Annotated in this window: 58 protein-coding genes (1 of these 58 running past the window's edge); 8 read left to right on the top strand and 50 right to left on the bottom strand. The window is 43.0% G+C overall.

From position 1 onward, the window contains the following. The first annotated feature begins 692 nt into the window (after positions 1 to 692). Positions 693 to 845, top strand: coding sequence for a hypothetical protein (locus ACHUFV_RS23675; protein ID WP_394238507.1), 153 nt, complete (start codon positions 693 to 695; stop codon positions 843 to 845). A gap of 176 nt (positions 846 to 1,021) precedes the next feature. On the opposite strand, the gene ACHUFV_RS23680 is transcribed toward ACHUFV_RS23675, so the two are convergent. Both ACHUFV_RS23680 and def read right to left on the bottom strand, forming a co-directional pair. Beyond that, a complete protein-coding gene (locus ACHUFV_RS23680; protein WP_394238509.1) occupies positions 1,022 to 2,407 on the bottom strand; it encodes an amino acid permease in 1,386 nt (461 codons plus the stop codon). A 274-nt stretch (positions 2,408 to 2,681) separates the two neighbouring features. Then, on the bottom strand, positions 2,682 to 3,233 hold the full coding sequence (gene def / locus ACHUFV_RS23685) for a peptide deformylase (protein WP_394238511.1): 552 nt from the start codon (positions 3,231 to 3,233) through the stop codon (positions 2,682 to 2,684). A gap of 677 nt (positions 3,234 to 3,910) precedes the next feature. On the opposite strand from def, the gene ACHUFV_RS23690 reads away from it, so the two are divergent. The 4 genes from ACHUFV_RS23690 to ACHUFV_RS23705 all read left to right on the top strand — a co-directional run bounded on the left by ACHUFV_RS23690 (position 3,911) and on the right by ACHUFV_RS23705 (position 10,611). Further along, positions 3,911 to 5,200 (top strand): SWIM zinc finger family protein, encoded by a 1,290-nt coding sequence (locus tag ACHUFV_RS23690; RefSeq protein WP_394238513.1) that lies wholly within the window; start codon positions 3,911 to 3,913, stop codon positions 5,198 to 5,200. Further along, positions 5,193 to 8,000 (top strand): DEAD/DEAH box helicase, encoded by a 2,808-nt coding sequence (locus ACHUFV_RS23695; RefSeq protein WP_394238515.1) that lies wholly within the window; start codon positions 5,193 to 5,195, stop codon positions 7,998 to 8,000. Before ACHUFV_RS23690 ends, ACHUFV_RS23695 begins: the two co-directional genes overlap by 8 nt. A 385-nt stretch (positions 8,001 to 8,385) precedes the next feature. Continuing rightward, entirely contained in the window at positions 8,386 to 9,396 is a 1,011-nt protein-coding gene (locus tag ACHUFV_RS23700; protein WP_394238517.1) for a DUF1646 family protein, read from the top strand. A gap of 222 nt (positions 9,397 to 9,618) precedes the next feature. Beyond that, on the top strand, positions 9,619 to 10,611 hold the full coding sequence (locus ACHUFV_RS23705; protein WP_394238519.1) for a LysM peptidoglycan-binding domain-containing protein: 993 nt from the start codon (positions 9,619 to 9,621) through the stop codon (positions 10,609 to 10,611). 455 nt (positions 10,612 to 11,066) lie between these two features. On the opposite strand, the gene ACHUFV_RS23710 is transcribed toward ACHUFV_RS23705, so the two are convergent. Beyond that, the gene (locus ACHUFV_RS23710) at positions 11,067 to 11,225 is read right to left on the bottom strand and encodes a hypothetical protein (protein WP_394238521.1); all 159 of its coding nucleotides are present in this window, start codon (positions 11,223 to 11,225) and stop codon (positions 11,067 to 11,069) included. Between the two features lie 95 nt (positions 11,226 to 11,320). Next, positions 11,321 to 11,707, bottom strand: coding sequence for a single-stranded DNA-binding protein (gene ssb / locus ACHUFV_RS23715; protein WP_394238523.1), 387 nt, complete (start codon positions 11,705 to 11,707; stop codon positions 11,321 to 11,323). A 255-nt stretch (positions 11,708 to 11,962) separates the two neighbouring features. On the opposite strand from ssb, the gene ACHUFV_RS23720 reads away from it, so the two are divergent. Next, positions 11,963 to 12,391 (top strand): YwpF family protein, encoded by a 429-nt coding sequence (locus tag ACHUFV_RS23720; RefSeq protein WP_394238524.1) that lies wholly within the window; start codon positions 11,963 to 11,965, stop codon positions 12,389 to 12,391. A 96-nt stretch (positions 12,392 to 12,487) separates the two neighbouring features. Further along, entirely contained in the window at positions 12,488 to 12,715 is a 228-nt protein-coding gene (locus ACHUFV_RS23725) for a hypothetical protein (RefSeq protein WP_394238526.1), read from the top strand. Positions 12,716 to 12,825: 110 nt separating this feature from the next. Here the strand turns inward: ACHUFV_RS23725 and ACHUFV_RS23730 are convergent, their stop codons facing one another. The 8 genes from ACHUFV_RS23730 to ACHUFV_RS23765 form a co-directional block, all read right to left on the bottom strand. Continuing rightward, positions 12,826 to 13,134, bottom strand: coding sequence for a hypothetical protein (locus ACHUFV_RS23730; RefSeq protein WP_394238528.1), 309 nt, complete (start codon positions 13,132 to 13,134; stop codon positions 12,826 to 12,828). Positions 13,135 to 13,523: 389 nt separating this feature from the next. Further along, entirely contained in the window at positions 13,524 to 13,961 is a 438-nt protein-coding gene (gene fabZ / locus ACHUFV_RS23735) for a 3-hydroxyacyl-ACP dehydratase FabZ (protein WP_394238530.1), read from the bottom strand. Positions 13,962 to 14,170: 209 nt separating this feature from the next. Next, positions 14,171 to 14,464: a DNA-directed RNA polymerase subunit beta gene (locus ACHUFV_RS23740; RefSeq protein WP_394238532.1), complete on the bottom strand. Its 294-nt coding sequence runs from the start codon at positions 14,462 to 14,464 to the stop codon at positions 14,171 to 14,173. After that, a complete protein-coding gene (locus ACHUFV_RS23745; protein WP_394238534.1) occupies positions 14,451 to 15,278 on the bottom strand; it encodes a flagellar hook-basal body protein in 828 nt (275 codons plus the stop codon). The genes ACHUFV_RS23740 and ACHUFV_RS23745 overlap by 14 nt, the downstream gene beginning before the upstream one ends. Positions 15,279 to 15,350: 72 nt before the next feature. Continuing rightward, positions 15,351 to 16,178, bottom strand: coding sequence for a flagellar hook-basal body protein (locus tag ACHUFV_RS23750; RefSeq protein WP_394238535.1), 828 nt, complete (start codon positions 16,176 to 16,178; stop codon positions 15,351 to 15,353). Between the two features lie 369 nt (positions 16,179 to 16,547). Next, a complete protein-coding gene (gene mreB, locus ACHUFV_RS23755) occupies positions 16,548 to 17,549 on the bottom strand; it encodes a rod shape-determining protein (protein ID WP_394238537.1) in 1,002 nt (333 codons plus the stop codon). A 616-nt stretch (positions 17,550 to 18,165) separates the two neighbouring features. Further along, positions 18,166 to 18,438 (bottom strand): sporulation transcriptional regulator SpoIIID, encoded by a 273-nt coding sequence (spoIIID, locus tag ACHUFV_RS23760; RefSeq protein ID WP_394238539.1) that lies wholly within the window; start codon positions 18,436 to 18,438, stop codon positions 18,166 to 18,168. Positions 18,439 to 18,877: 439 nt separating this feature from the next. Then, entirely contained in the window at positions 18,878 to 19,882 is a 1,005-nt protein-coding gene (locus ACHUFV_RS23765; RefSeq protein WP_394238540.1) for a peptidoglycan DD-metalloendopeptidase family protein, read from the bottom strand. Between the two features lie 365 nt (positions 19,883 to 20,247). On the opposite strand from ACHUFV_RS23765, the gene ACHUFV_RS23770 reads away from it, so the two are divergent. Continuing rightward, positions 20,248 to 20,634: a VanZ family protein gene (locus ACHUFV_RS23770; protein ID WP_394238668.1), complete on the top strand. Its 387-nt coding sequence runs from the start codon at positions 20,248 to 20,250 to the stop codon at positions 20,632 to 20,634. Positions 20,635 to 20,752: 118 nt separating this feature from the next. On the opposite strand, the gene spoIID is transcribed toward ACHUFV_RS23770, so the two are convergent. The 38 genes from spoIID to ACHUFV_RS23960 form a co-directional block, all read right to left on the bottom strand. Further along, a complete protein-coding gene (gene spoIID, locus ACHUFV_RS23775; protein ID WP_394238542.1) occupies positions 20,753 to 21,796 on the bottom strand; it encodes a stage II sporulation protein D in 1,044 nt (347 codons plus the stop codon). A gap of 497 nt (positions 21,797 to 22,293) precedes the next feature. Next, positions 22,294 to 23,604, bottom strand: a complete 1,311-nt coding sequence (gene murA, locus ACHUFV_RS23780) for a UDP-N-acetylglucosamine 1-carboxyvinyltransferase (protein ID WP_394238544.1) — start codon at positions 23,602 to 23,604, stop codon at positions 22,294 to 22,296. A 31-nt stretch (positions 23,605 to 23,635) separates the two neighbouring features. Next, a complete protein-coding gene (locus ACHUFV_RS23785; protein ID WP_394238546.1) occupies positions 23,636 to 24,364 on the bottom strand; it encodes a YwmB family TATA-box binding protein in 729 nt (242 codons plus the stop codon). A gap of 216 nt (positions 24,365 to 24,580) precedes the next feature. Continuing rightward, positions 24,581 to 24,823, bottom strand: coding sequence for a DUF1146 family protein (locus ACHUFV_RS23790; protein WP_394238551.1), 243 nt, complete (start codon positions 24,821 to 24,823; stop codon positions 24,581 to 24,583). 415 nt (positions 24,824 to 25,238) lie between these two features. Continuing rightward, on the bottom strand, positions 25,239 to 25,538 hold the full coding sequence (locus tag ACHUFV_RS23795; RefSeq protein ID WP_394238553.1) for a hypothetical protein: 300 nt from the start codon (positions 25,536 to 25,538) through the stop codon (positions 25,239 to 25,241). 197 nt (positions 25,539 to 25,735) lie between these two features. Further along, entirely contained in the window at positions 25,736 to 27,259 is a 1,524-nt protein-coding gene (gene nuoN, locus ACHUFV_RS23800) for an NADH-quinone oxidoreductase subunit NuoN (protein WP_394238555.1), read from the bottom strand. A 6-nt stretch (positions 27,260 to 27,265) separates the two neighbouring features. Beyond that, the gene (locus tag ACHUFV_RS23805; RefSeq protein ID WP_394238556.1) at positions 27,266 to 28,774 is read right to left on the bottom strand and encodes an NADH-quinone oxidoreductase subunit M; all 1,509 of its coding nucleotides are present in this window, start codon (positions 28,772 to 28,774) and stop codon (positions 27,266 to 27,268) included. Then, entirely contained in the window at positions 28,771 to 30,642 is a 1,872-nt protein-coding gene (gene nuoL, locus ACHUFV_RS23810) for an NADH-quinone oxidoreductase subunit L (protein WP_394238558.1), read from the bottom strand. The genes ACHUFV_RS23805 and nuoL overlap by 4 nt, the downstream gene beginning before the upstream one ends. 99 nt (positions 30,643 to 30,741) lie before the next feature. After that, entirely contained in the window at positions 30,742 to 31,059 is a 318-nt protein-coding gene (gene nuoK / locus ACHUFV_RS23815; RefSeq protein WP_394238561.1) for an NADH-quinone oxidoreductase subunit NuoK, read from the bottom strand. Next, on the bottom strand, positions 31,056 to 31,571 hold the full coding sequence (locus ACHUFV_RS23820) for an NADH-quinone oxidoreductase subunit J (protein WP_394238563.1): 516 nt from the start codon (positions 31,569 to 31,571) through the stop codon (positions 31,056 to 31,058). Before ACHUFV_RS23820 ends, nuoK begins: the two co-directional genes overlap by 4 nt. After that, positions 31,568 to 31,987 carry an NADH-quinone oxidoreductase subunit NuoI gene (gene nuoI, locus ACHUFV_RS23825; RefSeq protein WP_394238565.1) on the bottom strand — a complete coding sequence of 140 codons (420 nt, stop codon included), beginning with the start codon at positions 31,985 to 31,987 and terminating at the stop codon, positions 31,568 to 31,570. Before nuoI ends, ACHUFV_RS23820 begins: the two co-directional genes overlap by 4 nt. Before the next feature lie 147 nt (positions 31,988 to 32,134). Continuing rightward, entirely contained in the window at positions 32,135 to 33,142 is a 1,008-nt protein-coding gene (gene nuoH / locus ACHUFV_RS23830; protein ID WP_394238670.1) for an NADH-quinone oxidoreductase subunit NuoH, read from the bottom strand. Continuing rightward, a complete protein-coding gene (locus ACHUFV_RS23835; RefSeq protein ID WP_394238567.1) occupies positions 33,142 to 34,242 on the bottom strand; it encodes an NADH-quinone oxidoreductase subunit D in 1,101 nt (366 codons plus the stop codon). The genes nuoH and ACHUFV_RS23835 overlap by 1 nt, the downstream gene beginning before the upstream one ends. Before the next feature lie 3 nt (positions 34,243 to 34,245). Further along, positions 34,246 to 35,211 carry an NADH-quinone oxidoreductase subunit C gene (locus ACHUFV_RS23840; RefSeq protein WP_394238568.1) on the bottom strand — a complete coding sequence of 322 codons (966 nt, stop codon included), beginning with the start codon at positions 35,209 to 35,211 and terminating at the stop codon, positions 34,246 to 34,248. A gap of 3 nt (positions 35,212 to 35,214) precedes the next feature. Beyond that, positions 35,215 to 35,691, bottom strand: coding sequence for a NuoB/complex I 20 kDa subunit family protein (locus ACHUFV_RS23845; RefSeq protein ID WP_394238672.1), 477 nt, complete (start codon positions 35,689 to 35,691; stop codon positions 35,215 to 35,217). Between the two features lie 26 nt (positions 35,692 to 35,717). After that, entirely contained in the window at positions 35,718 to 36,092 is a 375-nt protein-coding gene (locus tag ACHUFV_RS23850; protein WP_394238570.1) for an NADH-quinone oxidoreductase subunit A, read from the bottom strand. Positions 36,093 to 36,935: 843 nt separating this feature from the next. Continuing rightward, positions 36,936 to 37,343 carry a F0F1 ATP synthase subunit epsilon gene (locus tag ACHUFV_RS23855; protein ID WP_394238572.1) on the bottom strand — a complete coding sequence of 136 codons (408 nt, stop codon included), beginning with the start codon at positions 37,341 to 37,343 and terminating at the stop codon, positions 36,936 to 36,938. Between the two features lie 22 nt (positions 37,344 to 37,365). After that, complete coding sequence (atpD, locus tag ACHUFV_RS23860) at positions 37,366 to 38,778, bottom strand: F0F1 ATP synthase subunit beta (protein WP_394238574.1); 1,413 nt, start codon at positions 38,776 to 38,778, stop codon at positions 37,366 to 37,368. An 81-nt stretch (positions 38,779 to 38,859) separates the two neighbouring features. Continuing rightward, on the bottom strand, positions 38,860 to 39,720 hold the full coding sequence (locus ACHUFV_RS23865) for a F0F1 ATP synthase subunit gamma (protein WP_394238575.1): 861 nt from the start codon (positions 39,718 to 39,720) through the stop codon (positions 38,860 to 38,862). Positions 39,721 to 39,778: 58 nt separating this feature from the next. Then, positions 39,779 to 41,290, bottom strand: a complete 1,512-nt coding sequence (gene atpA, locus ACHUFV_RS23870; protein ID WP_394238577.1) for a F0F1 ATP synthase subunit alpha — start codon at positions 41,288 to 41,290, stop codon at positions 39,779 to 39,781. 23 nt (positions 41,291 to 41,313) lie between these two features. Further along, on the bottom strand, positions 41,314 to 41,850 hold the full coding sequence (locus ACHUFV_RS23875) for a F0F1 ATP synthase subunit delta (RefSeq protein WP_394238579.1): 537 nt from the start codon (positions 41,848 to 41,850) through the stop codon (positions 41,314 to 41,316). After that, the gene (atpF, locus tag ACHUFV_RS23880) at positions 41,847 to 42,371 is read right to left on the bottom strand and encodes a F0F1 ATP synthase subunit B (RefSeq protein WP_394238581.1); all 525 of its coding nucleotides are present in this window, start codon (positions 42,369 to 42,371) and stop codon (positions 41,847 to 41,849) included. The genes ACHUFV_RS23875 and atpF overlap by 4 nt, the downstream gene beginning before the upstream one ends. A gap of 181 nt (positions 42,372 to 42,552) precedes the next feature. Beyond that, on the bottom strand, positions 42,553 to 42,765 hold the full coding sequence (gene atpE, locus ACHUFV_RS23885) for a F0F1 ATP synthase subunit C (protein ID WP_071393288.1): 213 nt from the start codon (positions 42,763 to 42,765) through the stop codon (positions 42,553 to 42,555). 71 nt (positions 42,766 to 42,836) lie between these two features. Then, positions 42,837 to 43,547, bottom strand: coding sequence for a F0F1 ATP synthase subunit A (atpB, locus tag ACHUFV_RS23890; RefSeq protein ID WP_394238583.1), 711 nt, complete (start codon positions 43,545 to 43,547; stop codon positions 42,837 to 42,839). Positions 43,548 to 43,571: 24 nt separating this feature from the next. Then, positions 43,572 to 43,946, bottom strand: coding sequence for an ATP synthase subunit I (locus tag ACHUFV_RS23895; protein ID WP_394238584.1), 375 nt, complete (start codon positions 43,944 to 43,946; stop codon positions 43,572 to 43,574). Continuing rightward, positions 43,946 to 44,170, bottom strand: a complete 225-nt coding sequence (locus ACHUFV_RS23900) for an AtpZ/AtpI family protein (protein ID WP_394238585.1) — start codon at positions 44,168 to 44,170, stop codon at positions 43,946 to 43,948. The genes ACHUFV_RS23895 and ACHUFV_RS23900 overlap by 1 nt, the downstream gene beginning before the upstream one ends. Before the next feature lie 347 nt (positions 44,171 to 44,517). Next, positions 44,518 to 46,782, bottom strand: coding sequence for a S8 family serine peptidase (locus tag ACHUFV_RS23905; protein WP_394238587.1), 2,265 nt, complete (start codon positions 46,780 to 46,782; stop codon positions 44,518 to 44,520). Positions 46,783 to 46,971: 189 nt separating this feature from the next. After that, positions 46,972 to 47,994 carry an ABC transporter substrate-binding protein gene (locus tag ACHUFV_RS23910; RefSeq protein WP_394238588.1) on the bottom strand — a complete coding sequence of 341 codons (1,023 nt, stop codon included), beginning with the start codon at positions 47,992 to 47,994 and terminating at the stop codon, positions 46,972 to 46,974. Between the two features lie 34 nt (positions 47,995 to 48,028). Then, entirely contained in the window at positions 48,029 to 48,853 is an 825-nt protein-coding gene (locus tag ACHUFV_RS23915; RefSeq protein WP_394238590.1) for an ABC transporter permease, read from the bottom strand. Next, positions 48,850 to 49,635, bottom strand: a complete 786-nt coding sequence (locus tag ACHUFV_RS23920) for an ABC transporter ATP-binding protein (protein WP_394238591.1) — start codon at positions 49,633 to 49,635, stop codon at positions 48,850 to 48,852. The genes ACHUFV_RS23915 and ACHUFV_RS23920 overlap by 4 nt, the downstream gene beginning before the upstream one ends. 369 nt (positions 49,636 to 50,004) lie before the next feature. After that, positions 50,005 to 51,165, bottom strand: coding sequence for a non-hydrolyzing UDP-N-acetylglucosamine 2-epimerase (wecB, locus tag ACHUFV_RS23925; protein ID WP_394238593.1), 1,161 nt, complete (start codon positions 51,163 to 51,165; stop codon positions 50,005 to 50,007). Positions 51,166 to 51,544: 379 nt separating this feature from the next. After that, a complete protein-coding gene (gene upp / locus ACHUFV_RS23930) occupies positions 51,545 to 52,174 on the bottom strand; it encodes a uracil phosphoribosyltransferase (RefSeq protein ID WP_394238595.1) in 630 nt (209 codons plus the stop codon). A 248-nt stretch (positions 52,175 to 52,422) separates the two neighbouring features. Further along, positions 52,423 to 53,664 (bottom strand): serine hydroxymethyltransferase, encoded by a 1,242-nt coding sequence (locus ACHUFV_RS23935; RefSeq protein ID WP_394238597.1) that lies wholly within the window; start codon positions 53,662 to 53,664, stop codon positions 52,423 to 52,425. 677 nt (positions 53,665 to 54,341) lie between these two features. Next, entirely contained in the window at positions 54,342 to 54,902 is a 561-nt protein-coding gene (locus ACHUFV_RS23940; RefSeq protein ID WP_394238599.1) for a TIGR01440 family protein, read from the bottom strand. Positions 54,903 to 55,032: 130 nt separating this feature from the next. Then, positions 55,033 to 55,476 (bottom strand): ribose 5-phosphate isomerase B, encoded by a 444-nt coding sequence (gene rpiB, locus ACHUFV_RS23945; RefSeq protein ID WP_394238600.1) that lies wholly within the window; start codon positions 55,474 to 55,476, stop codon positions 55,033 to 55,035. A gap of 122 nt (positions 55,477 to 55,598) precedes the next feature. After that, the gene (locus ACHUFV_RS23950) at positions 55,599 to 56,894 is read right to left on the bottom strand and encodes a methyl-accepting chemotaxis protein (RefSeq protein WP_394238602.1); all 1,296 of its coding nucleotides are present in this window, start codon (positions 56,892 to 56,894) and stop codon (positions 55,599 to 55,601) included. A 61-nt stretch (positions 56,895 to 56,955) separates the two neighbouring features. Further along, positions 56,956 to 57,405: a low molecular weight protein arginine phosphatase gene (locus ACHUFV_RS23955; RefSeq protein WP_394238604.1), complete on the bottom strand. Its 450-nt coding sequence runs from the start codon at positions 57,403 to 57,405 to the stop codon at positions 56,956 to 56,958. Between the two features lie 143 nt (positions 57,406 to 57,548). Next, positions 57,549 to 57,671 carry the end of a manganese efflux pump MntP gene (locus tag ACHUFV_RS23960; RefSeq protein WP_394238606.1) on the bottom strand. 432 nt of this gene lie beyond the right edge of the window, so the window shows 123 of its 555 coding nt (coding positions 433–555); the start codon falls outside the window, past its right edge — the gene reads right to left on this strand; the stop codon is at positions 57,549 to 57,551.

Below are 57,671 nucleotides of genomic sequence, written 5' to 3' on the forward strand. Positions count from 1 at the left end.
CCAGCGTTCGTCCTGAGCCAGGATCAAACTCTCCAATAAGATTGTTTGACTAAGCTCTACATGTCTTTTTGAAAAAAAGACTAAAAAAGTTAAAACGTTGACGTTCTGCTTTGTTTAGTTTTCAAAGAACAATCATTTTGAACCGCTTCGTTAGCGACAAAATTTAGTTTATCACTTCATTTCGTCGAAGTCAACAACTTTTTTATTTTTTAAAAGCAGTTGTTTCAGCGACGTTTATTAATATAACAATTTCAGGCTAGGAAGTCAATTTCTTTTTTGAAGTTTTTTCTTCCCTAATTTTTATATTGAAATAAGAGAATGTGAATCCTTACTCTATCTGCTTACAAGTTTATAGAAGCGACGGAACAAACATAATAGCATTATTTCTATTTTTAAACAACTTCATTTCCAAAACAGAAAATGAACTGCAGTTAGGACGCGCCCTTCATAACTATCCTATCGCGCTATTTTATTACTCCTCTTATCTCTATTGTTGTCTTTATCCTGCTGCATGTATTTTGGCCCTATTGGAGATTTAAGTTATAGCTAAATTGTTCTATTTAAGGAATATCCGTACCCTTTAAATGTAGTGCTTAAGATTCGTTATTACCCGACTGTGATGAATGTCGCTGTTATTATTGCGAATATACCTAATATTTGTATTAAAACAAATATTGCGAAGGGTTGATAACATGCAAAAAAGGGTAGTCTTTAATGATGAGATCTATACTGTTATTTATGATTACGGAAACGGAAGAATAGAGATTAGAAAGGAAAAGTCATCGTATCCTTATGTCGAGTTAGTAAAAAAAGAACAGGTGCGTCTAGTAACTAAAGATATATAACCTTGATAAAAAAGAAGCAAGAGAACCGTCCCTCTGCTTCCTAAGATAAAATTTTATTAAAAATGTATATAAAACTATCAAACTGGAAAGAATGTTAGATGTATTCCCCTTTGTTGGAAGAGCATCTGCTTTTGCGGATGCTCTCTTTTTTTTCCTGTGATCATTATGCTTTATTATCATGCAAGCTTACTCTTCCTTCTCCCATAGAAAGCATAAAGTACCAATCCTATCAACATCCATATGACAAATCGAATCCAGGTGATTGGAGGGAGACTGATAATAAGATAAATAGAGAAGCCGATTCCTATTAATGGCACAACGGGTACAAATGGGGTTCTGAATCTTCTTTCTAGATCCGGCCGTTTTTTTCGTAAAACGATAATTGAGGAACAAATTAGGATGAAGGCTGATAATGTTCCGATGTTAACAAGCTCAGCTACCTCATGAATAGGGGTAAATCCCGCTACTAATGCTGAAATAACACCGATAATTATGGTAGGGCGATAAGGAGTTTTATAGGTTGAATGTACTTTTGCAAACCAAGTTGGAAGCAGCCCATCCCGACTCATCGAGAACCAGATACGAGAACATGCAAGCATGAAGGAAAAGAGGACGGATAGGATTCCAGCAATAGCAGCTATTGAAATAACGAGGATAATCCATTTTAATCCGATATCAGCGAATGCTTTGGCAATCGGTGCAGCATTATTAAGAGTTTCATAAGAGGTCATGCCTGTAATGACAAGGGACATCCCGATATAAAGTAAAAGGGCAATGGTTAACGAGATAACAACAGCTCTTGGCAAGTCACGCTGTGGATTTTTTGCTTCTTCCGCGGCTGTTGTCAAGGTATCGTACCCAAATACTGCAAAGAACACTAATGCAGCGCCTCCCATTACACCGTGAAAGCCAAACGGCATGAACGGGTTCCAATTCGCAGGCTCTACATAGAAGCTTCCCACTGCAATCACTACTAACACAATGGATAACTTTATAATAACCATCAAATTATTAAATCTCGCTCCCCATTTAATGCCTGTTGTGAGAAGTCCCGCGATACCTAAGCTAATTAACATTGAAATGACGTCCAGTTTGTGGCCTGCTCCTGTACCGGGTGCACCCTGTGCCCATAAAGGAAGATGGATGCCAATCTGAGCTAAAATTTCCTGCATATATCCCGACCAGCCAATCGCCACAACCGCGATGACCAGGGTGTACTCCATCAATAAATCCCATCCAATCAGCCATGCCGCTCCCTCACCTAAGACAGCATAGCTGTATGTGTAGGCACTGCCTGCCACCGGTATTAAGCCGGCAAACTCCGCATAGCATAGAGCGGCGGCAGCACTCGCAAGACCTGCAATAATAAACGATAGAATGACAGCTGGACCGGCATGCTCGGCGGCAGCTACCCCTGTTAGAACAAAGATTCCTACACCAATAATGCCTCCTAGACCGATAGCGGTTAGCTGCCATAATCCCAAGACACGCTGAAACGCCGACTTCCCTGTACCTTCCTGCTGCAATTGATCAATCGACTTTTTTCTAAAAAAACTATTCATTGTGTTACCTCCTTCATCTCCCCGCAATCATTCAAGAGAGAGTTTTGGGTTTTTAAACAAGTATGTTTTTTTAGAATGAACTATACAAAAATCCATGAACGCTAACAGGATTGTAAAGGGATTGTAAATGTATAATATTTTTATCTATTATGTAACAATTTTATACTATCCGTCGTATAGTAGTACAGAATATGAGAGCCTTTCATGACTCAACGAAAAAAAGAGCTGGTACTATACATTCAAATAGCCAGCTTTTTTCCTGTGGATCGAACTTTTAAAAACCAAGATAGGGAGAAGTCAGATTTATCCGGTCATAGAAGATGATCCCGTTTAAATGGTCGATTTCGTGCTGCATGAGGATGGAGCCGTACCCTTTGAACGAGTATACCTGCCTTTCCCCAAATTCATTATAGGCATCGACCTTAATCTGTTCATAACGCGGGACATATCCTATTAAATGGCGATTAACAGATAGACAGCCTTCCCCTTCTGGAAGAAAGGTTATATTCGTTGAATGGCTGACAATTTTGGGGTTGATAAATTTATACTCATGGATTGCTTGCTCATCCACGAATCTAGCTACAAACATTCGTTTGTTTAAGCCGATTTGATTGGCCGACAAGCCTGTACCCGGCCTCAGGTGATATCTTTTTGCTATTTGCGGGTTTTGACTGTTCCGCAGATATTGCAGCATACATTCCAATTCAAATTGATCCTCATCCGTCAGCGGGAAAGTGAGCTCCTTACATTTCGTACGCAGTATGGGATGACCCTCTTGTATAATGTCCTTCATTGTAATCATGTATTGGCGATGAAACTTTGTCATCGTTTGACACCTCCCGATATAGTAAAAAACTAGGAGAGTTCGTTTTTCTGTTTTATGCTCCATTGAGAGTTCGAGCCTTCGGCATACGGGTAAGAAAACCGATACTCTATCCAGATGAAACAAGGGTGTATTTATAAAAGTATATGAATGTCATCACTTCCAGTAACACCTGCTCTGCTTGCTTATAATGGTAATCCTTGATTCTGAATTTTTCTTAGACACAGCTGAAGCGATAGAACCGTCCCTCCGCTTCCTCCACAAAAGGAAAGGAAGCAAAAGAACCGTCCCCCTGCTTCCAAGGAATTTACTATGGTTGTTAAAGAAAGGTATAATAGAAGATATGTTTTGATCGGAGGGATTTTGTGAGTCTGATTCCAGAGAGTTTTGTTGAGCCGTTGCAGTGGTTTTCGGATGAGTTGAAGGGCTCGTTGAGTACGGAGTCGGCGGTTAATGAAGATATGGTGCATAAGGGACTGATTTTGTACCGCCAGAATAGTATGTCGCAGCTGAAGCTTGAGCAGGATGCGGTTCTTGGAACGGTGCAGGATGTGATTCCGGTGAAGGTGCGGCTGGATTTGAATCTTCCCTCTTTGAGTGAATGTTCCTGTCCGGCTGAGGGTCATTGCCGTCATCAGCTGGCGGTGTTTTTCAAGATCCTTTCGCATGGCGGCAGCAGTGTGCAGAGCTGGGTGGATGAATGGCGCCAGCCGCTGCGTGAGAAGAAAGCGGCTAAGTCGTTTGGTCTCGATCGGGCGAAGGATTTATTAAAGACGGCCGGGTATTTGAAGCCGGATTATCAAACATGGACGAAGGCGTTCCGTGAGAGCTTTGATCAGATTGTCGCCGGCGGAAACCTGAAGCCCTATCTTGTGAATGAACTGTTCGGCGTTTATACCCGCCGATTAAAAGCAGGTGCTCCGTTTAAGCAGGAGTGGAAGAATCTCTATATGCTGATTGGCGCGGTGATTTCGTTTGAGAAATTGCTTGAGCTCAGCATGAAGCATGAGCATGATGAGGCGTCGGTGGACCGTTACTACCGTCATCTTTTTCAAAATATCCTTGATGATATTGAGGATTTGTCTAATAGGCTATCAGTTCAGTCAATGCCGTTTGCGTTTGATGAGTTCATTGAGCAGCTGAAGGACGATACCCTTCCGCTTTTGCTGTCTGATTTTCCGATTCAATTTGACCGGGTTCATTTGTTCCGCCTGTTATGGAGCGACCTTTTTAAGAAAAAAGAGTGGCGTGAAGACGTAAAGGCACAGCTTATGCAAGTAGAGAATAAGAATCTGCCAGCGGCGGCCGGGCTCGTCCATTTACATATACTGCTTCGCGAGGACGAGGAGGCTCTTGCGCTGCTTCATCCTTATGATGAAGAGATTACTCCGTATTTCTTTTACTGGCTGGAGCTGCTGGATAACAAACGGATGGAACCTTTTGTCGTCGAGTTTGTTGCACGTATTAAGGATTATTTGAGCTGGCAGAATGATTATTATGCCTGCCGTTCGTTTATGAAGATGGCCTCCAGAGCACTGACTCCGTTTTGTACTGAAGCCAATCGTCTCGACCTGTACGAAAAGGCGTTAGTGCAGATGCTGCCGTACAGCTTCCACGACTATGAGTATTATCTTTTTGAAAAAAAGGAGTACGAAAAATGGATGGAGCTGCAGACATATGTCGGGTTTAACTTTGAGAATGTGTCAAAGGAACGAATTAAGATGCTGACAGCTGAGGAGGCGCCGGTCCTGCTCCCGCTCTATCATCAGGCGATTCAGGCTGACATTGACGGGAAGAATCGGGATGCCTACAAGCAGGCTGTCCGAAAGCTGAAGAAGCTTCGCGCAATTTATAAAAAAATGAAGCGCATTGACGACTGGAACTTGTTTTTAGAAATGCTGCTTGTCCGCACAAAGCGACTTCGTGCGTTCCAGGAAGAATGTAAAAGGGGAAAGTTGATCGATGCTTAAATCAAGATATATCAAGATTGTCGTGACCGATTTAGATGAGGACCGCTACTTTATTAGCGCAGTGGATGACCAGAAGCACGTCTACTCCCCTTCTGTGTGGCAGTACCTTCTATTTAACTATCACCAGGAGACGTTCTTCGGGACGATGGTGGAGACGGAAACGGTTGACGGTGTGGAAGGGATTGTGTTAAACGGCTGGCAGCTGGCCACGCTTTTTGCGAGCGAGCAGTTTAACCGCATGATTGACTGGGATTGGGACGATACAGCTGAGCTTTGTCTTTCCTCTGCCCATACGGTACAGGATGCGATTTTGGAAAAAGAATGGCTCCCGGACTTTGCCGCCTGGGAGCGCGATGATTTTTCCTGGGTGCTGCCTGACCGGGTCATAGACGAGTTTGGACCCGCCTTTTGGGATCAGGAAGATGTGCTTCCTTTTATGAGAAAATGGTTTAACCATTCCTTGAACGATTATATGAATCAGAATCAGGGGCTGAAGGCGGCATTTGGCGATAAGCTGAAGGCCCTTCGTGAAGGCTCGATTGCCCCCCGCCAGCTGGCCGCCTTTTTTGACGAGCAAAGCTTCCGCGAGTGGATGGGCATTATTGAAAATCCTGTTCCGTTTACGCTCGGACTTAAGCTGGAGGAGCCTTCTGATGTAGATAGTTTCTGGACGTTAGAGGTTTTTTTACGTGATAAAAGAAACCCAGATGTGGCGGTCGACGTTGGGAATGTGGCCGAGTATCCGAAGAAGTGGCAGCCGTTTGTTGAGCGGATTGAGACTGAGCAGCAGCGCTGGATTCGGCTATTCCCTTGGCTGACTGGTGATAAGGGCTTGACCGATAAGCTGACTGAAGAGGAAGCTTGGTTATTTTTAACGGATGCGAGTGAAACGCTGCTGGCACTTGGTGTTGATATATTGCTGCCGTCTTGGTGGCAGGCGATGAAAAATGCGAGCTTGAAGGTAAAAGCCAAGGTGAAAGGCAGCGCGAGCCACCGGCCGTCGTTTGTCGGCTTGCAGGCGATGCTTGATTATGACTGGCGCTTTTCAATGAACGGCGTAGATTTGTCTGAGGAGGAATTCAGCCAGCTTGTTGAGGAGAAGCGGCGCTTGGTATATATTCGCGGGCGCTGGATTAAGCTGGACCCAGCGTTTATCCACCAGATTCAGGAGCTGATGAAAAAGGCCGAGAAGGAAGGCTTGCATGTCCGCGATATTATCGAGCAGGAGCTGTTTGCTGCGGATGGCTTGGATGAGGATGAGCTGGAGAATCCGAAGGCGTTCGCGAAAATCCAGATTGAGCTGAACCGAAATTGGCGGCAAATGGTTAAGGGGCTGCGTGATTTGCAGCAGCTGCCGCTTGAGAATGTGCCTGACACCTTTCATGGTGAGCTACGTCCCTATCAGCAGCTGGGCATGAGCTGGTTGCTGTTTCTACGGAAATATGGATTTGGCGGTTGCCTGGCCGATGATATGGGTCTCGGTAAGACGGTGCAGCTGATTTCCTATTTGCTGCGGGTTCGCGAGGCAGAGCCCGGGTCCGGACCGTCGTTGATTATTTGTCCGACGTCCGTGCTTGGGAACTGGCAAAAGGAGCTTGAGCGTTTTGCACCTGATTTGAATGTGCATCTTCATTATGGGCCGAATCGGTTAAAAGAGGATGAGTTCACAGCGCAGGTCGGTGAAGCGGATGTCGTGCTGACTTCCTATGGCTTGACCCCGCTTGACACGGCCGAGCTGGAGTCTGTGACATGGAGCTCAATTGCCATTGATGAAGCGCAGAATATAAAAAATGCCGGTACGAAGCAGTCCCGTGCCGTAAGAAAGCTTAAGGGCCGGCATCATATTGCATTGACGGGGACGCCAATGGAAAATCGGTTAACCGAGCTGTGGTCGATTTTTGATTTTATCAACCATGGGTATTTGGGTTCGAGCGGCCAGTTCCAGAAACGGTTTGTGCTGCCGATTGAGCGTGACGATGAGAAGCCGAAAATTCAGCAGCTGCAGACGCTGATTCGCCCGTTCCTGCTGCGGAGAACAAAGAAGGACGAGGATGTAGCGTTGAACCTGCCGGATAAGCTAGAGCAGAAGGAATATTGTCCACTGACAGCTGAGCAGGCTTCTTTATATGAGCAGCTTGTAAAAGATACGCTGGCTGAAATTGACAAGCTTTCTGCCTTTGAGCGAAAGGGCTTGATTCTGCAGATGCTGAGCCGGTTGAAGCAGCTGTGTAACCATCCGGCGTTGTATTTGAAGGAAGCGCGGCCTAAAGGACTGTTGGAGCGGTCGGCCAAGCTGGAGAAGCTGCAGGAGCTTGTCGGTTCGGTGGTCGAGCAGGAGGAAAGCTGTTTGATTTTCACGCAATATATTGAGATGGGCCATATGATTCAAAAGATGATTAAGGATGAGTTTGGGTTTGATGTGCCATTCTTGAACGGAAGTGTGCCGAAGCAGCAGCGTGACAGCATGATCGCCCGCTTCCAGGATCGCGAATTCCCTATCTTCCTGCTGTCATTGAAGGCCGGCGGAACCGGGTTGAATTTAACAGCCGCCAATCACGTGATTCACTACGACCGTTGGTGGAACCCTGCCGTTGAGAACCAGGCAACGGACCGTGCCTATCGGATTGGCCAGAAACGCTTTGTCCATGTTCATAAGATGATCTGTACGGGGACTTTGGAAGAGAAAATCGATTTAATGCTCGATAAGAAACAGGCCTTGAACGATGAAGTCATCCAAAGCGACAGCTGGATCACCGAATTGTCTACAGATGAATTAAAGGACCTAGTGAATTTGCGGTAATGCGGTAAAGCGCCGAGGGACAGTCCCCCGACGCATTAAAGTAATAAAGTGCATAAGCTGCTATTACGGTTTAGCGCATTAACGGAGCGGGGGACAGTCCCCCATCCCGTTAATGCACTAAACTATTTTAATATAGTTCGATTGTTTTTTTGCTTTTTATGATTTTTCTTCTTTTAGGTGATGTATATCACTTAAAAAATTTTTGAAATAATGTTATTATTCTTTTATATATTTACTGTTTGAATTTTTACATTACTTTTTCTGGTAATTGTCATTCATCCTACTAGGGTTAATTTGACAGAATATTTAAACAAAATTATTTTTTAATAGTGTTATAATTTTATATATTATCGCGCTAAATTTAATAGAAAAGGATTTGTAAAGCATGATTGGATTATTTATTATACTAATATTAGTATTGTTTTTACCTTTTTCAGTTAAAAAGGTTGAACACAACCTAGAGGCCTTCCTCTTTGTAATGGGAGTTGCGGCTGCAACAGTCAGCGGCATGATGAATCTCCACTTGATTGAAAAAGCGTTGGTTGACCCAATTAATATCACTCTTGCTGTCTTAATTGCTGGGTTGATCACAAAATGGGCGCAAAAGCCGCTTGAAACTGCGATACTGGCGACAAGTAAGGCCCTGACACCGCGGATTTTTCTAGCTTTGATGGTCATTATTTTGGGACTGGCCTCTAGTATTATTACTGCTATAATCGCGGCGATTATTCTCGTGATTATTGTCAATGTCCTGCCGCTGGAACGTCAGTCAGAGGTTCGTTTTACCGTATTAGCCTGCTTCTCAATTGGTCTTGGTGCCGCGTTAACACCAATCGGCGAACCGCTTTCAACCATTGTTGTTAGCAAGATGGGAGAGGATTTCAGCTATTTGATGGAATTAATCGGACCTGAAGTCATCCCTGCGGTAATCGTGTTAGGTATCATTTCTATGTTTTTTGTTAAAACAAAAGAAAGCTCCAATACATTAGGCTCCGAGCAGCCGGCAGAATCTTATAAGGAAATTATCATCCGTGCTGGAAAAATTTATTTATTCGTCATGGGCTTAACGTTCCTCGGCCATGGATTCGAGCCGTTAATTGAAAAATACATTCTCGGTCTAAGCCCAGGGCTGTTGTATTGGATTAATATGATTTCCGCGATCCTTGATAATGCGACCCTTGCCGCAGCTGAAGTCAGCCCGGCTATGGACGGCGAAACCATCCGTGCTATCCTGCTTGGCTTGTTGATTGCCGGTGGAATGCTGATTCCAGGAAACATCCCGAACATTATCTCAGCCGGTAAATTAAACATCACAAGTAAAGAATGGGCCGTGTTTGGCTTACCAGTTGGACTGATTATCATGGCCGTTTACTTTGTTATTTTATTTGTATTCTAATAATGACTAGTATCAAAAAGCAGCTGAATCCCCTCTTGAGGGTTCGCTGCTTTTTTAACACATTAAAGCGCTGGGGGACAGTCCCCCAGCGCTTTAATGTGCTAAAACCAAAGTTTGGGAATTTCCATAAACTTTGTAGAATAGCTTAATTCCTATTATTAAACAATAGTAATGGAATGAGTTGGTATTTGCTCTTCATTATCCAAGGAAAGGATTTTTTTTATGAGGAAGAATGCTGTTTTTGTATTCATTTTGCTCTTTCATTTACTACTTTTGAATATGCCTGTCCATGCTGCAGAAAGGAATTTTAGCAATCTTTATGAGGTGCGGGCCGGCGATAGTCTGCCTATGATTGCAGATAAGTATGGAACCACCGTTGAAGAGCTAAAGGCGACAAATGGATTGATTTCCGATTCCTTGTTAATCGGACAGAGGCTGTTTGTGCCGATGATGTATGAAGTGACTGCCGGGGATACCCTGGAAAAAGTCGCTTCCGCCTATCATTCCACCGTTGGGCTGATTCGAGCAACAAACGGTCTGCCATCCACCGAGTTGGAAATCGGACAAATTTTAAAGATTCCACCGAAAAGGATGAATATGCAGGGTCAATATATATTGATGACGCGAGAGGAATTTCGCGACTGGCTCTTCCATCAAGCTTTCACTCGGAAAATAAGCCTTATCCAGCAGCATCACACCTGGCTTCCGTCCTATAAGCATTTTTACGGTAACAATCATTTTACAATGCTGAAGGGCATGGAGACCTTTCATACGACGAAAATGGGCTGGCCGAATATTGCCCAAAACATTACCACCTTTCCAGATGGAAAAATTGCAGTTTGCCGCCCATTTGATATGGCACCCGATGGAACAATTGGACCGACCGCTAACTCCACCGGTATTGCAATTGAGCATATCGGCAACTTCGATATCGGTCATGACGTTATGACCGCGGAGCAAAAGGAAACGATAGTCTATCTTAACGCCCTGCTTTGCATGAAGTTTGGATTAGCGCCAAATACTGATAGTATCACGTACCATCACTGGTGGAGCCTAAAAACAAAACAAAGGGTGCTGGATAACGCTCCCGCTTATGATGTAAAAACCTGTCCTGGCACTGGATTTTTTGGAGGCAATACCACGCAAAGTGCAATGAAATACTTTTATCCGCTGATTGTGCAGAAAATGCAGGAGATTCGAGCGAGTATGCGGTAGTTTATTGTGGTATAGGTTAGTGCTGTTTCAAGTTGATTGAATTTGTATTTTATTGCGGTTCTATGGGACTTTTCCTTCGCTGGGTATACTCCTCTTGTCCTTTAGAACCGATCTATAAGACTTTTCCTTCGCTGCACCTTCTGCTTTTATCCTTTAGAACCGATCTATGAGACTTTTCCTTCACTGAGCTTTCTCCTCTTGTCCTTTAGAACCGCCCTATAAGACTTTTCCTTCGCTGAGCCTTCTCCTCTTGTCCTTTAGAACCGCTCTATAAGACTTTTCCTTCGCTGCACCTTCCTTTTTCCCCTTTAAAACTGCTCGCATTACGATACTTCTCCCGCTTCACTCAAAAAAACCGCCAGATACCTTATCCAGCGGTTTGAAGTATTGAGGAAATAATCGGGGCGGTGATTGATTTTCTCTAAGGAAGGAAGCGCTAGTAGCGCTTGAACTATTTATGATTCAATTGACATTTCAAAGCCTGCAGCATTTTTACAGTAAAAATAAGACTCAGAAAGTCGCTGATCATCTTGTTTGAGTACGTACTCGATTTGATTGAGCCTGCCGTTGAGTGTGTCGACCTTTTCAATTAGCTTGGCTTGCATTCGAATCATATGCTCTAGTAGGAGTTCGTAATTTTGTTCTGTCATGGGTCACCCCTGGTAAAGTGGATTAGTAGGATTTTTTTAGCGGGTCTCCAATTGCCTCCTCACTCTTGGCTAATCGGAACGGGTTCAGGAATTTCTTTTTCGAGATGGTGAATGGATTCTTCTGGGCGTTTGGTTTCGATGAATTTTACCGTGTCCGCGACGACCTCGGTAACATAGACCTTGCGCCCATCGTGATTATCATAGTTACGTGTCTGGATACGGCCGGTAAGTCCAATGAGCGAGCCCTTGCGGCAATAGTTCACGGTGTTTTCGGCCGTCTTTTTCCAAATCTTACACTGAACGAAGTCGGCCTCATACACCCCTTGCTGATTGCGGAATTGCCGATTAACCGCCAGTGTTATATTGGTGACTGCCAGTCCTTCCGGCGTAATCCGCAGCTCAGGGTCCTTGGTGATCCTGCCGACAAGTGTGACCTGATTTATCATAAGTTCATCTCCTCTCCCTGTTGATGGTCTCATCATACCGTAGGACCCTTCTCTCGTAAAATCATCAAAATTCAATTTTCAAAGGGAATAAACGTTGAAAATTCATTTTTCATGGCACTTTTGCTTCAATTTTGCAGTTTTTAACAAGAATTTATCAATTTTCACCTCCTACAACGAATATTTTTCGAGAGCGATTACAACGGTGACTGTGTTATAATTTTTACCATAAGTAATTGAATAACGGGAGGTTGATGCATGAAGACATTTAAGCTCATTTCGCTGCAGGTGGTTGAGGAATGCGGGCTCATTGATATTAAGCTGGAAGACGGTCTCGTTATTAACAAGGAAGATAGGGATCGCACATGGCTATTGGAGGCCTATGTTTCAGCTGCATACGAACCCTATTTTCGAGCGTTGCTTGATGCCGGTCAGGAGATGTCCCTCCAGGTGGTCATATCACGGGCGGAAAACGACCCTGCCTACTTTCAAGCAAAGTCTTTACTTATCAAAAAGTTATCCAACAATCATCTAAGTCTACTCTTCAAGGGAAAGATTAATCAGGCGAATACCTATCCAGAGATATTGTTACGCGCTTTGATTGAAAGAGGCCTGTCTGGTCAGGAGCTGTTAAATGAGTTTAAAGAGAAAATGATTACAAAGCCAAAGATATCCCCGAAAAAGTAGAGAAGCCAGCAGGTTTCTTTTTTTTGTTTTTAACATGGATTTTCTTCCTTTTATGGGAAAAGCTAAGCACAGAATCTATCATAAAGGGGGATGACCATGAAGAAAAAGTGGTTTCATATGCTGGCCAGTATGCTGCTGGCTGGAATGGTTACGGGATGTAACGATGACGAGGACCCAGCACCACCGCCGGAGGATCCACAAGAGGAGGAGCCATCTGTCGAGGATCCAAATGAGAAGGCTAACGATCTCGAGGCGGAGGATGGTAAGCGAGACAGCGTTAAGCAGGAAATGAAAGAGGAATTGGAGGACGAGGACGAGAATTGAGTTGATTGTTTTCGGTAATGTTGGCGGTTACAATCAGAAACCGCAATAATAACGAAGTAAAAGGATAGACAAAGCCAATTTTATCTATCCTTTTACTTTTTAATTAAAGTTTATTTATCTTTATTGTCTTCGTCTTCCATATCAAGTTTGTCTTCTACAACATCCTCTTGCGGCGTATTGTCATCAGTCGTCGGATCAAGATCATTGTCAGTATTGATATCATTGTCGCTATCATCACCTAAATCGTTATTGTCGTTATCGTTGTCAAGTACGTCGTTGTTATTGTCGTTATTATCGTTGTTTTCCTCGATGTTCACATCGTCCTCTGGCGGTGGATTATTATCATCGTCACCACAGCCTCCCAATAGCATCACGGATAGGACAGAACCACCAATTAACGTTAAAAGCTTCTTGTTCATTCGTAAAACCCCTTCCAACATAAATGTTTGTCACTAGACCCTCTCTGGTCTTTGTTAGGTTTCCCAACTGAACTCCATTCTTACATGGCAGTTTGTATTAGAATTTGTTAATAAAGGAATTTACTGGAGAAGTGAGGTGTAGCTTTGCAACTTATGATAAATGACCCTAGATTACAGCGATGACTATCCTTGAATCGTCCCATCATAAAATAAAAAAAGAGCACGATCCTTTTAGACCGAAACCCTTAAGAACAGCTCTATTTAGTTTCTGCAGATTGAACATCCATTATGCAGTTTAACGATTTAACGCACCGGGGGACAGTCCTCCAATGCGTTAACGCATTGAGGGACTGTCCCCTAGCCCATTATTATATTAAAGTATATTGTTTTTAGCTTTCCTTTGCATCGCCAAGTGCAAACATGATTTCTGTTTCACACGCAACTTCACCGTCAACCGTTGCTATCGCTTTTCCTTTACCAAAGGAGCCGCGAACACGAGTCATTTCTACTTCTAAGCGCAATTGATCTCCTGGGCGCACTTGACGCTTAAAACGGCAGTTATCAATTCCAGCGAAAAAGGCAAGACGGCCGCGGTTTTCTTCCTTCATCAGCATGGCAACAGCACCAACCTGTGCTAACGCTTCTACAATCAACACACCTGGCATAACTGGAAATTCCGGAAAGTGACCATTGAAGAACTCTTCATTGGCACTGACATTTTTAATGCCAATTGCTCTTTTTCCTTCTTCTACTTCCAAAATCCGGTCCACTAACAAAAATGGATAACGATGCGGGATAATCTCTTTAATTTGGTCTATATCTAACATAGTATGTATTCCTCCTGTTTTAGGAATAATTTTACATAAACTTATAAACAAATACAATGGAAAAGCCTATATTCCTGTTTAGTGCTTTACCAAGATGGGGGACAATTCCCCGTTGGTTTAACACTTTACCCTGGCGGGAGCCTGCCCCCCCAACGGTTTAACGCTTTACCTTAACGGGGGACTGTCCCCCACTGCTTTAACGTGATACACTATTTTTTCTGAACCAAATCGATGATATAGGTCCAGGTTGATGGTTTAAATACATCAAATACATTTCCGTTGCCTAGGACGCCATATCCTACCATGGCGCCGATGGCTGCACTGATGAAGATCAGCGCCAGCACGATAATCACACGCAGCCAAATGGGTATTAGGCGTATGCGGATTCGTTTGCTCTTCTTTTCGGACTGCTCTTTTTCTTTATTTTGTTTTTTCTCAGCCTTAATGGCTTCACGGCTACCTTCGTTTACAGCCATTCCTTTTTCCCCTTTAACGAATTCCATTTATTAATCCCATCATTTGATCCGCCATATTAATGGATCGTGCTTGAAATTGATATGAGCGCTGCGCGGTCATCAGGTCTGTCATTTCCTTTGATAAGTCAACGTTAGATAGCTCTAGTGCACCGGAGCGGATCGAAATCTGATTCCGCAGGCCACCGTTGAGTTCAGTGAACACACCCTCCGCTTCCACATCTGCCGGAAGCCCTAAGAGGTTGTCCCCCTTTTGCTCTAAAAATTGTGGTTTATTAACCTGCGACACACCCAGATTCACGCTTTTCTGACTGCCATCCGCCATATTAACCACCAGCGTACCAGTCTCTGTAATCGTATAATCTGATGCTTGTCCCGCAATAATCACAGGATCATTATTCTCATCCAATACCGGTTTGCCGCTGTTTGTCACAAGCATCGTCTCGTTATCCGATAACGGTGATAAATAAAACGCTCCATCCCTTGTATACTGCGTTTCATACCCATCATTCGTTTGCACCTGAATTCGGTAGAACAAGCCTGGTTTTGTAAAAGCAGTATCCAACGGGCGATCCGTTGCTTTGATCGTCCCCTGCGTCAAAACCATTTGGATTTGGCCAAGTTTAGCTCCAGTCCCCTGGCGAATGCCCGCCGGTGTTAACCGGGGAGCGCCCGTATCCTCATTAGTAAGATTGTTAAACTGCTGAACAAGTAGATCGGTAAATGTCGCTTCCCTGCGTTTAAAGCCGGTTGTTTCCACGTTTGCTATATTGTTACTAATCACGTCAAGCTGCTTTTGCAGCTGTCCTAACGTGTTCGTAGCTGTAATCATCGTTCTATTCATGATTGACCTCCTGCTTTGGAATCACCTTTTTATCAAATTCGCACTGTCGAATTCCCCTTAAAAAAGCTTCCATTAGCCAATTCTTCCGACTTCATTGACTGTTTTTTGCAAGCTGGTATCATAGGCCTGCAATATCTTCTGATTGGCCTCAAATGCACGGTAGGCTGTCATCATCTCGGTCATGGTCTGTGCGGAATCCACATTGGACTGCTCCAGGAATCCCTGCTGCAATTTGATACTGACCCCTGCTGTATTATAAGCGTTAGCAAGCTCACCATCAGCCCGGAATAAACCGTCGCCTTCCTTTACCAGCGACATTGGATCATCACTATAGCCAACTCCCAGCCGCGCGGTTTCACCGTTAGCACCCGTAATATTGCCATCTTCACTGATTTGAAATTGGTCGCTTGACAGCTGAATCTGATTTCCCTGGTCATCCAAAACATACTGACCGCTTCCCGTAGTCAGATATCCCTCACTGTCCAGCGTAAAATTCCCATTTCGAGTGTAGCGGGTTTCACCGTTGGCATTTTTTACGGTAAAAAAGACCGAGCCCGCCCGTCCTGTATCCGGATTGATGGGAAGGTTGATATCCAGTAGAGCCACATCCGTATTTAATGTTGTCTCCTTTAACGAGCCCTGCTGAAACAGCGGCATCGTCTCCTGTAGATAGACACCCGTATTGAGTGCCCCAATCGTTTTAAAGGACGATTGACGATTCTGAGATGGAAATGGCTGCTCCGCCATCTGTTTAAGCAGCATTTCAGGAAAAGCCCTCAGTGACGTTTGATCTGCCTTGAAACCGGGCGTATTCACATTGGCCATATTGTTCGCTAACATTTCCGTCTTCCGCTGCTGCGCCAGCATCCCCGATGCCGCTGTATAAAACCCTCGTAACATCGATTAACACCTTCTCCCCACTCTAATTCAGTTCATGTTCTATGCTGCTTGATCGTGAAACTCGAAAAATGTCGTTCATTCATACCTATTCACTATTATAAGAAAAAAATCAGAAATAATCAGCACGTTTTTCAGAGAAACTAGGGACATTCTCTGAAAAATGGTTAAAATATCAGAATCCATCAGCAGGACCTTCACAAAATTCCCTTCACTGGGATTAATTGCATCAGAGCTTCAGGACGGTAACGCATCAGGGGACAGTCCCCCGCCACTTTAACGCGGCACACCGCCGGGGGACTGTCCCCCAGCACGGTAATGTGAAAAAGCCTGTTGGAGAGTTTCGCTCTACACAACAGGCTTTTTAATGGTTTATCCGATTTTTCTTCTTGGCAGTTTGTCGATGTTGTCCAGCATGATTCCTGTTCCAATAGCCACACAGTCCATTGGGTTTTCTGCTACTAGTACCGGCACCTTTAATTCTTCCGCCAGTAGCATATCAATGCCGTGCAGCAATGCCCCGCCGCCGGTTAGGATGACACCGCGGTCAATGATGTCCGCAGACAATTCAGGCGGTGTGCGCTCCAAGACTGATTTTGCCGCTTGTACAATCACAGTCACTGATTCACGAAGGGCTTTTTCGATTTCGTCTGATTTCACCGTAATTGTCCGTGGAAGACCAGAAACCATGTCACGTCCTCTGATTTCCATTTCCTCACTTCTTGAATCAGGGAAAACCGTCCCAATCGTGATTTTAATATTTTCAGCTGTTCTTTCACCGATTAACAGCTTATATTGCTTTTTAATATAATGAAGGATTTCATAATCGAACTTATCCCCCGCCATTTTGATCGAAGAGGACGTTACAATATCGCCCATTGATAGTACAGCGACGTCAGTTGTTCCGCCACCAATATCAACAACCATGTTGCCGCTTGGCTGGAAAATATCCATGCCCGCGCCGATTGCAGCGACCTTTGGCTCTTCTTCTAAATAGATTTTCTTTCCGCCGCTTTTCTCCGCCGCTTCTTTAATCGCCTTCTGCTCAACGCTTGTAATATTCGTTGGACAGCAAATCAGAATCCGAGGCTTGGAAAGAAATCCTTTTACATTCAGCTTGTTGATAAAATGCTTTAACATTGCTTCCGTGACATCGAAGTCTGCAATGACCCCGTCTTTTAATGGTCGAATGGCTACAATATTTCCAGGTGTCCGTCCAACCATACGGCGAGCCTCTTCCCCTACGGCCAATACTCGGTTTGTATTTTTATCTATCGCCACAACTGAAGGTTCATTCAACACGATCCCACGGCCCTTAACATGTATTAATACGTTAGCCGTTCCTAAGTCAATTCCAATATCCCTTGCGAACATTTTCAGCTTTCCTCCTTGTACAATGGCCGGATGCTTCTATTTATTATCGTCACATGCATGACTTTCGATTCAACGTGATATATTCCTATGCATCTACAACGATCCATGAGCACCGGTGTTCCGATTTTTTTTGGACTCCTGATGCTATCTGACAGTTCCCTTGATTCTATTTTTTCTTTTATGAAAAAAGAGCTCAACAGAACCTGACAAATTCTTTTTTTTTATCTCAACCATGTCCTTATCCTAATTGCTGATTATACCATATTTTCCTTGACAAGTAACAGTTTGTTTAAAAAATATGACGATTTTTGCGAGAATATGTCAAAAATAATTCATAATTTCTTTCTATAAGTTTCATTATTCCTATTTAGGTAATATAGTATGAATTTCCTTGAGGGACACTTCGGAGGTCAAAGAGCTTAACAAGGAAGTTAGGGATGGGAACTTGGGGCGGGCATCAAATCTACTTCCTTGTTCCCTTCTCCCAAAACGCCAAACGTCGTTTTCAGGCACCAATTCAAACAGCTCTTCACCTTGCCTCCAATTATGTAAAATGCCCCCAAATCATTTGGGAGCCAAAACCTTACTTCTATCTATACTCATTAGAAAAACCGGTTTATTGCACCGGTTCTTCTTCAAATTCTTCTCTCTTGTATTTGAGCTTTGTTGCTTCACCTCCGCGCAGATGGCGGATGGATTTATGATAATCTAGGATTTCTTTTACTTCATTTGCTAGATCGGGATTAATCTCAGGAAGTCTTTCCGTCAGGTCTTTATGGACTGTACTTTTGGACACGCCAAACTCCTTCGCAATTACGCGAACTGTTTTTCTCGTCTCCACGATATACTTTCCAATCTTGATAGTTCTCTCTTTGATGTAATCGTGCACACACTCGCCCTCCCCAATTTGGATGTGAGAAGTGTGAAATGAGACTCGCTTCTTTTGTCCGTGAATTATTGGATATCCGCATGATTCCCCCATCTCTTTCATACGGTAGAAAGCAGCTGCTTTCTGAACTTACAATGTATAAACAGGTCCAGAGCTAGATTTATCTTCATCTCAAACGACTCCTCACCTCAAACACTCTCTTTGTAAGGTTTGTAACAGTTTATTAGCCCGGCGGCAGGAATATGCACAATTTCAGCAATTCGGGCAAAAATTAGGGAATTTTTTTACGATATAGGTTTAGAAATGAAAATGTATGACAGGATAGACATTCACATCAATTGTAGCGCTTACATTTTTGACGTCTCACTGTTTTGAAAAAATAAAAAAGGTGTCGGGAACATAATATTGTTCCCGACACCTTTTTTCATCTATGCAATGATTATGCATCTTGATTTGTTTTGTTTGTAGATTCTTTTTCCTGCTTTTGGTCAGCGTTTTTCTCATCTGCAGGTTTTTCAGAATCTGTTGATTCCTTTTCATCCGCAGGCTTTTCTTCCGTTGACTTATCTGTATCAGCTGGCTTTTCAGTAGAATCTTGACCTTCAGTCGCATCTGAACTTTCTTTATCGGCTGCAGGCTCTTTCTTCATTTCTTCTTTGCCTTCTTCATTTGTAAGCTCTTCTTCTTCGCTAACGCCGTTATCGCCAGTTGTTTGCTCTTCAGCAGCTGGCTCTTCTGTTACTGTAGACTCTTGTAACTCACTAACCGGTTTGTTTAAGAATTTCTCAGGATTTACAGGTACACCATTTTTACGGATTTCAAAATGAACATGTGTGCCTGCTTCTTCATTGAACAAGCTTTGTCCAGCAGTAGCAATGGCTTGTCCTTGCTCGATTTCGTCGCCCACTTCAACCTTCATCCCTTTAACAGATGAATATTGAACAACGATATCGTCGTTGTGTTGGATTTCGATCACGTTTCCTAGAAGCGCATCTTCTTCCACTCTTGTTACCGTTCCGCTTAATGATGCCATAACATCAAACGCTTCGCCGTCTTTTACCGTAATATCAATCCCTGTGTTTGGATGGTATTGGTTTTGGTAAACCACAAGAGCTGCCTCCTGCTCTTCAGCCTTGGCGTTGTCCTCATAGAATTTCTTCTGGATTACAACACTGCTGCTGTCCTTTGCAGTAAGCGGAAGCTTCACGTTTTCCATTGCACGTGATACTTCAATTGCTTCATCCTTTGCGTTTTGACCAGGAGCATTTGTCCCGTTCATACTAAACTTATCAGAATCAATTGCATTGTCCGTGCTGCTGTTTTGATACCATAAAACACCGGTTAGAATAAGGGCTGCACTCGCAATATAAGCAGCTGGAAATACCCAACGCTTTTTGAAATAGCGTTTAAAACCTCGAGAAGTATTTTTTTCTTCCTCTCTCATTTATCATCACCTCAGCAATCATTCTGAACAAATTGCGAGGTTTATATACATTCCTTGAAAAAAATTTTTACTCCTTATTTTTCGACAAAACGTTTATAATTATTCATGATTGTCACAAAAATTAATTTGGGACTGTCCTCCAATGCATTAAAACGTTAGTGCGATACCGCTTTGGGGGTCAGCCCCCCTCCTTGTTAACGCGTTAATGTATAGGGTTATACACTGACTTTTGAGCATGTTGATTGGTAGAATTTGTGGTTTTGGATAAATGTGAAGTTCCTTATGTGACATACTTTTCTTATTGATAGGTGGTTATGGTTATTGTTATGGTAAAAATACTTTTAAGATTACTTCCTTTCATTTATATGGTGGCTATCTGGGTGATGTCGAGTATGCCTGATAATGCAGTGGTCGAGCTGCCCGATTCAAAATGGGACTCAGGTATTAAAGAATCACTTCATTTAGTCGAGTTTGGCATTCTTTATGTCCTGCTCGTTTTTGCACTCTTAACATTTAAAGGGCTGACTAAAAAACGAAACATAGTCCTCATGATCATTGCCTCTCTGTACGGGATCACAGATGAAATCCATCAATCCTTTGTCCCGTATCGCTCAGCAACCATGATTGACGTCGTTAAAGACATCACAGGTGTCCTAGTTGCCTCCTGGATTATGTATGGTGCATACCATAAGAAAAGATTCCTAAAGCTTGGAAGAGTATTGAGAAAGCTAGAAAGTACTTCAACGCTTTAACCTGTTGGGGGATAGTCCCCCAACAGGTTAAAGCGTTAATGCAATGAGGGACTGTCCCCCGCCGCTTTAAAGCGAGGTAAGACAGTCCCTCATTTTTTTGTATCGGTACTTAGCTTGATTATTTTTTCGCTGTTATTGTGGTGATGAACGGTTCTGCATCGGCGATTTGGACACCTTGGTAGTAGTATTGGACAATGTCTGTGTACGGTTTGCCTTCTTTAGCCATTCCATTGGCACCGTATTGGCTCATTCCTACACCGTGACCATAGCCTTTTGTGTTAATGACAATATTGTCTCCTCTACGCTCCCATGTAAAGTCTGTGGACATGAGGCCCAGCTTATCGCGAATATCCTTCCCGCTTACTTCTTTTCCATTAATAGTAACCTTTGCCACCCGCTTGCCTTCCGTCCGTTGAGTCACTTCGCCGATGGTTTTATTATTTGACAGCTTCACGCCCAGCTTCGCCTCAAAGTCTTTTACTGTTATGATTTTTTGACCGCTGTATTTAGGAGATTGTTTATCCCAAGGGCTTTCAACGCTTTTTAAATAAGGTAAAGAATTCGGCCATATGGCTTCAGAGCTTTCTGTGTAGCCGTTGCTTGTAGAAAAGAAGGTTGCATCAATTGGAACGCCGTCATACGTGAGGATCTTCCCCTGGGTTTCCCGGACAGCCTCATTAATCTTCTCCATCTTCCAGCTAAAATCAGAAGGGCCCCATACTTTCTTCAATTCTTCCTGGCTTTTATACACCTGGAAAAATTCTGTATCAGCAACATTCGCATCCTTTGGAAGCTCCACGCTTTGGTCACTCATTAGCTGCTTTACAATGTACGTACGGGCTGTTAACGCTTGGGCCTTGAGAGCTTCTTTTTCAAAATCAGCTGGCATTTCAGATGCAACAACACCTGCCACATATTCTTCAAGGGGAATGCTTTCCACGTCTTGCTTGGCTGTCCGATAGACGGCAACATCGATTGAAGGAGCAGTAGCAGTGGCGGCTGCCTCTTCTTTCTTCGGCTGTGCTGCTGCCTCCTTGACATCCTCTCCAAGCTGACCACTTACCTTTTCTTCACCAAATGGAAGTACCACAAACGTCGGAATCATCAGGGTAACAACGAATAGTAGTGCTGCTAGTAGAACGACCGGTTTGAATTTCTTCATGATTATCCTCCATAATGAATAAAATGTTCACAACAAGTGAACAGCGGGCACCCCCGCACGTTACCGCAATGGGTGACAGTCCCCCATTGCGGTGATGCATTAATGTTCCGGGGGACTGTCCCCCACCTTGGTAACGCACTAAATCCCTAAACCCTTCTCTTTGATCAAACGTTCAGAAAAACTCTTTCACATTTCATTCATATGGGATTGGACAAGTATTTATGACTAAATTTGTTGTATGCATATTTTTCATTTTTTTGGGTAATAATAATATATGGAGAGGAATTAATGGGGATTATACTAGGGTTTGAGAATCCCGTTAACTTAACAAAAAAACTTGTAAGAGTAACTAACAACATTCAGGACATGACAATCCTGCTCAGTTTAACATAAAAGTCAGAGGTTTTTTGGGAAGCAGAAGAACCGTCCCTCCGCTTCCAAACGCAAAAAAACCGCATACGGATTCCATGCGGTTTTTCTAAGAGCTATAGTTGGGTTTATGCATTCAGATCGGTGATATATTTTTTGTCGTAGTTGATTTCTTCTACTTCTTCTTTGACTCTTTCGATATCGGCACCAAGGGAAGCCAATTTCTCGTGGAAGTTTACGTAGCCTCGATCTAAGTGCTTAAGTTCTGTAACACGTGTCATACCGTCAGCGACAAGTCCGGACACGATTAATGCTGCTGCTGCGCGAAGGTCTGTAGCAGAAACTTCTGCACCTTGCAGGTTCGCAGGTCCATTAATCACAACAGAACGTCCTTCAATTTTCAAATCCGCATTCATTCTACGGAATTCTTCTACATGCATAAAACGATTTTCAAAAACCGTCTCAGTAATCATAGAAGTTCCCTTTGCCTGAAGCAATAACGCCATCATTTGTGATTGCATATCTGTTGGGAAACCAGGGTGCGGCATTGTTTTGATGTCAACCGCCTTCAGGTTATCCGTTCCAATTATACGAAGACCTTCAGCCTCTTCAATGATTTTTACGCCCATCTCTTCCATTTTTGCGATAAGAGATGTTAAATGCTCAGGAACTGCACCCTTTACAAGTACATCTCCACCAGTAATAGCGGCAGCTACCATAAAGGTTCCGGCTTCAATACGGTCTGGAATGATGTTGTGATCAGCACCAAATAGCACATTCACACCTTCAATTTTAATTGTACCCGTACCTGCACCTTTGACTTTAGCACCCATTTTGTTCAGGAAGTTTGCTAAGTCAACGATTTCCGGCTCTTTTGCAACGTTATCGATGATGGTTGTTCCTTCAGCAAGAACAGCTGCCATCATAATATTTTCCGTTGCGCCCACGCTTGGGAAATCCAAATAAATTTTTGCACCGTGTAAGCGGCCATCTACTTCTGCTTCAATAAATCCATTTCCGACTTTAACCGTTGCACCCATAGCTTCAAAGCCTTTTAAGTGCTGGTCAATCGGACGTGATCCTATTGCACAGCCGCCAGGTAATGCTACTCTTGCACGGCCATTTCTTGCTAAAAGAGAACCCATCACTAAAACAGATGCTCTCATTTTACGAACATATTCAAACGGTGCTTCTACCTTTAACTCTTCTGATGCATCCACGATCACAGTGTTATCTTTAAATGCCACTTCGGCACCAAGAAAACGCAATACTTCATTGATGGTATATACATCGGAGAGTGTAGGTACATCCCGAATTACGCTTTTTCCATCACTTGCTAATAGTGTTGCGGCGATAACAGGTAAAACAGCGTTTTTGGCCCCCTCTACTTTGACGGTCCCGCTTAACCTTTTTCCGCCACGGACGATGATTTTTTCCAAAGTATTCCCCTCCGCGTCCATTATCTCTATATTAATATTCAACCGTTATGATTGGTGTGCCAACTACAAGGGTAGTCTTGCCGCCCAATCCTTGAGTTCTTACTCCAAGTTGTAGGTTCATCTCTTCTGATTGCCCTTTAATCGATTCTGAGAAAAATTTCGAATATGCTGTTGTCGATATAAAGGAGTCCTCTTCAAGTGTCTCGACTTCTTTTGCCTCAAATGCCTGCATCAGGTCGTTTACATGACTCGGCAAAGACTTATTCATCTTATCACCGAACTCACTATATATACAAGAGAAAATAATGGCTTTTTCATGAAATATGCCGCTAATTTTTTCGACAACCGCTTTCTTTATAAATTCCCTCGTATCCTTTTTCCAGCCTTCACCAGTAACCTCATAAATTAAATAGCTTTGCAGATGGTCACCTTCGCCGGTGGATAGAATTCGCAGTGTTTCCTTCAAGCCATTGCCACTTGCCATAACGGCCTTCGCTTCCCATTTTTCATTCACATCAGAAATTTTCCATTTCAGATCGGGATACTGCTGGCTTAACTCATTCATCTTCTCCTGTGCTTGGACATTTTCCAAATCTTGTCTTGCATGTAACGACCATTTATTGATGATAATATTCTGGCCTTGTAACACAGAAGCCATTTTAAAGAGATCCAGTTCTCCTTTACCCTTTGCACTGGCCATGTTCAATAGAATCATTCCAACCGCTGTTAAAGTGACAACTACATATATTATCTTTTTCATGTGCCGTACTCCTCCCCTAACCCTTATTACCATTGTTACCAAGAGGGGAAGTTACATACCCATGAAATACCGTCACTTTTTGACAATGACTTTGTAAAAAAATGCACAAAATGATGTCTATGTACGCATGAGTTAGGTTTACAACATACCAAATTGAATTGTACCAATAATCTTCACATTGGAAACGTGTATGAAGACCTATCTTTTTCCAAAATTCTATTCCAATAAAAGTGGAAGCTGCTGTGACCATGCTAGATAGTCGAGGAAAAAGTTGCTAACGATTGAACCGATTGCAATCGATAATAATATATAGAGCAATCTCGCTTGAAACACCCGATTGGGACGCAGAAACTTTTCAAAGTTAATGGCCATCAGAGCCCACCACGATACCGCGATAAAGACAAGATGCGAAAGAATGCTCAATATCGCTTGAGGTCCATACTCCGTTATCACTAACATCAGCTCCTTTTTTTACAATCCAACCACTATTTTACCACACTTTTCCATCACTCTCACATAAAAATGCTTATTATGCTATTGGAGTATTCTTTAAAAAGCAGAAACTTAGCAGTCCCCATATTAAACGAATCAATCCATCAAAAGGTTTCAAATATTACAAAAATATTTCTAAAATATTTCAGAAGATCCCCAAAAAGCCATGACCTACCAATACTTTTCGAAGCAAACAATCATTTTATGGGGGTACTATGAAAAAAATTTTGAAGCATGGGGACGGTTCTTTCGCTTCCTTCGTCTCCCGAAGGAAGCAGGAGAACCGTCCCCATGCTCCTCTGTTTCCAATAAAAAAAGCGCCAAACTAGGCGCTTTTCAGGTATTTATTGATTAACAAATGCTGAAAACTAAGACTGCTGCTTTACAGCTTCCATTTTGGAAAGTCTTCGCTCTTTTGTTTTTCATAATCCTGCATCCTGGAAAACGAGTTTCCTAGATTTCGCACAATGTAACCTTGAGGGCTTAATGTCTCGACCTTCCCATTTATCTCTTCAATATTAATTTGTGCAAACATTTTTGCGATGGAAGCTAAGCTTGCAATCGTGTCCATTAGCTCAGGATTGTCATGATTGTGCTTTTTAGAAATGGAGTAAATATAATCAAGTCTATTTCTAATATGCATAAGCGTCTCGATCTCAAACTGTTCCTGTCCATTTTTCATAGCTTTCACTCCTCATACTTAAGCATATGAACGAAAAATGAAATGTTGACCCAAAAAGGAAAATAAAGCAGCGGGACGGTTCTTCCGCTTCCTTCGTCTCTCGAAGAAAGCAGGAGAACCGTCCCCCTGCTTCCTGCTTCTCCAAAAAAAGGAGCTGAAATCTCGATGATCTCAGCTCCTTCTTTTATCACTTTAATTTATTGTAGAAAGTCGCCAAATTCGTAGAACTGGTTTTGTAGGAAGTCGAATGCCAGGTTCGGGAAGATACCGAATAGGACGCTTGCTACCACACAGATGAGGATGACGATTCCGGTTGTGACTGGAATTTTGATGCGCTCATTTTCTTTTCCCTCAGGAGCTGGTTTGAAGAAGACCTGAGCCAAAATTCTGAAGTAGTACACATAAGATACCACAGTTGTGGCTATCATAATTCCAACTAAGACATAGTTAGCCTGCTCGCGGACGAGTGCGCCTGTGATGATATTCAGCTTTCCGATAAAACCGGCAGTACCCGGGATTCCAGCAAGAGACAGAACCAAGACGCCCATTGCCACCGCAAGCCACGGTGCGCGCTTATACAGGCCGGCAAAGTGACTCAAGTCCTCCGAATCGGACTTTTCCGTTACCACCTGAATAATCGCAAAGGCACCCATGTTCATGAACAGATAGGCCACCAAATAGAACCATAAGGAATCAAACATAAATAGTGATAACGCTGCGACGGCTACCAGCAGATAACCGGCATGCGCAACGCTTGAGTATGCAAATAAACGCTTGATGTTTTTCTGACGCAATGCCACCACGTTTCCAATAATCATCGTTGCGGCTGCGATAAACGCGATGTAATGCTCCATATCCACCAGAATGGACGGTGAGCCAGGACCATTTGTAGCTGCACTCGCAAATATAGAAAGAATGATTCGGACAATCAATGCAAAGCCTGCTGCCTTTGACACAACGCTTAAAAATGCGGTAACAGGTGTTGGTGCCCCTTGGTATACATCCGGTGCCCACATATGGTACGGTGCAGCGGCAATTTTAAACGATAAGCCAACAAAGATCATTAAGAAGGCAATCACGAGTAAGTATACCTGCTGCGAATCATTAATCGCCATTAGTACATTTCGCATTTCAGCCAAATTGGTTGTGCCCGTTAACCCGAACACATAGCTCATACCGAACAATGTAATGGCAGAGGATAAGCTTCCGTTTACCACATATTTCATCGCAGATTCATTGGACTGCAGATTTGTTTTGCGAATACCTGCTAATATATAGGAAGAAATCGATAAGAGTTCAAGGCCTACATATAGCGTAATCAGGTCACCGCTTGACGTCATAATCATGGCGCCCAGCAATGCTGCTAAGAACAGATAGAAAAATTCTCCTCGATATTCCTTCATGCCTTCCTTCGGCTCATAACTGATAGCCAGCAGCATAACAAACCCAGCGCCACAAAGCAGGATCAGCTTGAAGGCCTTCGCAAACGCATCAAGTCTGAAGGTATCATATAAAATCGCTGTAACATCCTTATCCAGTAAACCAGCCAAGGATACAATTGCAGCCAAAATGCCGACAAAACCAATCCAGCCGAGGATTTTGCGGTTCTGCTTTCTTGGCATGAATAAATCTAAAAGGGTAATAACCGTCAAGACCCCAAGGATGATGAACTCAGGCATCATGATACCCCATTCAAATGATAACAATGTTTCGAGATCCATCCTTCATCACCCTCCGATCCTAAGCATAATAGTTTCTAATGTTGACTGCAGCGGCTCGCTCAGTATAGTTGGGTACACACCAATTAACACAATCAAAGCAAGTAACACAATGGCTGGTACGAACTCAACCGCACGTAGGTCCTTTGCTCCGTACCACTCCCAGTTTGCAGTTCCATACGTAATGCCAAGCACTGCGCGAAGCAAATAGACAGCCGTCATAATGATTCCAAGTGCCCCAACAGCGGCAAGCACCGGCATTTCTTTAAACAAACCTAGGAATGCCATAAATTCGCTGACAAAGCCGGACATCCCCGGTAATCCAAGTGATGCCATCCCGCCAGCAAGTAAGAATCCTGCTGTAATCGGCATCGCCTTTGCCATTCCGCCAAGCTTTTCGAACTCGGTTGTTTGTGTTCTTTCGTAAAAAACACCGACTAAGAAGAAGAGCAAGGCTGAAATTAATCCGTGTGAAACGACCTGGAAAACCGCTCCCTGTATACCTGCTTCATTTAAGGCACCTAATCCGATTAACACAATTCCCATATGAGAAATCGAAGAATAAGCTAACACCATTTTGAAATCCTTTTGTACAAAAGCAAGGAATGCCCCGTACAACAGGTTGATCACGCCAAGTACCGCCAGGAGTACAGCTAGCTCTTTAAACTGCTCTGGGAAAATTCCCATACCAAAGCGGATTAAACCGTAAGCACCAATTTTTAAAAGAATACCAGAGTGAATCATAACAATTGATGGCGGTGCTTGAACGTGCACGCGTACCATCCAGCTATGCAATGGAAAAATTGGAAGCTTCACGCCGAAAGCTATTAGTAGGGCAATGAACAAGCCAAGCTTCAGGTCTTCAGACATACTGCTCAAAAGCTGCGGATTGTCTGATGTCATGATCGCCTGTAATGCCTCGATATTCGTTGTCCCTGTACGAGCAAAGAACACGATAATGACAATCAAAAGAATCGCGGAACCAAGCCCGTTATAAATCAAGAAGCTATATGCAGCTTTTTCCTTTTCCTGATAACCCCATTTTCCAATTAAGAAGAAGGTTGGGATCAGTGTCATTTCGAAGAATAGGAAGAATAGCACTAAGTTCTCAGCGGCAAATACACCGAGCATGCCTGCTTCCAGCAAGAGGAACAGCATGAAATAGCCCTTCCATTCTTCTTTTATATGAACCGAAGCAATGCTAGCAAGTGTAGCCACGACTGCTGTTAACACGAGCAGTACGAGCTGGAAGCCGTCAACGCCAAGCTCATATTTAATCGTAAATAAATCACCGTATTGAATCGCATTTTTAAATGCAATCCAGTCCAGCTTTTCGCTCAAACTCGCCAAATCAAGCCCTGAGCGGTATTGGAAAAATAAACTTAACGAAATCACAAGAGCTGGAATCGTTGCTAAAAAACCGATACCCTTCAGCAGCTTTTCCTGCGTTTTTGGAATAAATAATAGCACTAACACTCCAATAAGAGGGGAGAAAATCAAGAACGATAATAGACTCATTTAAAATACCCCCCTGTTACGGCATAGATGACAACCAGGATAGCCAACCCGATGAAGGCGAAGGCTCCATACATTTGGATTTGTCCGTTTTGCACCTTTGATCCAACATTCGAAAGTGAAGTAATTATTCCCTGTACGAGTTTGACTAACCCTTCAACAATGAACCATTCAATGTATTGCAGAAATAAGCTGAATACCTTTGCTAGATTAACAAAAATGAATTCATAAAGCTCATCAATAAACCATTTGTTATACGAAACACTGTAGGCAAGCGGAAATCTTCTTGATAACCAATCGCGGTAAATGGATTTTTTTCCATAAATTAACCATGCAAGATAAATTCCTAAAAGTGAAACGATGGTCGCTACGAGCATAATCCAAATCGGCGCTTCCTCATGACCATGGTGGCCAAGCAGCTCGTTGCCTTCTGTTAACCAATCGCCTAAAAAGGTGCCAAACCATGGTGTGTTCATATAGCCGGCCACAACCGCTAAGACACCAAGGATCATCATTGGCAACGTCATCGCTGACGGTGATTCGTGAACATTTTCCACCTTTTCTCTTGCTTCGCCTGAAAAGACCATAAAGAATAAACGGAACATATAAAAAGCGGTTAAAAATGCTGTAATGACTGCTAAAGTGAACAGGACTGGATGGCCTGCATTCCAGGTTGCTACGAGAATTTCATCCTTACTGAAGAAACCTGAAAGTAACGGCACACCACTGATAGCCATTGTACCGATTAAAAACAGCATGCTTGTTTTCGGAATCTTTTTCCAAAGTCCGCCCATTTTTTCAATATCCTGCGTATGAACAGCGTGAATCACGCTACCTGCCGCTAGGAATAATAACGCTTTAAAGAACGCGTGTGTTGTTAAATGGAACACACCTGCTACATAGCCCGCAGAACCAAGCGCAAGCATCATATAGCCCAGCTGGCTGACGGTTGAGTAAGCTAGCACTCTCTTAATATCCTTTTGCGTAAGGGCAATGGTAGCGGCAAAAATCGCTGTAATGCCCCCGATTACCGCAACAGTCATCAAGGCTGTTTCACTTGCCATGAATAACGGGAACAAGGATGCGACTAAATACACACCGGCAGCAACCATTGTTGCGGCGTGGATAAGTGCAGATACCGGCGTCGGACCTTCCATTGCATCCGGCAGCCATGTGTGAAGCGGGAACTGACCTGATTTTCCGACTGCTCCGATAAAAATAAGGATGGCTGTCAGTGTAATCATCCCCTGACTGATAGCATCATTTGATACGGCATCAAAAATCCGATCATATTCAAAGCTGCCAACCTGCCAGAATAAGAGAATCATCCCGATCAACAGACCTACGTCGCCGATACGGGTCATAATGAAGGCTTTTTTTGCAGCAGCCTTCGCTTCTTCTTTGTAAAAATAAAATCCGATTAACAGGAATGAACCTAAACCGACTAATTCCCAGAAAATATAGGTTTGCAGTAAATTGGGTGAAAGAACAAGTCCGAGCATTGAAAATGTAAACAAACCTAAATAGGAATAAAATACAGAAAATCGGTCGTCACCTTTCATATACCCTGCTGAATATGTATGTACAAGAAAGCTGACAAGTGAGACGATGACTAACATTAATGCATTTAATTGATTGACTTCAAATCCCACTGTAAGCTCTAATTCCCCGATTTTCAGCCAAACTGCTTCTGATTTAAAGGTTGGGCCCACGATACGGTCAAAAAGCACCAACACTGAATAAATTAACGAGGCGAATGCCAGTAGAATGGCAATATAGGAACTTGCCTCTTTAAGCCGCTTGCCGAAAAGGACGAGAAGTAGAAACGATAGTAGCGGGAAAAGCGGTATGATCCATGCGCTTTCCATCAAATTCAGATCCCCCTTTTTGAGGTACCCAGATGCTGGGCTTTTCCGGAAAAAATGATCCTTCCTTCCGTTCTCCTCATAAACTCTGAAGCTTTGTTTAGTTTAGTGCTTCATCGTGTCCATTTCATCAATATTAACGGTTTTTCTATTACGATAAAGAGCCATCAAAATGGCTAATCCAATCGCCGCTTCGGCAGCCGCTACGGCCATGCTGAATAAGGCGAAAATCTGCCCGTTAATGGACGGAGCCACACCCAGCTTGCTAAAGGCAACTAGATTAATATTAACGGCATTTAACATTAATTCGATTGAGATTAAGACAATGACGGTATTCCGCTTTGTCAATGCACCGTAAAGGCCAATACAGAAAAGGATCAAGGCCAATGCTAGAAATGCCGAAATAGGTACGGAAGAACTCATTTTTCATCGGCCTCCTTTTCATTATCTCTTTTTGCCAGAATAATAGCCCCGATCAGAGCCACTAACAGAACAATCGATGTTAATTCAAAAGGAATAATATATTTTGTGTAAAGGGCCACACCAATTTGCTCTGTGTTATTTACATGAAGCTCCTGATCAAGCAATGGGAAATCCAAATTATAAATTCCTAAATACACAACAGCTGCAAAGGCTACTACACCGAGGAAGAGCGTAATCTTCTTGCCCCAGCCTCCCTTTGGCTCCTCTTGATCATCATGACGCGTTAACATGATTCCAAATAGCATGATAATCGTAATGGCACCAGAATAGATGAGAATTTGAACGACCGCTAGGAATTCTGCTGATAAGAGAATATAGATCCCGGCAATACTGATAAAAGTGGCTACTAATGCTAACACCATATGAACCACCTTTGTCAGATTTAGCAGAAGGACACCGCCTGAAACGGCTATAAAAGCGAGTATGATAAATGCGAGAAATTCTCCACTCATGGTTTATTCACCTGCCGAATATTCTCATCGTTCTCATCAAGCCATTCGAGGTTTTTAAATAAATCATCGCGGCTGTACTCGGATAGCTCAAAGTTATTCGTCATAATAATGGCTTCCGTTGGACAAACCTCGGTACATAAATCGCATAGAATACAAATTTCAAAGTTTATATCATATGTGTCGATCACTTTCCCCTTTTTCGTTGGATCTGGATGCTTCTTCCCTGTCAAGTTAATACAGTCAGTCGGACATATATTGGCACATTGATTACAGACAATACATTTCTCCGGGTAAAACTTCTGTATTCCACGAAAACGATCAGGCAGCGGGATCGATTCATTCGGATAATCATACGTCATCTTCTCACGAGACATATTCTTCAGCGTATACGCCAAACCTTTCATTAATCCAATCATGTGATCACCTCTTAAGTAAATGGGGTGTACTGCTCCCCCTTCGCTTTAGCACGTTAAACTATTGGGGGACAGTCCCCCGCCACTTTAACGCGGTAACGTTCTGGGGGTCTGACCCCCGGTGCTTTAACGTGGTAACGTATAGCTCCCTTAGAATAGATTGATAATTTCTTTGATAAGTGCTGTTAGGAAGATATTAGCCAAGGCGATTGGCAGTAATACTTTCCAGGCAAATTCCATCAGCTGATCTGGGCGGACACGCGGGAATGTTGAGCGCAGCCACAGTAGAACGAATGTGACAACACTAAATTTCAACGCGAACCAGACCGCACCCGGGATAAAGCCGAGGAATGGAAGCGGCAGCCAGCCTCCTAAGAATAAAACAACAATTAACGCAGACATAGCAAACATATACGTATATTCTGTCAGCATGAAAAATGCAAATCGGAAACCGGAATAGTCTACGTGATATCCCGAAACAAGCTCTGACTCTGATTCTGGAAGGTCAAATGGAATCCGGTTTAGTTCAGCAACAGCTGAAATAAAGAATAGGATAAAGCCAATTGGCTGTACAATGACATACCATCCATTTTGCTGTGCAGTGACAATATCCATCAGATTTAGGCTTCCCGTTAATAAAATGACGCCTAAAACGGACATGACCAATGGAATTTCATAGGAAATCATTTGTGCCGCACCGCGCATCGCACCAAGCAAAGCATATTTATTGTTGGATGCCCATCCTGCAGTCACCATTCCAAGCACGGTAATACCGGAAATCGCAATATAATAAAGCAAACCGACGCCAATATCCGCAAAATAAAATTTATCCGTAAACGGAATTACCGCAACCACCATAAACGATGGTGCAAACGCAATCACCGGCGCCAGGATATACAACGGCTTATCAGCAAGCTTTGGAATGATATCTTCTTTTAAAAGAAGCTTCAAAACATCCGCTGCTGTCTGTAACAGTCCCCATTTTCCCCCAAGCTGGTTGGGACCAATCCGAAGCTGCATAAATCCCATTACTTTACGCTCTGCGAGGATAACATAGGTTACGTAACCGAGAACAACAAATAAGAATAACGTTGCTAGTAAAAAGAAAATCCCAAAATTGACGAGACTTGGACTCGAGTTTAACAGATCTGCCATCATCACCCATCAACCTCCCCAAGGATAATATCAGTAGCCCCTAGAATGACGATTAAGTTTGATATATTTTCCCCAACAAGCAGTTTTGGGAGAATTTGAAGGTTATAGAATGATGGACGTCTAAATTTCAAGCGGTACGGTTCCTTTTTCCCGTCACTGGCAATATAGCAGCCGATTTCTCCACGTGGAGACTCAATTCTGACATATGTCTCCCCAACCGGTGCCTTAATAATTTTCGGCACTTTGGCTAATATCGCTCCATCCTTCGGAAATTGCTCAACAGCTTGTTCAATAATTTTAAGCGTTTCTTCAATTTCAGCTAACCGCACCTGATAGCGTGCCCAGCAATCGCCGGTCGTTTGAACGGGAACATCAAATTCAAAGCGGTCATAAATAGAATACGGCTCATTTTTACGTAAGTCCCATTTCACTCCCGTACTGCGAAGATTGGTACCGCTTAATGAATATTGGAGAGCTTCCTCCGGTGTAATCACACCAACGCCTTTTACACGGTTTAGAAAAATTTCATTTCCTGTTACCAGCTGATGGTATCCCTTCAATTGTTCACGCATATATGGAACAAATTCTCTGACTTTATCAATCCAGCCATCTGGAGCATCCCATTTCACGCCGCCGACACGCATATAGTTAAACGTCATCCGGCCGCCGGAAAGCTCATTCAGCAGATTTAAAATCATTTCGCGATCCCGGAAGGCATAAATGAATGGGCTGGTTGCACCAATATCAAGTAAATAGGTGCCCCACCAAACAAGGTGGCTTGCCACTCGATTCAGCTCCATCGCGATAACCCTTAAATATTCAGCTCGTTCTGGTATTTCAAGCCCCATCATTGTCTCAACGGCATGACAGAGGACATAGTTATTAGTCATAGCCGCAACGTAGTCCATTCTATCTGTATACGGAATGATTTGCGTATACTGCAGATTCTCCGCCAATTTTTCTGTACCGCGATGGAGATAGCCGATGACCGGCTTTGCTTCTTTTATGATTTCACCATCTATTTTCAAAACAATTCGGAATACGCCGTGCGTACTAGGGTGCTGAGGCCCGACATTTAACAACATTTCTTCCGTTCTTAACATTGCTTATACCTCCACATCATATGGCTCATAATCTTTACGGAGAGGGTGACCAATCCATTCCTCTCCCAGCATAATGCGATGGAGATCAGGGTGTCCCAGGAACTTAATCCCCAATAGATCATATGCTTCACATTCAGGCCAGTTTGCGCCAGCCCACAGAGGTACAAGCGACTCAATTTCAGGCTGATCCCGGTCAAGTTTTACCTTGATAGCAATAGGTTGGGAGTTTTTATAAGAATATAAGCTTACGTAAACTTCCATATGTGTTTGAAAATCAGTACCATGGAGCTCTGACAAATAATCAAAGCTTAGCTGTTCATTATATTTGAGATATTCAGTCACTTTATAATAGTACTCTTTACGAAGAATCAGCGTTGGCATGTCTTTGGCCAGCTTGTTAATATAGCTTTCCTCGATTGCCTCTTTTCCGATATGCTCTTCAATCACCTTGACATATTTGTCCAAATAAGGCTGGTTTGGTGACGGCTTAGCCATTTCTACTTCTTCAGCAGGCTCGGAGTCCCCACCTCCAGCGGCTTTCGCTTTTGCAGCTGCTGCGGCGGCGGCCTTTGCCTTTGCGGCGGCAATTGCTTTTGCTTTTTCATCGCCGGCATCTCCTCCGCCAGCTGCCGCTTTTGCCTTCGCTGCTGCGGCGGCCTTCGCTTTTGCAACTGCTGCGGCTTTCGCCTTGGCCTTTGCCTCGTCATCATCCGAACCGGAAGACTCACCTGCCTGCTCCTTTGCTTTCGCCTTCGCTAGTGCAGCGGCTTTTGCTTTAGCCGCAGCAGCGGCCTTTTGCTTTGCTAAATCATCTGCTGGGGCGCTTGCCTCAGTCTCTTTTAGTGATTCTGCCTGCTCCTCGGCCTTCAGCTTTGCCTGTGCAGCTGCCTTGGCTTTAGCGGCAGCTGCTGCCTTCGCCTTCGCAGCGGCTTCCTTTTTTAATTGTTCTATGTCCTTTTCTCCACTCATTTGTTACATCACCTTCTTCCCGGTTTTTGCCTCATAGCGGATTTTCTCCTTCAATTTATTAACTCCGTAAATGAGTGCAGCCGGGTTTGGTGGGCAACCTGGTATGTATACATCAACAGGGACAATTTGATCGACCCCTTTGACGACGGAATACGATTTTACATATGGTCCGCCTGCAATTGCACATGATCCCATAGCGATAACCCATTTTGGCTCCGGCATTTGATCGTATAGTCTTTTTAAAATAGGTGCCATTTTTTTCGTTACTGTTCCAGCAACAATCATCACGTCTGCATGACGAGGAGAAGCCCGGAAGATGACACCAAAACGGTCAAAATCATAATGCGCTCCACCTGTTCCCATCATCTCAATCGCACAGCAGGCAAGACCAAACGACAACGGCCACATGGAACTGCTTCTTGCCCAGCCCTTTACATTTTCAAGCGTAGATAAGAAGATATTGCGTTTAATCTCTTCCATTTCATCTGACGAAAAACCATCATATTTTAATTCCACTTTAACACCTTCTTTTTCCATGCGTATATTAGTCCGATGACTAGCATTACAACAAAGATTAGCATTTCAATCAACGCGAAAATGCCAAGCTGTTCATAGGCGACCGCCCACGGATACAAAAATACTGTTTCAACGTCAAAAATAACAAACATGAGTGCGAAAATATAGTACGCGATATTGAATTGAACCCGCGAATCACCATATGGATCGATTCCACTTTCATAGGTGGTATACTTTGCTTCTTCAGGTTTATGCGGTCTTAGTAACTTTCCAAAGAATAACGCTACGATTGGCAAGATTATACCTAGGAGTAAAAATATAAAAACCATTAAATAATTATTTTGGTAAACATTCAATAAATCCATGCCTCAGCTCCTCCTTTTTGTTATCTGAAAAGTTAAAATTGTAACCGATATCATTATAACACCGTTACAATTTGGTGTCGACATAACAGTTTTAGTAGATAAATTTGTATATTTTTCTTGTAAAATATGGAATTGACAAGACTACTATTGAACCACTTTCCATACAAAACCCTTTCTAAACTTAACTTATTCATGAAACAACCTTTCATTCTTATTTTAACTCTAAACAGTATTTTCGACCCTTGTTATTTCCATTGTTAGGTAATTTCAGTTGCTGGATGAGACGATACACTGTATCCGGTGATGATAGATTTATAAAATCTTTACATTGACGATTAGTCATAGAATGATTCAATAAAAGATATTCTTCAATTGTTTTCATATGTGCTGTTTTAGAGGTGGTATGGCAGTTTGGAGAGAGCCATGAATAAGAGATCTACTTTATTTCAAACAGCTGACAGCTTAAGCATTGTACTCCTCTGATTAACTCAGTATTCTAAATACCATATTGTTCAATTATATGAGATAGCACGGGTTGGTTATGTTTAATAAGGAGCTTTTTCAATTTGCAAATTTTCTTTTCATCTAGTAGGGAATGGCGTGGTACATTTTTATCCCTATGGATTAATGTTTCTTCTATTATTATAGATTCGATAACGATGAAGAATTTGGATTAAAATGAAGGTGTAATGCGTGGATATTCTGCAATAAAGGAAGCTATCGATAAAGCACTACGAAATTAGATCTTCTTATAACTCCTATGCATAAAGCCATTTGCGTTAATAGCCTAAACACAAAGTAAAAACCCCACTCCAGACAAGGAATGGGGCATCTTATTATCTATTAAAAATCTCTCTTTTGAACGTTAATCCGGTTGATCGCACGTTTTAGAGCAAGCTCAGCACGCTTGAAATCAACGTTGGATTGTTTTACTTCGTTTAGACGATGTTCCGCACGTTCTTTGGCCTTTAGTGCGCGTTCTAAATCGATATGTTCTGCTGTTTCGGCAGCTTGGGCAAGAATCGTTACTTGATCTGGACGAACCTCTAACAATCCGCCAGTTACTGCTACGAATTCTGTATTACCCCCATTTTTCAGACGAACGGATCCGATTTGTAATGGGGCTACCATTGGGATATGGCCAGGTAAAATTCCCAGCTCTCCACTTTGAGCTTTTGTACTAATCATCTCTACATCTGACTCATACACCGGGCCGTCGGGAGTAACAACACTGACTTTGATCGTCTTCATTTTTTACCCTCCTGGTCCGAAATTATACCTCTACACCCATTTGTTTTGCTTTTTCCACAACTTCTTCAATACGGCCTACTAGACGGAATGCATCCTCTGGTAAGTGATCGTATTTACCTTCAAGGATTTCCTTGAAGCCTTTTACTGTTTCTTTTACAGGAACGTATGAACCTGGTTGTCCTGTAAATTGCTCAGCAACGTGGAAGTTTTGTGATAAGAAGTTTTGGATACGACGCGCACGAGCTACGACAAGCTTATCTTCATCAGAAAGCTCATCCATACCTAACATCGCGATGATATCCTGTAATTCTCTATATTTTTGTAGTGTAGATTGTACTCTACGAGCTATATCATAATGTGCTTCGCCAACAATATCAGGTGACAATGCACGTGAAGTTGAAGCAAGTGGATCCACCGCAGGGTAGATACCCATCTCAGAAAGCTTACGCTCAAGGTTTGTTGTTGCATCTAAGTGAGCGAATGTTGTAGCCGGAGCCGGGTCAGTATAGTCATCGGCAGGTACATAGATTGCTTGAATAGATGTAACAGAACCTTTATTTGTTGAAGTGATACGCTCTTGTAAACGTCCCATTTCAGTAGCAAGTGTCGGCTGGTAACCAACGGCAGATGGCATACGGCCAAGTAACGCAGAAACCTCAGAACCTGCTTGTGTAAAACGGAAGATGTTATCAATGAACAATAACACGTCTTGTCCTTGCTCATCACGGAAATATTCAGCCATTGTCAAACCAGTCAAGGCAACACGCATACGTGCACCAGGAGGCTCGTTCATTTGTCCGAATACCATCGCTGTTTGCTTGATAACGCCTGAGTCAGTCATTTCCCAGAAAAGGTCATTTCCTTCACGAGTACGCTCACCAACACCAGCGAATACAGAAATACCGCTGTGCTCTTGCGCGATGTTATTGATTAATTCCTGGATAAGTACGGTTTTACCTACACCCGCACCACCGAATAGACCAATTTTCCCCCCTTTGATGTATGGAGCAAGAAGGTCTACTACTTTAATACCAGTTTCAAGAATTTCTACTTCAGTTGATAACTCTTCGAATTTAGGTGCTTCTCTGTGAATTGCATCGCGGCGAGCATCCGCAGGAAGTGGTTCTCCTAAGTCAATCGCCTCACCTAATACGTTAAACACACGACCAAGTGTTACGTTACCTACAGGAACAGAAATCGGTGCACCTGTATCAACAGCTTCAACGCCGCGAGTTAGTCCATCTGTTGAAGACATCGCAATCGTACGAACTGTATCATCACCTAGGTGAAGAGCAACTTCAAGTGTTAGGTTGATTTCAACATCTTCATTACGAGATGCGATTCTCAATGCGTTATTGAGCTCTGGAAGCTGACCGCTTTGGAACTTTACGTCAACAACCGGACCCATAACTTGAACAACGCGTCCTTTGTTCATCATTTTCCCTCCTATTGTTCTATGAAACAAAATTTAGGGGGTAGAGCCTTCGACCATCTCTACAACCCCATTTTATTTTCTTTATTCGAGGGCGGCGGCTCCGCCTACGATTTCTGTAATCTCTTGTGTAATCGCAGCCTGACGTGCACGGTTGTAACTCAAACTCAAGTTATGAATAATATCATTTGCGTTATCCGTCGCACTCTTCATCGCTGTCATACGTGCTGCGTGCTCACTTGCTTTACTGTCAAGTACGGCTCCGTAAATCAAGCTTTCAGCATATTGCGGCAGCAATACTTCCAGGATTTCTTCTGCAGAAGGCTCAAACTCATAAGAAGTTAGTTTACCTGAATTAGCAGCTAAGTCTCCGAATGGAAGCAATTTCTTCTCTGTCACATCATACTTGATGGCATTGACGTAGTGACTGTAGTACAGATACAATTCGTCAAATGTACCATCAGCAAACATGTTAACAGCATTATTTGTAAAGTCCTTTATATCTGAAAAAGAAGGCTGATCATGAAGACCAACAATATCCAGGATGACATTCATGCCTCTTTTTTTGAAAAAGTCGCGTCCTACACGGCCAAGTGCAATGATGGAAAACTCATCATTTGACTTGTGACGCTCCTTAATTGTTTGATGGACTTGACGCAAAATATTACTATTATAGGATCCGGCTAAGCCACGGTCAGCAGTGATGACAATATAACCTGTCTTCTTAACTGGACGTGATTTTAACATCGGATGATTAGAATCCTTTGCTCCAAGTGCAACAGAGGTTGTGACCTCCTGAATCTTTTCCATATAAGGTACAAAAGCACGGGCATTTTGTTCTGCACGGTTCATTTTCGCAGCAGATACCATCTGCATGGCTTTTGTAATTTGACTCATCTTTTTAGTAGAAGTAATACGTGACTTTATGTCGCGTAAAGATGCCATAGGTTTTCACCACCCTTGATACAACCATTATGGTTGGCATTTCTAATCGTACGATTTATTACTCAGATACTGCGAATGTCTTTTTGAAATCGTTGATCGCAGATTTCATATCATCGTCAGAAGGTAGTTCTTTTGTTGTTGCAATATGATCTAAGATTACTTCTTTACGGTTTTGGTCTAACCAAGCTAAGAACTCAGCTTCAAAGCGGCGGATGTCGCCAACTGGGATATCATCAAGGTGTCCACGTGTTAATGCGTAAAGAATGGCAACCTGCTTTTCAACCTTTAACGGCTTGTTCAAGTCTTGCTTAAGTACCTCAACCGTACGCGCACCACGCTCTAGCTTCGCTTTTGTTGCAGCATCAAGGTCTGAACCGAACTGTGCGAATGCTTCAAGCTCACGGTATGAAGCAAGGTCAAGACGAAGTGTACCAGCAACCTTCTTCATCGCTTTAATCTGTGCAGATCCTCCAACACGGGATACGGATAGACCGGCGTTGATCGCTGGACGTACACCAGAGAAGAATAAGTCAGACTGCAAGAAGATTTGTCCGTCTGTGATTGAAATAACGTTTGTTGGAATATAAGCAGAAACGTCCCCTGCTTGTGTTTCGATGAATGGAAGTGCTGTGATTGAACCAGCGCCTTTTGCATCACTTAATTTTGCCGCACGCTCTAGTAAACGTGAGTGCAGATAGAATACATCCCCTGGATACGCTTCACGACCTGGAGGACGACGAAGTAATAATGATAATTCACGGTATGCAGAAGCTTGCTTTGTTAAATCATCATATACGATAAGAACGTGCTTACCGTTTAACATGAATTCTTCACCCATCGCAACGCCGGCATACGGTGCAAGATATAGTAATGGAGCTGGTTGTGACGCAGATGCAGTTACAACGATTGTATAATCTAATGCTCCGTTTTTACGTAATGTTTCAACAACCCCACGGACTGTTGATTCTTTTTGACCAATCGCAACATAGATACAAATCATGTTTTGATCAGCTTGGTTTAAGATTGTATCAATCGCAACAGATGTTTTACCTGTTTGACGGTCACCGATGATTAACTCACGCTGTCCGCGTCCGATTGGAACAAGAGCGTCGATCGCTTTAATACCAGTTTGTAATGGCTCATGAACGGATTTACGATCCATTACGCCCGGTGCTAAATATTCGATTGGACGAGTTTTTGTTGTATTGATTGGACCTAATCCATCTACAGGTTGTCCGATTGGATTCACGACACGTCCAATTAGTTCTTCACCAACTGGAACCTCCATGATACGGCCTGTACGGCGAACTTCATCGCCTTCACGGATATCTGAGTATGGTCCTAAGATAACGATACCGACGTTATTTTCTTCAAGGTTTTGCGCTAAACCCATAACGCCGTTTGAAAATTCAAGAAGCTCTCCAGCCATGACATTGTCGAGGCCATGAGCACGGGCGATACCGTCACCGACTTGGATAACCGTACCTACATCACTCATTTGAATTTCTGACTGATAATTTTCAATCTGCTTTTTTATCAGCGCGCTTATTTCTTCAGCTTTGATGCTCATGAGTTTCACCCCTATCTACTTACTTAGCGTAACAATTGACGTTCCAAACGCTCAAGCTTGCCTTTAAGGCTGCCATCAAAAATACGGTTTCCGATGCGGACTCTCACTCCGCCGAGCAAATTGGAATCAACTTTATTTTCAATACGAAGAGATTTCTTACCTACTTTAGCTGCAAATGTTGAAGAAAGTGCCTTGCTTTCCTCTTCTGTTAAAAGACGAGTGGAAAAAACTGTTGCTTCCGCAATTCCCTTTTCTTCATTAGCTAATGTAATAAATTGATCTGCCACTTGAGCAATTTCATCTTCACGATGGCGGTCAATGAGAATTAATAGAGTATTTAGCACATACGGATTCACAGCTGAAAAGGACTTCTTAATCAACTGTTCTTTTTCCTGCTTTGAAACCTTAGGTGATTTCAAAACTGTATTTAATCCCGTATTTCCACTTACTACTTCTCTCACTACACGAAGTTCTTCTTCCATTGGTTCAAGAAGTTTTTTTTCTTTTGCAAGTTGGAAAAGAGCGTACGCATAGCGGTTTGCTACTGCTGAATTACTCATCGCTCTTCTCCTATCTGTTGAATGTATTCGTTAATCAATTTTTCTTGATCTTTTTCATTTAATTGCTTTTCAATTACTTTAGAAGCAATTAATACGGATAAAGAAGCCACTTGCTCGCGGATAGCCGCAACTGCCTGCTCCTTTTGCTGGTTAATCTCAAGCTTCGCATTTTCTTTCAAGCGAATTGCTTCAGCACGTGCAGCTGTGATAATTTCTTCACGCTGTACATCGCCTTGCTTTTTCGCACTCTCAACTAACTCTTGAGCTTCTGTACGCGCTTGCTTCAATAATGCACGCTGCTCTTCTAAAAGTTTCTTGGACTCAACACGACTTTGTTCAGCCGCACTGATTTCACCCGCGATATGGTCTTCACGTTGTTTCATGATTCCCATTAACGGACCCCAAGCGAATTTTTTCAATAAAGCCATCAATATAATGAACATAACAAGTTGGAATATAATATCCCCGCTGTTAAAGCCTGCATGTGCAGTCGAACCTAATACTAGACCGTTTGTTAACACCCTCGATTCACTCCCTTCAAGAGTTTAGCACTTCATTACTTTCATTTATAGAAATTCGAATGATTTCCAGATTGAATTAACACGTTTTTACATTATTCATGCATTAGTACAAAAAAAAGATAAAGGAAAGGCGAAGGTTCTAAAAGATATCTTCGCCATTTTAACCATCGTTCTGACTGTATTAGCCACCGATAACCATGAACGCAATAACAACCGCGATGATAGGAATCGCCTCAACTAACGCAACCCCGATGAACATTGTAGTTTGTAACATACCTTTTGCTTCTGGCTGACGTGCCATACCTTCAACTGTACGAGATACGATAAGACCGTTACCGATACCGGCACCAAGTGCTGCTAAACCGATTGCTATTGCTGCTGCTAAAAGACCCATTATAAAGTTCCTCCTTAAATTTATGAAAATTGTATTCTTTATTGTCCATAGTATGAACAGGGTATATATTATTAATGGTCTGAACTAACTTTGTGAGATAGATAAACCATTGTTAACATGGTGAAGATAAATGATTGGATTGCGCCGACAAAGACTGAGAAGCCTTGCCATGCAAGCGTTGGGATGATAGCTGCGATTGTGCCGCCTACACCTGTTGCCAGACCTCCGGCTAGAAGTCCAAGCAGGATTTCCCCCGCGTAGATATTACCGTAAAGACGAAGACCTAACGTTAATGTGTTAGCGAATTCCTCGATAATCTTAATTGGGAACATGAACCAAAACGGTTTGAAAAACTCTTTCCCGTATGCTCCTACTCCCCTTAACTTAACACCATAATAATGTGATAAACCAATAATCATGGCTGCTAAAGTTAGTGTAACAGTAGGGTCAGCTGTTGGTGATTTCCACCACAGTACTCCGTCATATGAAATTGAAAACGGCAACCCAAGCATGTTTGATACAAAAATATACATGATGATAGTGATTCCTAATACATGGAACCTACCGCCAGTCTTCCAATCCATACTACTATTAATAATACCTTTGACAAAATCCATGACCCACTCCATGAAGTTTTGCATGCCAGTCGGCTTCATGGCAAGTCTTCTGGTAGAAAGAACTGCAATGATAAATACAATAACACTTGCGACTGTAATCATCAATACGTTGGCTAAATTGAAATTTAAGCCTAGAAACTCATACATAGGAGCTTCATGATTCATCTGTTATTCACCTCTCTTCCCCTACTATTTTTGCGATTGAAAAAGCTGTAGAAAACTATCTATCATAATGACAAGATATGATGTCATTAATCCAATAATCACAGAAATAAGATGGATATACTCAGGATATTCCACCGCCAGCAATACAGCGAATATGGCTGCTGCCATTCGTGATAGCATTCCGAGCGATCGCATCTTTCCGCCCTTTTCCATCACTTCGCCAAATTGATCAATCTTTCTTACTAAAAGCCACAAATTAAAAAGGCTCAGGCTTGTACCAAGTATGAGTCCTAAAAAAACTGCTTGATAGGAAGTAAAGCCCCATCCCAGCACGTAAATCGCCAACAAATAAACTATGTATTTGCGCTCTCTCATGAACATCGTTTTAAATTGTAGCATTATTCATCGTTCTCCCGGTAAAAATGTTGTATCGTGCGGAAAATTGCGACGATTCCTGTTACCAATCCTGCAAGCAAGCCAAGTATTAAAAATAATGGCGCTGTGCCGATTAGACCATCCAACCATCTTCCCAGGAAAATGCCAACTAAAATGGTGCCGACTAGCTGCGACATTATGGCTGACATTAAGGCAATGGCTTTGAAAGGGCGACGATTTTGACTCATGAACCCAGTCTCCTTCATACCTTCCAAACTTCGACAAATCCATTTCAAAAAAATACACACAAAACCATACTTTTTATTATAATCTGAGTTTGTGAAAAAACCAATAAAGATTTTAAAATAATAAAAGGTAATATTTTGTGAATACTATGTGAATATTCTTGGAGTTGTCGAAAATTAGACACAATTTTTATTTGAAAACCCTCTCACTATATCCTTAGTTAGGATACAATAGCCATATTTGCCTTGTCAATCGATTTGTAGTGAAAAGTCTGAAAATGTCACAATAGCGCGGTTTGCGTTCACATTTTTTTCACATATTCACCGTATTTACTATTGAAATGTTCAAATTAATGTTGTATATCTATAATTTTTGATATTTGAATATATGTCTCAATCCAGTCCTCCTGACCGGATGCTCTTGCAAAAACTTTCGACATATATAGGCCTTCCGGAGGTAGATTCTCGACAGGTATCTCTTCCTGAATCAGGCCTTTTCCTGTATTACGTTTCCAGTCCAAGTATTGCACAAACTGATACGTATCCGGGTCAAACAAGGCAATTCCAAACTCCTCTGCCCCTCCCGGAAGATAGACCTCGTAACGAAACGTCCCTTCCCGGTCACCAGAGCCAAAGTCAAACCCCATCACACGAGGATAGTTCGGCTCCTCAAGGACAAATAAATACGGTATGCTAATAGTCTTCCCATCTGTGTGCAACGTTAACGTTCCATCCTGAATTTTTTTCTTAAAAATCTGCGGATCTGCCTGCATTTCGATTGTTGCCTCTTTTTTTTCACCCGCTTCCAGATAAATAGGCATCGGCATATGCCAGGTAAGTCCCTGTTCCTTTTTTGGTACCTCAAAGGTTATCTTTTGCGGTTTTTGCGATGTATTTTCCAGCGTCACAACCGCTTGATGCTCATGTGGTTTGTCTGCAAGCTGAAACCTGCCAAATCTAAGTGAGGATGGATACACTAACACCTCTGCCTCAATGGACTCCTTCAGCTGAATTCGCCCTGCCCCCTGCTCATATGTTTTATATAACTCACCGTTCCCTTTTACCAGTGGTTTCGCATAGTTCATGAGCGCCGCCTTTATTTGCTCTGGTCCCCAATCTGGATGTGCCTGCTTAAGTAAAGCACTGGCCCCTGCTACATGTGGAGCGGACATGCTGGTTCCCTGCAGACTGAGATAGCCTCCCGGAATGGTACTGAGAATTGCGACTCCCGGTGCAAGCAAATCCGGCTTGATTTCCCAAGAGGATGTAACTGGACCACGCGAACTAAATTCTGCAATAGTATCCTTTTCTTCTATTATATAAGTGCGTACTAGTGCATTTCCTTTGGCGATTTTTTGCGTCAACTCTTTTCCATCCCTTTTTGAAATGCTCATAACCGGAATATTGCTTGTTCGGTCCAGATTTCCCAGGAAAGGACCCTTTGTATTATTGTAAATAATGACTGCTGCAGCGCCTGCTTTTTCCGCATTTATTACTTTTTCAGAAAAGGTAATTTCGCCCCGCTCGATGAGGGCAATTTTTCCTTCAACATCCTTTAGCTGCTTCGGTTTGCCAATGCCGCCATCGACGAGTTCATGGGTTCGATCTATATCCCATGTGACAGATCCAAGCAGCGGTTCTAATCTTGTCTGCTTTCCGTCCATTTCTATATAAGGAATTTTCATTGTCGGCGTCGAGGCCCCTACTGAAATTGCCTTTGATGCCGTACCAGGTGAGCCGACTGTCCAAATGTTCGGTCCTGAATTTCCTGACGACGTCACCGCCGTAATTCCATGATCAACCGCATTGTTCAACGCTACACTTAATGGCAGATCCGGTCCGTTTACATTGTTCCCAAGCGATAAATTCAGAACATCGACTTTATCCTTTATTGCCTGCTCTATCGCGGCAATCACCTGCTCCGTCGTCCCCATGCCTCCTGGTCCCAGAGCACGGTATGCGTAAATCGTTGCCTCAGGGGCGACTCCTTTGATGCGTCCATTCGCCGCAATAATCCCGGCAACATGCGTACCATGCAGGGTAGACATCCCACCGATGCCGGTCGTCTCCATTGGGTCCCCGTCCCCATCCACAACATCACGCCCGCCGCCATAGCTATGTCTTAAGTCCTCATGACGGTAATCGATGCCTGTATCGATCACACCTACTTTTACACCCTTTCCGGTCAAACGTCTGTGATTCTCGTCAAACATTCCTCTCACCTGATCAGCACCAATCATTTCAAGGTTATCACCCTGGTTGGGCAGGGCTTTAATGTCAGCGGTCTTGTACTGGTTTACGAGGGAAAGCTGCTCGATAGCTGACTCTTTGGCCAGCTGCTCCAGCTCATCTTTTGGTCCTTTAGCCGAAAAACCCTTTAACGCATAGTCGAAGGTATTCCTGAGTGTGATGTTTGGATACTTTTGAAGCAGTTGATCTAGTTCATTTAACCTAAGACTTTCTTCTGTTTGAAAAATCGCAATCTGCTCACTCCGCACATCGATTGCCGGAAGCGGAGGAAGAACCAATTTCGAACCTTGCACAGCAAGCCCCCTCTGCGCTGGAATCATAGAAAAAATAATGAACACCGCCACAATCAAACTCAACCTTCTCATAACGTCCCCTCCTTTTCCCTTATGATTTTCAATACCAGGAAATTGTATGCAGAGGAAGCAGGGGGACGGTTCTCTTGCTTCCTCTTCTCATGGATCAGAGTGCTATTGATGCGGCTTCTTTTTAAACCTCAAATAGGAGAGCCATCATTCAGCTCTCCTCTAATCTATATTAAGTTTACCTATTCATCTTTAAAAATCATTCGCCTTTTCAAGCAGACTTGAGTCTAAATACTCATCGAGATTAATCTCATTTTTTACAACCGGATCATCCCCTTCGCTAAATTGATCGATGAGTCTTTGCCAGGAGTCCTCATAGATATAGCCGTATCCCTTGTCAGGGTCGAGCGGCTTTGTCAGGCCGATAAAGGTGTCAAGGAATAAGCGGCCCAATTTCTCATCCGTATATTGCTCCGGCACCGCCTTTTTCATCACCTCATAGGCTGCATCTGGGTCATTAATTGCATAATCTGTTGCTTTTGCCACTGCGCGGGTAATTTTCTCCACCACCTCCGGATTGTCCTTCATGATTTTTCCGTTCGCAATAATTCCGGTTGAAGGAATCGATTTATATTCTTCCGGTACCAATGACCTCGATTTAAAGCCTTTGCCGTAAAGCGAAATCAAATCATGGGCTCCGCCGCTGAAGGCATCAATTTCCCCTTTTTCAAACGCAGTTAAAATCGACGTTCCATCTGCTCCAATTGCCCGAATGGTCACATCCTGGTCAGGGTTTAGCCCGGCGCTGGTTAAAATTGAGCGCACCATTGGCACCTCACCACTGCCAAGATCGGTTACGCCAATGACCTTCCCTTTCAGCTGTTTAATATCCGTAACCTTCGAATCCTCCGGTACCATGAAATCAAATAGATTGGTTACATTCACCTGATAGACCATTTTAATATTAATACCTTTGTCCCATGCCGGAAGCACGGAATTCACTGCAATAATTCCGAGATCAACAGTTTCAGCCCCTACCTGCTGCACGACATAGGAGCCACCCTTTCCTGGAAGAAGCTCTACATCAATGCCCTCCTCTTCAAAAAAGCCTAAATCACGTGCAATGTAGGCATAGTACATAGCAGTCCCCTCTGCTGCCAGCAGCAGCTTGACCTTTTCATCATTCGTTCCTGTTACCTCTTTCGTATCTGAATTTCCACACGCGGAAAGTACTAGTAATGCCAGCAACATAATCATCGCAGTTATCTTCTTCATCGTGATTCCCCCTCGTTTCATAGCATTTTATCTATTAAATGATATTATCGTGGTCGCCCCAGAATATTAGCTTTCGGTCGAGCCATTCAATAATGAGGTACAGCAGCAAGCCTACAACTGACAAAATGACAATTAAGGCGTACACCTTCGCCATTTCTAATTGGAAATTGAACGTATCTAACAAAAGGACCATTCCTTCATTCGCACCGACAAATTCACCGACAATCGCACCGATTAAGGCAAATGTCAGAGATGACTTCAGGCCGGCAAATATATTGGGCATGGCCGTTGGTAAGGATAGCTTGAAAAATACATCCTTTTTCTTCGCCACCATCGATTGAAACAGGAGCCGGCTTTCTTCGTCTACTGACTTCAAGCCTACAACTGTATTGACGAAGGTTGGAAAAAAGCATATCGCAACAGCCATCACGACTTTTGCTGACGGGCCAAATCCAAACCAAGTCACAAAAATCGGTGCAAGCGCGATTTTCGGAACCGCTTGGAATACCACAATAAATGGATTTAAAACCTTATATAGCATGGCATTAGACGAAACCACAATGCCGAGAATAATTGCTAAAAACCCGCCGATTAAAAATCCGGCAATCGTTTCATACATGGTGACGCCGAAATGTATGTAAAAAAAGGATGACGTTAATAATTCCCATGTTGCCACTGCAACCAATGATGGAGCTGGAAGAATCAGTTCATGGAAAACGCCGATTCGACTGAGCAGCTCCCACAGCCCTAGCAGTACGACCAGGATTACAATCGATAGGACTGTTTCTTTTTTCAAAAAGGGTTTTGCTGCCCTTTTCTCTTGATTGATGATTACTCGGTTTTCGGTTGTTGCCTTCATACTCTCCCAACCCCCAATAGATGACGAATATGTAAGACATACTCTGAATATTGTGTAAGTGCCATAACCTGATCTGTTCGCGGTTTTGGAATCTCAATCGTAAGATCCTCAAGGACATGCCCCGGATTAATCCCCATTACGATCACCCGGTCAGACATGAGGACCGCTTCGTTAATGTTATGAGTAACCAGGATCACGGTTTTTCCGCTTTTCTCCGCAATATCCATCAGAGAGAAGTTCAGATTTTCCCTCGTAAATTCATCTAGAGCTCCAAAGGGCTCATCCAATAGTAAAATATCAGGGTCATTCATCAAGGTACGAGCAAGGGATATCCGCTGCTGCATCCCGCCTGAAAGCTCCCTTGTATAGTAACTTTCATATCCTTTTAACCCAACCAATTCAAGCAGTTCATAGATTCTAGCCTTTGCCGCAGCGATATTTCCGCCGGCAATCTCGACTGGTAACAGCAAATTTTGTTCAACCGTTCTCCACGGTAGCAACACGGCCTTTTGGAACATGAAGCCGATTTCTTTTCTTGGCCCCGAAATCGTTTCATTGCCCACCATCAGCTGACCGCCTGTGGAATCTAGCAATCCGCCAATCATTTTTAACAAAGTGGACTTCCCACAGCCACTAGGCCCAAGCAGGGAAATAAACTCTCCCTTTTTAATCTTGAGGTTTATATCACGTAAGACCTGATTTTGTCTATTCCCCTTTGAGAAGGACTTGTACACTCCCTCTAGCTTCACTTGAACCGTTGTTGATTGAACAGTCGTACTCATGTGCTGCCTCCTTTTTCTGTAAAAAAATCTTATACTGATTATCCGCAAATGTATTTATCCTTGCGTATTATTGTTTAATAAAAAGGCTGTGATTGAATATTCATCTCTCAGGTATAAGGAATTCCACATTCTGCTGTAAATCCCTCTCAATTTATTACCAACAAATACCATCAAATAACATCATAAATAACCGCTTTTGTGACCCTTTTTCAGAGGGTTTGAAGGATATCCGCGGGTTTTGGGGAGTTATCCGCGATTATATGCCATTTATCCGCGGGTTTCGGTATGATATCCGTGATTTTTCAGCGTTCTGGAATATCGCTCCTGCTTAAACAAAAAAACTGACCCCGTCACAGAGTCAGTTTTTCTTTATGATTTATAGTCTTCAGATTTGTATTCTTCGGGCCTTGTATCAAGCGTTCCAAAATAAAATCGGATTGCCTCGCAAATTCGGCGCGAGGCTTGGCCGTCACCGTATGGATTGGCGGCCTTGGCCATTTTTTCATACTCAGCTGGATCTGTTAGGAGCTCCTTTGCCATCCGATAAATGGCCTCCTCCTCTGTTCCGGCCAACTTTAACGTACCCGCTTCGATTCCTTCCGGACGCTCGGTCGTGTCGCGCAGCACCAAAACAGGTACGCCAAGGGAGGGTGCTTCCTCCTGGACACCGCCTGAGTCTGTTAAAATCAAATGGGAATGGGCAGCAAAGTTATGAAAATCAATCACATCAAGCGGCTCAATTAATTGAATCCGAGGATCATTACCAAGGATTTCATTGGCCACTTCAAGTACGGCTGGATTCATATGGACCGGATACACCACTCTTACATCATCATGCTCTTCCACTAGCCGTTTGATGGCACGGAACATATTTCGCATGGGCTGCCCGAGGTTTTCACGGCGGTGGGCCGTTACCAAAAGTAGGCGGTTGTCCTCTATACCTTGAAGAATTTCATGCTTGTATTCATCCTTAACCGTTGTTTTCAAGGCATCAATTGCTGTATTTCCTGTAATAAAAATACGGTCCTCCTGCTTGTTCTCCTCAATCAGATTCCGTGCCGACTTTGATGTCGGGGCAAAATGTAAATCTGCTATCACACCTGTCAGCTGGCGGTTCATCTCCTCCGGAAACGGCGAGTATTTATTCCACGTCCGCAGCCCTGCTTCCACATGGCCGACCGTTATTCGATTATAATAAGCAGCAAGACTCGCAACAAAGGTTGTTGTGGTATCCCCATGTACTAACACGATATCAGGCTGAACCTCTTTCATAACAAGGTCAAGTCCTTCAAGGCCCCGTGTTGTCACATCCACTAGCGTCTGCCGGTCCTTCATAATATTCAGATCATAATCTGGAACAATATCAAAAATATGCAGCACTTGATCAAGCATTTGCCGATGCTGGGCCGTCACGGTCACAATGGATTCAAAGTGCTCAGGCTGTCTTTTCAATTCCAGCACAAGCGGGGCCATTTTGATGGCCTCCGGTCTCGTCCCAAATATGGTCATTACCTTAATTGGGCGATTCATAGTTATCACCCTTTCTCTTTTTATTTAGGTTCTACCTTTCAACACAGTTGTTGATTTCCGTTCAAGAAACTTCGCTTTCCGCGGGCAACCGCCGAGCCTCCTCGACACTACGTGTCTCCGGGGTCTCACCTGTCTCGCTTCTCCCGCAGGACATTGAATTACTTCCTCGAATCCTCCCACGCACGAGAAAATTCGATAGAATTTTCGAGGAGTCTTCGTGCCTTCCACTGCAATCAACTAATTAATATAATCAAAAGTGTACTCTACACAGGCTTTTAAAAAAGAGAAGGTCAGCTTCAACCTTCTCTCTCATTTGTTTATATTCAAATATCAATTGAAAACGACAAGGCGGCTGTGCGAGGCGCCTCCGCATTTCTTCTTACTTCGTACCAAACAATCTATCCCCGGCATCTCCTAAGCCTGGAACGATATAGCCGTGGTCATTTAATTTTTCATCCATTGCTGCGATGTAGATATCAACATCTGGATGTGCTTCTTTTAACGCATCTAAGCCTTCCGGAGCCGCAATCAGGCACATGAACTTGATATGCTTTCCTCCACGCTTTTTCAATGAATGGATCGCTTCGATGGCAGAGCCACCTGTTGCCAGCATTGGGTCAACAACGATAAAGTCTCTTTCCTCCACATCGCTTGGAAGCTTCACATAGTATTCGATTGGTTTTAATGTTTCCGGATCACGGTAAAGACCGATATGACCCACCTTTGCAGCCGGGATTAATTTCAAAACGCCGTCAACCATTCCAATTCCTGCACGAAGGATTGGAACTAAGCCAATCTTTTTACCTGTTAACACTCTTGATTTCGTTTTTTGAACAGGTGTTTCAATTTCAATTTCTTCTAAAGGCATGTCGCGCGTGATTTCAAAAGCCATTAACGTTGCAACCTCGTCAACAAGCTCTCTGAATTCCTTCGTTCCAGTATCCTTTTGTCGAATATATGTAAGTTTATGCTGGATAAGTGGATGGTCAAAAACATATACTTTTGCCACTAGAATCGCTCCTTTAGTAACTGTCTAATTTTGTAAAATCTTAGTCTGTTTTCACTTCGTACTATTTTACAGAAAAAAGACTCTGAGGGCAACACGAATAGAAAAATGTAAAAAAACAGACAATTTATACAAGGCTGTAAAATGAATCAAACACATCCGCTGAGGCCGGCCTCACCCATTGTCACTACCAGATAAAAGCACTTTTTTTTGCAAAAAGCCGGTCCCACGTAGTGACCGGCTTTACTAGATTAATATTCAGGATATAGAACAAACTTGCTTGTTAATGCTTCTACACGTTGTCTTGCTTCCTCTAATTTTGCTTCATCTTCATGGTTTTTCAATACTAAACCGATGATTGCCGCAATTTCATCCATATCTTCAAGACCGAAGCCGCGTGAAGTAACAGCCGCTGTACCTACACGGATTCCGCTTGTTACAAATGGCTTTTCTGGATCATATGGGATTGCATTCTTGTTAACTGTAATACCAACCTCGTCAAGTACGTGCTCAGCAACCTTACCAGTTAGACCAAGTGAACGTAAATCCACTAGTAATAAGTGGTTGTCCGTACCATCAGAAACAAGACCAACGCCTTCCTTCTTCAAGCCTTCTGCTAAGCGCTGTGCATTGTTGATAATGTTTTGCGCATAGTCTTTGAAGCTGTCCTCAAGTACTTCACCAAGCGCAACCGCTTTTGCAGCGATAACGTGCATTAATGGACCACCTTGGATTCCAGGGAAGATCGATTTATCAATTGCCTTCGCAAATTCTTCTTTACATAAAATCATACCACCGCGTGGTCCGCGAAGAGTTTTGTGAGTAGTTGTTGTCACAAAGTGTGCATGTGGCACTGGGCTTGGATGCTTGCCTGCTGCTACAAGACCTGCAATATGAGCCATATCAACCATTAAATAAGCTCCAACTTCATCAGCAATTTCACGGAACTTTTTAAAGTCAATTTCACGTGGGTATGCACTTGCACCTGCAACAATCAGCTTTGGCTTATGCTGGCGTGCTTTTTCTGCTACATCGTTGTAATCAATGTATTGTGTTTCTTTGTCGACACCGTATTCAACAAAGTTATACTGAACGCCACTGAAGTTAACCGGACTTCCGTGTGTTAAGTGACCGCCGTGAGCAAGGTTCATTCCAAGAACCGTATCGCCTGGCTCAAGGATTGTAAAGTAAACAGCCATGTTCGCTTGCGCACCAGAGTGAGGCTGTACGTTCACATGCTCTGCACCGAAGATTTCCTTCGCACGATCGCGTGCAATGTCTTCTACGATATCAACATATTCACAACCGCCATAATAGCGCTTTGCTGGATATCCTTCTGCGTATTTATTGGTTAAAACAGATCCTTGTGCTTCCATTACCGCTTCACTTACAAAGTTTTCCGATGCAATTAATTCAATCTTTGAACGTTGACGGCCAAGCTCTAGTTGTATCGCTTTAAAAACTTTTTCATCCTGCTGTGCTACGTGTTTCATGGTATATCCTCCTTATTCTATATCCTATATCAAATTCGCCCGCCGAATTTGCGCCCGGATTTTTATCGAGCTTGCTCGATAAATTTCCATTAAAAAATCTGAGGCATCCGCCGGAGGCTTAACCTCATTCAGCGGGATCTGAACACCGCTGATACAGAGGACCCTTTTACATTCATCCCCCGCTTATAGATGTGGGGGACTTCTGCTGAATGAAGTTAAGTATTCTACTTAGTTTGAAAATTAACTTTTTATATCTTAACACGTTTTTCCGAATAATTGAATAGATTTTTTTGCAAAATATAAGGATTTTCTACGTTTTTCGACTTTTCCGCTTATTAATAAACCCTTGCTTGAAAAGCAAGGGCTTTGTAGAGGCTTATTATCAGGACAATGACCTGGGTGGTCAAGTTGCTATTCTGTTAAAATGTTCTAAAACCGAACATTATCGTTTTTCTGTAGTCCTTTTAATCGTCTCTACTAATGGGGTAGTTGATTTCCATTTCAGGCACTTCGCGCACCTTAGGGCGACCGCAGGACATTGAATTACTTCACTGAATCAGCCCACGCACGAGAAAATTCGATAGAATTTTCAAGGAGTCTTCGTGCCTTCCATTCCAATCAAACAGCTAATAAAAATCTACAATGGTCTTTAACAATTGCATCTAAAAAAATCAATTTTACCTGCAAGACTTATTTGACTCCGTCTTTTTATATACCGCTCGCTCGCCTCCGATGAGCTTTGGTCTTGTTTTGGCCAATGTCACATGGGCATTGCCAATACTTTTGATGGACGCACGAATCGGCACGGCTACATGCTTTAGGTGCATACCGATAAACGTATCGCCAATATCAATACCTGCGTCAGCAAGGATGAATTCGACAACCACTGGGTCAGACATATGTTCATATGCATAGGTCGCCATGGAACCACCCGCTTTACGGACAGGTACAACTGATACGATTTCAAAGCCATACTTCTCCGCTGTCGCACGATCGACCACAATCGCTCGGTTTAAATGCTCACAGCACTGAAAGGCAAGCTCGACTCCCGTTTTTTCTTGGAACTTTTTAAATTCAGTAAACAGAATTTCTGCGGTTTCAATCGTACCAGACGTCCCAATCGTTGCTCCGTTTACTTCACTGGTACTGCAGCCGATGACAAAAATTTGCCCTTTGCGCAGTTCAACCAGGTTCTGAAAATCAGATAGTATCGTATGTGTTTGTTCTTGTATTGTCATAAGTTAAAAGCTCATCCCTTTCCCTTCACGTCTCGTCATGATTGACCGGATGCTCTTGTTGATTGATTTTTTTGGGTGCTTATGCGCTTTATTGAGTATCGAAATTGCTTTCAGTAGCCAACATCCTCAATTATTGCTTATTCTCATACTCCGTAATCTTGCCAACTCGGTTTGCATGGCGGCCGCCTTCAAATTCACCGGTTAACCATGTCTTGGCAATCTCACGTGCCAATCCAGGTCCAATCACGCGCTCACCCATAGCTAGAATATTGCTGTCATTATGCTCGCGTGTTACCTTTGCCGTAAATACATCATGTACAAGAGCACAGCGAATTCCCTTCACCTTGTTAGCCGCGATGCTCATGCCGATGCCTGTCCCACAAATAAGGATACCTCTATCAAATTCACCCTTTGCAACCTTTTCCGCTACAGGCAGGGCATAATCAGGATAATCAACTGATGTACCGCACTCACACCCATAATCCTGATATTCAATTCCCAGCTCGTCCATTAACCCTTTAATTTCCTCGCGTAAATTCACTCCACCGTGATCTGATGCAATTGCCACTTTCATTTCCTTTTTCCTCCTCTTTTTTTAAAAAAATTTCTCTCTGCTTAGTTTGTCATAATTACTGAAAAATAAATAGTACGAATTAGCTGCTCAATTGTTTATCATTTGTTCCAGTATTTTTTCATCTATACTTTAAACCTGATAATCGTACTTTTCAATTTTTCCGCCTGTTCCTTTAACTCGACTGTCAGCTGCTCAACAAGGGCCATAACAGCCGTCTGCTGCTGAATTGCGGCCGTAACCTCCTGTGTACCAGCAGACGTTTCCTCCGCAATCCCCGCAACCGCTTCAGATTGGCTTGATAACGCTTTGATTCCTGTCATCTGATTGTTCACGAGCTGCTTAATTTCAGAGGTCGAGGAAACCATGTGATTGATGCTTTTCGTCATTTCCTCCAACGCTGCATTTGTTTCCGTGCCCTTTTTCACCTCAAGACTCGCACTATCCACTTGTTTTGTGATTTGCTGAACAACATTCTGCACACCCTGCTGAATCGTTTTTACCTGATTCGTAATTTCCTTAACGGCCTGTGCACTTTCGTCAGCAAGCCCGCGAACCTCCTCAGCAACAACCGCAAAGCCTCTTCCATGCTCGCCGGCACGTGCTGCCTCAATCGATGCATTTAACGCCAGTAAATTTGTTTGTGCCGCAATATCCCCTACAAGCCCAATCACCCGCTCCACCTGTGAAGCATTCACCTCAAGCTGCTTGACCGTTTGAAGTGATCGTTGGTTATCATTTGAAAGGGCCTCGATCCCGGAAATCAGTGATTGAATCACCTGCTTTGCATGCTGCAAATCCTCCACCATTTCAACGGATAGTGATTCAGATGTCACTGCCTTTTCTTCCACCTGTGCCGCGATGCGGATGACATCCTCCACAAACTCTGCTGTCTCTTGAATCGAAACAGCGGAATTATCCGCACCGGCAGCAATTTCGGTAATTGTCGCCGCAATCGCATTTGCCTGCAACGATGCTGCCGATGATTCAGAGGAAATAGCCATTACCTTTTGATTTGTTTCGTTAAAATTACAATCAATGTTCTGAACCATTTCCCGAAGATTAGCCAGCATTTGGTTGAAGGCGCTGCCTAGGGAACGGATCTCATTATCAGACTTGGAAAGCTCAATATCCTCACTAATTTCCCCGGCTGCTGCCTTCAACGCACCCCTTTCCAGCACCTTCAATGGATGGGTAATAAATCCGGCAGCAAAAAAGGCCAAAATCCCCGACCAAATCACCCCAAGTAATAGGGTGACAATGGTGAATGTAATTTCTCCAAAGCCAATAAAGTCTTTGACAAACGGGTATACAAAATAAATAAAAAATGCACTAGTAGTATAGGTGATGATCGCCAGCGTTGTTGTAAAAACAACAAGCTGCTTTCGAAGCCCCCATTTATACTGTCGTTTCTCCTGCACCTCTTGCTGCCTCCCTGTTATGTAATTTTACCTTTTATTTTTTTAATGTTACTCTTCAGGTTTATGAATCCTTCTGCTGTAAAATTTCCACCACTTTTTCAATAGCTTCTTTAATTTCATAAAAAGCTTCTCTATATATGTCAACAGATCCGCCAAAGGGGTCTGCGATATCAGGATACCCATCTAGACTGGCAAATTCCTTTAAGGTGAAGGTCTTTGAACGAGCATCTGGATATCTGATTAGAATGGTGTCTTTATGGCCGGTTGTCATCGTTAAAATATAATCAGACCACTCCACAAGCGATTCATCGAGCAGTGATGCCTGATGATTGTGTGGAATATCCTGTTCATCTAGTACCTTTTTTGCATTCGTAGAGGCTGCACTTCCACTTTGTGCATAAATCCCCGCAGAACGTACTTCCATACCCGGAATGGCCATTTTTCTAAGAATTGATTCAGCCATTGGACTTCTACACGTGTTTCCCGTACAAACAAATAACACACAAGTCATATCAACAACTCCTTTATATATACATTATAAAATAATTCAGTCTAGTTCCATAGACATATCATGAACTTTTTCTAGTTATTAACAGCTTGATGTTGATTAGATTTTAATATAAGAAAAAAACACCCAAAAACGGGTGTACAGTTCTAAAGTGGAAACAACAGCTTGATTCCAAAGAAGAGCAGGATGGCGCCTCCCAGCACTTCGCTATATTTACCGAGCCAATCCTGGACACTGCGGCCGATCATTAATCCAATCCACGATAGAAG

It is taken from the genome of Niallia oryzisoli, assembly GCF_043641075.1.
Lineage (GTDB): Bacteria > Bacillota > Bacilli > Bacillales > Cytobacillaceae > Bacillus_BD > Bacillus_BD oryzisoli_A.

Excerpts from the sequence above, each read along its gene's own strand:
- ACHUFV_RS23675 (WP_394238507.1), top strand. The coding sequence starts at position 693 with ATGCAAAAAAGGGTAGTCTTTAATGATGAGATCTATACTGTTATTTAT.
- ACHUFV_RS23680 (WP_394238509.1), bottom strand. The coding sequence starts at position 2,407 with ATGAATAGTTTTTTTAGAAAAAAGTCGATTGATCAATTGCAGCAGGAA.
- def (WP_394238511.1), bottom strand. The coding sequence starts at position 3,233 with ATGACAAAGTTTCATCGCCAATACATGATTACAATGAAGGACATTATA.
- ACHUFV_RS23695 (WP_394238515.1), top strand. The coding sequence starts at position 5,193 with ATGCTTAAATCAAGATATATCAAGATTGTCGTGACCGATTTAGATGAG.
- ACHUFV_RS23700 (WP_394238517.1), top strand. The coding sequence starts at position 8,386 with ATGATTGGATTATTTATTATACTAATATTAGTATTGTTTTTACCTTTT.
- ACHUFV_RS23705 (WP_394238519.1), top strand. The coding sequence starts at position 9,619 with ATGAGGAAGAATGCTGTTTTTGTATTCATTTTGCTCTTTCATTTACTA.
- ACHUFV_RS23710 (WP_394238521.1), bottom strand. The coding sequence starts at position 11,225 with ATGATTCGAATGCAAGCCAAGCTAATTGAAAAGGTCGACACACTCAAC.
- ssb (WP_394238523.1), bottom strand. The coding sequence starts at position 11,707 with ATGATAAATCAGGTCACACTTGTCGGCAGGATCACCAAGGACCCTGAG.
- ACHUFV_RS23720 (WP_394238524.1), top strand. The coding sequence starts at position 11,963 with ATGAAGACATTTAAGCTCATTTCGCTGCAGGTGGTTGAGGAATGCGGG.
- ACHUFV_RS23725 (WP_394238526.1), top strand. The coding sequence starts at position 12,488 with ATGAAGAAAAAGTGGTTTCATATGCTGGCCAGTATGCTGCTGGCTGGA.
- ACHUFV_RS23730 (WP_394238528.1), bottom strand. The coding sequence starts at position 13,134 with ATGAACAAGAAGCTTTTAACGTTAATTGGTGGTTCTGTCCTATCCGTG.
- fabZ (WP_394238530.1), bottom strand. The coding sequence starts at position 13,961 with ATGTTAGATATAGACCAAATTAAAGAGATTATCCCGCATCGTTATCCA.
- ACHUFV_RS23740 (WP_394238532.1), bottom strand. The coding sequence starts at position 14,464 with ATGGAATTCGTTAAAGGGGAAAAAGGAATGGCTGTAAACGAAGGTAGC.
- ACHUFV_RS23745 (WP_394238534.1), bottom strand. The coding sequence starts at position 15,278 with ATGAATAGAACGATGATTACAGCTACGAACACGTTAGGACAGCTGCAA.
- ACHUFV_RS23750 (WP_394238535.1), bottom strand. The coding sequence starts at position 16,178 with ATGTTACGAGGGTTTTATACAGCGGCATCGGGGATGCTGGCGCAGCAG.
- mreB (WP_394238537.1), bottom strand. The coding sequence starts at position 17,549 with ATGTTCGCAAGGGATATTGGAATTGACTTAGGAACGGCTAACGTATTA.
- ACHUFV_RS23765 (WP_394238540.1), bottom strand. The coding sequence starts at position 19,882 with ATGAGAGAGGAAGAAAAAAATACTTCTCGAGGTTTTAAACGCTATTTC.
- ACHUFV_RS23770 (WP_394238668.1), top strand. The coding sequence starts at position 20,248 with ATGGTGGCTATCTGGGTGATGTCGAGTATGCCTGATAATGCAGTGGTC.
- spoIID (WP_394238542.1), bottom strand. The coding sequence starts at position 21,796 with ATGAAGAAATTCAAACCGGTCGTTCTACTAGCAGCACTACTATTCGTT.
- ACHUFV_RS23785 (WP_394238546.1), bottom strand. The coding sequence starts at position 24,364 with ATGAAAAAGATAATATATGTAGTTGTCACTTTAACAGCGGTTGGAATG.
- ACHUFV_RS23790 (WP_394238551.1), bottom strand. The coding sequence starts at position 24,823 with ATGTTAGTGATAACGGAGTATGGACCTCAAGCGATATTGAGCATTCTT.
- ACHUFV_RS23795 (WP_394238553.1), bottom strand. The coding sequence starts at position 25,538 with ATGAAAAATGGACAGGAACAGTTTGAGATCGAGACGCTTATGCATATT.
- nuoN (WP_394238555.1), bottom strand. The coding sequence starts at position 27,259 with ATGGATCTCGAAACATTGTTATCATTTGAATGGGGTATCATGATGCCT.
- ACHUFV_RS23805 (WP_394238556.1), bottom strand. The coding sequence starts at position 28,774 with ATGAGTCTATTATCGTTCTTGATTTTCTCCCCTCTTATTGGAGTGTTA.
- nuoK (WP_394238561.1), bottom strand. The coding sequence starts at position 31,059 with ATGAGTTCTTCCGTACCTATTTCGGCATTTCTAGCATTGGCCTTGATC.
- ACHUFV_RS23820 (WP_394238563.1), bottom strand. The coding sequence starts at position 31,571 with ATGAGTGGAGAATTTCTCGCATTTATCATACTCGCTTTTATAGCCGTT.
- nuoI (WP_394238565.1), bottom strand. The coding sequence starts at position 31,987 with ATGATTGGATTAATGAAAGGTTTGGCGTATACGCTGAAGAATATGTCT.
- nuoH (WP_394238670.1), bottom strand. The coding sequence starts at position 33,142 with ATGATGGCAGATCTGTTAAACTCGAGTCCAAGTCTCGTCAATTTTGGG.
- ACHUFV_RS23835 (WP_394238567.1), bottom strand. The coding sequence starts at position 34,242 with ATGTTAAGAACGGAAGAAATGTTGTTAAATGTCGGGCCTCAGCACCCT.
- ACHUFV_RS23840 (WP_394238568.1), bottom strand. The coding sequence starts at position 35,211 with ATGAGTGGAGAAAAGGACATAGAACAATTAAAAAAGGAAGCCGCTGCG.
- ACHUFV_RS23845 (WP_394238672.1), bottom strand. The coding sequence starts at position 35,691 with ATGGAAGAGATTAAACGCAATATCTTCTTATCTACGCTTGAAAATGTA.
- ACHUFV_RS23850 (WP_394238570.1), bottom strand. The coding sequence starts at position 36,092 with ATGGATTTATTGAATGTTTACCAAAATAATTATTTAATGGTTTTTATA.
- ACHUFV_RS23855 (WP_394238572.1), bottom strand. The coding sequence starts at position 37,343 with ATGAAGACGATCAAAGTCAGTGTTGTTACTCCCGACGGCCCGGTGTAT.
- atpD (WP_394238574.1), bottom strand. The coding sequence starts at position 38,778 with ATGAACAAAGGACGCGTTGTTCAAGTTATGGGTCCGGTTGTTGACGTA.
- ACHUFV_RS23865 (WP_394238575.1), bottom strand. The coding sequence starts at position 39,720 with ATGGCATCTTTACGCGACATAAAGTCACGTATTACTTCTACTAAAAAG.
- atpA (WP_394238577.1), bottom strand. The coding sequence starts at position 41,290 with ATGAGCATCAAAGCTGAAGAAATAAGCGCGCTGATAAAAAAGCAGATT.
- ACHUFV_RS23875 (WP_394238579.1), bottom strand. The coding sequence starts at position 41,850 with ATGAGTAATTCAGCAGTAGCAAACCGCTATGCGTACGCTCTTTTCCAA.
- atpE (WP_071393288.1), bottom strand. The coding sequence starts at position 42,765 with ATGGGTCTTTTAGCAGCAGCAATAGCAATCGGTTTAGCAGCACTTGGT.
- atpB (WP_394238583.1), bottom strand. The coding sequence starts at position 43,547 with ATGAATCATGAAGCTCCTATGTATGAGTTTCTAGGCTTAAATTTCAAT.
- ACHUFV_RS23895 (WP_394238584.1), bottom strand. The coding sequence starts at position 43,946 with ATGCTACAATTTAAAACGATGTTCATGAGAGAGCGCAAATACATAGTT.
- ACHUFV_RS23900 (WP_394238585.1), bottom strand. The coding sequence starts at position 44,170 with ATGAGTCAAAATCGTCGCCCTTTCAAAGCCATTGCCTTAATGTCAGCC.
- ACHUFV_RS23905 (WP_394238587.1), bottom strand. The coding sequence starts at position 46,782 with ATGAGAAGGTTGAGTTTGATTGTGGCGGTGTTCATTATTTTTTCTATG.
- ACHUFV_RS23910 (WP_394238588.1), bottom strand. The coding sequence starts at position 47,994 with ATGAAGAAGATAACTGCGATGATTATGTTGCTGGCATTACTAGTACTT.
- ACHUFV_RS23915 (WP_394238590.1), bottom strand. The coding sequence starts at position 48,853 with ATGAAGGCAACAACCGAAAACCGAGTAATCATCAATCAAGAGAAAAGG.
- ACHUFV_RS23920 (WP_394238591.1), bottom strand. The coding sequence starts at position 49,635 with ATGAGTACGACTGTTCAATCAACAACGGTTCAAGTGAAGCTAGAGGGA.
- wecB (WP_394238593.1), bottom strand. The coding sequence starts at position 51,165 with ATGAATCGCCCAATTAAGGTAATGACCATATTTGGGACGAGACCGGAG.
- ACHUFV_RS23935 (WP_394238597.1), bottom strand. The coding sequence starts at position 53,664 with ATGAAACACGTAGCACAGCAGGATGAAAAAGTTTTTAAAGCGATACAA.
- ACHUFV_RS23940 (WP_394238599.1), bottom strand. The coding sequence starts at position 54,902 with ATGACAATACAAGAACAAACACATACGATACTATCTGATTTTCAGAAC.
- rpiB (WP_394238600.1), bottom strand. The coding sequence starts at position 55,476 with ATGAAAGTGGCAATTGCATCAGATCACGGTGGAGTGAATTTACGCGAG.
- ACHUFV_RS23955 (WP_394238604.1), bottom strand. The coding sequence starts at position 57,405 with ATGACTTGTGTGTTATTTGTTTGTACGGGAAACACGTGTAGAAGTCCA.